This window comes from Ornithinibacillus proteolyticus (assembly GCF_039581225.1).
Taxonomy (GTDB): Bacteria; Bacillota; Bacilli; order Bacillales; family Amphibacillaceae; genus Ornithinibacillus; species Ornithinibacillus massiliensis.
Genome location: NZ_JBCPXV010000006.1, coordinates 57,672 through 113,828 on the forward strand (window position 1 = coordinate 57,672; position 56,157 = coordinate 113,828).

General features: G+C 39.1%; 52 protein-coding genes (1 of these 52 cut by a window edge). 14 read left to right on the top strand and 38 right to left on the bottom strand.

Features of this window, described 5'->3' with window-relative positions; genetic code table 11:
• The 10 genes from icmF to AAIB49_RS04835 form a co-directional block, all read right to left on the bottom strand.
• Positions 1-78 carry the start of a fused isobutyryl-CoA mutase/GTPase IcmF gene (gene icmF / locus AAIB49_RS04790; protein ID WP_343457356.1) on the bottom strand. It extends 3,165 nt beyond the left edge of the window, so the window shows 78 of its 3,243 coding nt (coding positions 1-78); it begins with the start codon at positions 76-78; its stop codon lies off the left edge, out of view.
• Positions 56-718: a TetR/AcrR family transcriptional regulator gene (locus AAIB49_RS04795; RefSeq protein WP_339213103.1), complete on the bottom strand. Its 663-nt coding sequence runs from the start codon at positions 716-718 to the stop codon at positions 56-58. Before AAIB49_RS04795 ends, icmF begins: the two co-directional genes overlap by 23 nt.
• Before the next feature lie 3 nt (positions 719-721).
• Positions 722-1,654: a methylmalonyl Co-A mutase-associated GTPase MeaB gene (gene meaB, locus AAIB49_RS04800; protein ID WP_343457357.1), complete on the bottom strand. Its 933-nt coding sequence runs from the start codon at positions 1,652-1,654 to the stop codon at positions 722-724.
• A gap of 16 nt (positions 1,655-1,670) precedes the next feature.
• Positions 1,671-2,810, bottom strand: a complete 1,140-nt coding sequence (locus tag AAIB49_RS04805) for an acyl-CoA dehydrogenase (protein WP_343457358.1) — start codon at positions 2,808-2,810, stop codon at positions 1,671-1,673.
• A 12-nt stretch (positions 2,811-2,822) separates the two neighbouring features.
• Positions 2,823-3,956 (bottom strand): acyl-CoA dehydrogenase, encoded by a 1,134-nt coding sequence (locus tag AAIB49_RS04810; RefSeq protein ID WP_339213099.1) that lies wholly within the window; start codon positions 3,954-3,956, stop codon positions 2,823-2,825.
• A 40-nt stretch (positions 3,957-3,996) separates the two neighbouring features.
• Complete coding sequence (locus AAIB49_RS04815; protein WP_343457359.1) at positions 3,997-4,842, bottom strand: 3-hydroxybutyryl-CoA dehydrogenase; 846 nt, start codon at positions 4,840-4,842, stop codon at positions 3,997-3,999.
• A gap of 735 nt (positions 4,843-5,577) precedes the next feature.
• The gene (locus AAIB49_RS04820) at positions 5,578-6,765 is read right to left on the bottom strand and encodes an acetyl-CoA C-acetyltransferase (protein ID WP_339213096.1); all 1,188 of its coding nucleotides are present in this window, start codon (positions 6,763-6,765) and stop codon (positions 5,578-5,580) included.
• A 115-nt stretch (positions 6,766-6,880) separates the two neighbouring features.
• Positions 6,881-8,986, bottom strand: coding sequence for a (Fe-S)-binding protein (locus AAIB49_RS04825; protein WP_339213094.1), 2,106 nt, complete (start codon positions 8,984-8,986; stop codon positions 6,881-6,883).
• Between the two features lie 754 nt (positions 8,987-9,740).
• Positions 9,741-11,411 carry an arginine--tRNA ligase gene (gene argS / locus AAIB49_RS04830; RefSeq protein WP_343457360.1) on the bottom strand — a complete coding sequence of 557 codons (1,671 nt, stop codon included), beginning with the start codon at positions 11,409-11,411 and terminating at the stop codon, positions 9,741-9,743.
• The gene (locus AAIB49_RS04835; RefSeq protein WP_211741120.1) at positions 11,408-11,839 is read right to left on the bottom strand and encodes a YwiB family protein; all 432 of its coding nucleotides are present in this window, start codon (positions 11,837-11,839) and stop codon (positions 11,408-11,410) included. The genes argS and AAIB49_RS04835 overlap by 4 nt, the downstream gene beginning before the upstream one ends.
• Before the next feature lie 151 nt (positions 11,840-11,990).
• On the opposite strand from AAIB49_RS04835, the gene AAIB49_RS04840 reads away from it, so the two are divergent.
• Complete coding sequence (locus AAIB49_RS04840; protein ID WP_343457361.1) at positions 11,991-14,033, top strand: transglycosylase domain-containing protein; 2,043 nt, start codon at positions 11,991-11,993, stop codon at positions 14,031-14,033.
• Positions 14,034-14,476: 443 nt separating this feature from the next.
• Here the strand turns inward: AAIB49_RS04840 and AAIB49_RS04845 are convergent, their stop codons facing one another.
• From AAIB49_RS04845 to AAIB49_RS04855, 3 genes are all read right to left on the bottom strand, one after another.
• Complete coding sequence (locus AAIB49_RS04845; protein ID WP_186868294.1) at positions 14,477-14,977, bottom strand: YwhD family protein; 501 nt, start codon at positions 14,975-14,977, stop codon at positions 14,477-14,479.
• A 71-nt stretch (positions 14,978-15,048) separates the two neighbouring features.
• The gene (locus AAIB49_RS04850; RefSeq protein WP_339213091.1) at positions 15,049-15,552 is read right to left on the bottom strand and encodes a YwgA family protein; all 504 of its coding nucleotides are present in this window, start codon (positions 15,550-15,552) and stop codon (positions 15,049-15,051) included.
• Positions 15,553-16,857 carry an HD domain-containing protein gene (locus AAIB49_RS04855; RefSeq protein ID WP_186868292.1) on the bottom strand — a complete coding sequence of 435 codons (1,305 nt, stop codon included), beginning with the start codon at positions 16,855-16,857 and terminating at the stop codon, positions 15,553-15,555. It lies immediately after the preceding gene.
• Positions 16,858-16,956: 99 nt separating this feature from the next.
• On the opposite strand from AAIB49_RS04855, the gene AAIB49_RS04860 reads away from it, so the two are divergent.
• Positions 16,957-17,814: a lipoate--protein ligase family protein gene (locus AAIB49_RS04860; protein ID WP_339213088.1), complete on the top strand. Its 858-nt coding sequence runs from the start codon at positions 16,957-16,959 to the stop codon at positions 17,812-17,814.
• Here the strand turns inward: AAIB49_RS04860 and AAIB49_RS04865 are convergent.
• The gene (locus AAIB49_RS04865) at positions 17,811-18,458 is read right to left on the bottom strand and encodes a Type 1 glutamine amidotransferase-like domain-containing protein (protein WP_339213086.1); all 648 of its coding nucleotides are present in this window, start codon (positions 18,456-18,458) and stop codon (positions 17,811-17,813) included. The genes AAIB49_RS04860 and AAIB49_RS04865 overlap by 4 nt on opposite strands.
• A 90-nt stretch (positions 18,459-18,548) precedes the next feature.
• Entirely contained in the window at positions 18,549-19,520 is a 972-nt protein-coding gene (gene pta, locus AAIB49_RS04870) for a phosphate acetyltransferase (RefSeq protein ID WP_343457362.1), read from the bottom strand.
• Positions 19,521-19,812: 292 nt separating this feature from the next.
• Between pta and hemQ the strand changes: the two genes are divergently transcribed.
• From hemQ to AAIB49_RS04890, 4 genes are all read left to right on the top strand, one after another.
• Positions 19,813-20,562, top strand: coding sequence for a hydrogen peroxide-dependent heme synthase (hemQ, locus tag AAIB49_RS04875; protein WP_339213083.1), 750 nt, complete (start codon positions 19,813-19,815; stop codon positions 20,560-20,562).
• 387 nt (positions 20,563-20,949) lie between these two features.
• Positions 20,950-21,372, top strand: a complete 423-nt coding sequence (locus tag AAIB49_RS04880) for a cell wall hydrolase (RefSeq protein ID WP_186868287.1) — start codon at positions 20,950-20,952, stop codon at positions 21,370-21,372.
• 24 nt (positions 21,373-21,396) lie between these two features.
• Complete coding sequence (gene gerQ / locus AAIB49_RS04885) at positions 21,397-21,873, top strand: spore coat protein GerQ (RefSeq protein ID WP_343457363.1); 477 nt, start codon at positions 21,397-21,399, stop codon at positions 21,871-21,873.
• A 377-nt stretch (positions 21,874-22,250) separates the two neighbouring features.
• Positions 22,251-22,502, top strand: coding sequence for a hypothetical protein (locus AAIB49_RS04890; protein ID WP_186868285.1), 252 nt, complete (start codon positions 22,251-22,253; stop codon positions 22,500-22,502).
• On the opposite strand, the gene AAIB49_RS04895 is transcribed toward AAIB49_RS04890, so the two are convergent.
• The 3 genes from AAIB49_RS04895 to AAIB49_RS04905 all read right to left on the bottom strand — a co-directional run bounded on the left by AAIB49_RS04895 (position 22,497) and on the right by AAIB49_RS04905 (position 23,467).
• The gene (locus AAIB49_RS04895; protein WP_343457364.1) at positions 22,497-22,865 is read right to left on the bottom strand and encodes a DUF423 domain-containing protein; all 369 of its coding nucleotides are present in this window, start codon (positions 22,863-22,865) and stop codon (positions 22,497-22,499) included. The two genes, AAIB49_RS04890 and AAIB49_RS04895, sit on opposite strands and share 6 nt — an antisense overlap.
• A gap of 18 nt (positions 22,866-22,883) precedes the next feature.
• Positions 22,884-23,186, bottom strand: coding sequence for a YwdI family protein (locus AAIB49_RS04900; protein ID WP_343457365.1), 303 nt, complete (start codon positions 23,184-23,186; stop codon positions 22,884-22,886).
• A gap of 149 nt (positions 23,187-23,335) precedes the next feature.
• On the bottom strand, positions 23,336-23,467 hold the full coding sequence (locus AAIB49_RS04905; protein WP_255488048.1) for a hypothetical protein: 132 nt from the start codon (positions 23,465-23,467) through the stop codon (positions 23,336-23,338).
• Positions 23,468-23,779: 312 nt separating this feature from the next.
• On the opposite strand from AAIB49_RS04905, the gene AAIB49_RS04910 reads away from it, so the two are divergent.
• Positions 23,780-25,126, top strand: a complete 1,347-nt coding sequence (locus AAIB49_RS04910; RefSeq protein ID WP_343457366.1) for a YjiH family protein — start codon at positions 23,780-23,782, stop codon at positions 25,124-25,126.
• A 147-nt stretch (positions 25,127-25,273) separates the two neighbouring features.
• Here the strand turns inward: AAIB49_RS04910 and AAIB49_RS04915 are convergent, their stop codons facing one another.
• The 3 genes from AAIB49_RS04915 to ku all read right to left on the bottom strand — a co-directional run bounded on the left by AAIB49_RS04915 (position 25,274) and on the right by ku (position 27,877).
• Positions 25,274-26,263 (bottom strand): acyltransferase family protein, encoded by a 990-nt coding sequence (locus tag AAIB49_RS04915; protein WP_343457384.1) that lies wholly within the window; start codon positions 26,261-26,263, stop codon positions 25,274-25,276.
• 586 nt (positions 26,264-26,849) lie between these two features.
• A complete protein-coding gene (locus AAIB49_RS04920) occupies positions 26,850-26,984 on the bottom strand; it encodes a hypothetical protein (protein WP_343457367.1) in 135 nt (44 codons plus the stop codon).
• Positions 26,985-27,037: 53 nt separating this feature from the next.
• Complete coding sequence (gene ku, locus AAIB49_RS04925; protein WP_343457368.1) at positions 27,038-27,877, bottom strand: non-homologous end joining protein Ku; 840 nt, start codon at positions 27,875-27,877, stop codon at positions 27,038-27,040.
• A gap of 107 nt (positions 27,878-27,984) precedes the next feature.
• Between ku and AAIB49_RS04930 the strand changes: the two genes are divergently transcribed.
• Positions 27,985-29,796 carry a DNA ligase D gene (locus tag AAIB49_RS04930; RefSeq protein ID WP_343457369.1) on the top strand — a complete coding sequence of 604 codons (1,812 nt, stop codon included), beginning with the start codon at positions 27,985-27,987 and terminating at the stop codon, positions 29,794-29,796.
• Positions 29,797-29,810: 14 nt separating this feature from the next.
• On the opposite strand, the gene AAIB49_RS04935 is transcribed toward AAIB49_RS04930, so the two are convergent.
• The 4 genes from AAIB49_RS04935 to chrA all read right to left on the bottom strand — a co-directional run bounded on the left by AAIB49_RS04935 (position 29,811) and on the right by chrA (position 33,491).
• Positions 29,811-30,062, bottom strand: a complete 252-nt coding sequence (locus AAIB49_RS04935) for a hypothetical protein (protein ID WP_343457370.1) — start codon at positions 30,060-30,062, stop codon at positions 29,811-29,813.
• A 149-nt stretch (positions 30,063-30,211) separates the two neighbouring features.
• On the bottom strand, positions 30,212-31,606 hold the full coding sequence (locus tag AAIB49_RS04940) for an L-cystine transporter (protein WP_186868279.1): 1,395 nt from the start codon (positions 31,604-31,606) through the stop codon (positions 30,212-30,214).
• 226 nt (positions 31,607-31,832) lie between these two features.
• The gene (locus AAIB49_RS04945) at positions 31,833-32,273 is read right to left on the bottom strand and encodes an OsmC family protein (RefSeq protein ID WP_343457371.1); all 441 of its coding nucleotides are present in this window, start codon (positions 32,271-32,273) and stop codon (positions 31,833-31,835) included.
• Positions 32,274-32,312: 39 nt separating this feature from the next.
• Complete coding sequence (chrA, locus tag AAIB49_RS04950) at positions 32,313-33,491, bottom strand: chromate efflux transporter (RefSeq protein ID WP_343457372.1); 1,179 nt, start codon at positions 33,489-33,491, stop codon at positions 32,313-32,315.
• A gap of 166 nt (positions 33,492-33,657) precedes the next feature.
• Between chrA and AAIB49_RS04955 the strand changes: the two genes are divergently transcribed.
• Positions 33,658-34,575: a DUF4003 family protein gene (locus tag AAIB49_RS04955; protein ID WP_343457385.1), complete on the top strand. Its 918-nt coding sequence runs from the start codon at positions 33,658-33,660 to the stop codon at positions 34,573-34,575.
• A gap of 73 nt (positions 34,576-34,648) precedes the next feature.
• Here AAIB49_RS04955 and AAIB49_RS04960 read toward each other — a convergent pair whose 3' ends face one another.
• On the bottom strand, positions 34,649-36,382 hold the full coding sequence (locus AAIB49_RS04960; RefSeq protein WP_343457373.1) for a phospho-sugar mutase: 1,734 nt from the start codon (positions 36,380-36,382) through the stop codon (positions 34,649-34,651).
• Between the two features lie 185 nt (positions 36,383-36,567).
• Between AAIB49_RS04960 and AAIB49_RS04965 the strand changes: the two genes are divergently transcribed.
• The gene (locus AAIB49_RS04965; RefSeq protein WP_343457375.1) at positions 36,568-37,656 is read left to right on the top strand and encodes an AI-2E family transporter; all 1,089 of its coding nucleotides are present in this window, start codon (positions 36,568-36,570) and stop codon (positions 37,654-37,656) included.
• 80 nt (positions 37,657-37,736) lie between these two features.
• On the opposite strand, the gene AAIB49_RS04970 is transcribed toward AAIB49_RS04965, so the two are convergent.
• A complete protein-coding gene (locus AAIB49_RS04970) occupies positions 37,737-38,585 on the bottom strand; it encodes a GNAT family N-acetyltransferase (RefSeq protein WP_343457376.1) in 849 nt (282 codons plus the stop codon).
• Positions 38,586-38,683: 98 nt separating this feature from the next.
• Between AAIB49_RS04970 and AAIB49_RS04975 the strand changes: the two genes are divergently transcribed.
• Positions 38,684-38,863 carry an SE1832 family protein gene (locus AAIB49_RS04975; protein WP_186868473.1) on the top strand — a complete coding sequence of 60 codons (180 nt, stop codon included), beginning with the start codon at positions 38,684-38,686 and terminating at the stop codon, positions 38,861-38,863.
• Positions 38,864-38,951: 88 nt separating this feature from the next.
• Here the strand turns inward: AAIB49_RS04975 and AAIB49_RS04980 are convergent, their stop codons facing one another.
• Positions 38,952-40,784 (bottom strand): cation:proton antiporter, encoded by a 1,833-nt coding sequence (locus AAIB49_RS04980; RefSeq protein WP_343457377.1) that lies wholly within the window; start codon positions 40,782-40,784, stop codon positions 38,952-38,954.
• 279 nt (positions 40,785-41,063) lie between these two features.
• Here AAIB49_RS04980 and recQ point away from each other — a divergent pair, with 279 nt between their 5' ends.
• Positions 41,064-43,208, top strand: a complete 2,145-nt coding sequence (recQ, locus tag AAIB49_RS04985) for a DNA helicase RecQ (protein WP_343457378.1) — start codon at positions 41,064-41,066, stop codon at positions 43,206-43,208.
• A 520-nt stretch (positions 43,209-43,728) separates the two neighbouring features.
• On the opposite strand, the gene AAIB49_RS04990 is transcribed toward recQ, so the two are convergent.
• The 3 genes from AAIB49_RS04990 to AAIB49_RS05000 form a co-directional block, all read right to left on the bottom strand.
• The gene (locus AAIB49_RS04990) at positions 43,729-44,490 is read right to left on the bottom strand and encodes a hypothetical protein (protein ID WP_343457379.1); all 762 of its coding nucleotides are present in this window, start codon (positions 44,488-44,490) and stop codon (positions 43,729-43,731) included.
• Positions 44,491-44,515: 25 nt separating this feature from the next.
• Positions 44,516-45,217: a Type 1 glutamine amidotransferase-like domain-containing protein gene (locus tag AAIB49_RS04995; protein ID WP_339213054.1), complete on the bottom strand. Its 702-nt coding sequence runs from the start codon at positions 45,215-45,217 to the stop codon at positions 44,516-44,518.
• 117 nt (positions 45,218-45,334) lie between these two features.
• Positions 45,335-46,339 (bottom strand): phosphotransferase enzyme family protein, encoded by a 1,005-nt coding sequence (locus AAIB49_RS05000; RefSeq protein WP_343457380.1) that lies wholly within the window; start codon positions 46,337-46,339, stop codon positions 45,335-45,337.
• Between the two features lie 386 nt (positions 46,340-46,725).
• On the opposite strand from AAIB49_RS05000, the gene AAIB49_RS05005 reads away from it, so the two are divergent.
• A complete protein-coding gene (locus AAIB49_RS05005; RefSeq protein WP_339213051.1) occupies positions 46,726-47,049 on the top strand; it encodes a hypothetical protein in 324 nt (107 codons plus the stop codon).
• A gap of 263 nt (positions 47,050-47,312) precedes the next feature.
• Here the strand turns inward: AAIB49_RS05005 and AAIB49_RS05010 are convergent, their stop codons facing one another.
• The 3 genes from AAIB49_RS05010 to AAIB49_RS05020 all read right to left on the bottom strand — a co-directional run bounded on the left by AAIB49_RS05010 (position 47,313) and on the right by AAIB49_RS05020 (position 49,742).
• A complete protein-coding gene (locus AAIB49_RS05010; RefSeq protein WP_343457381.1) occupies positions 47,313-48,095 on the bottom strand; it encodes a class I SAM-dependent methyltransferase in 783 nt (260 codons plus the stop codon).
• A gap of 79 nt (positions 48,096-48,174) precedes the next feature.
• A complete protein-coding gene (locus AAIB49_RS05015; RefSeq protein ID WP_339213049.1) occupies positions 48,175-48,348 on the bottom strand; it encodes a hypothetical protein in 174 nt (57 codons plus the stop codon).
• 149 nt (positions 48,349-48,497) lie between these two features.
• Positions 48,498-49,742, bottom strand: a complete 1,245-nt coding sequence (locus AAIB49_RS05020; RefSeq protein WP_339213048.1) for an aminopeptidase — start codon at positions 49,740-49,742, stop codon at positions 48,498-48,500.
• Between the two features lie 239 nt (positions 49,743-49,981).
• On the opposite strand from AAIB49_RS05020, the gene AAIB49_RS05025 reads away from it, so the two are divergent.
• Positions 49,982-50,299, top strand: coding sequence for a winged helix-turn-helix transcriptional regulator (locus tag AAIB49_RS05025; RefSeq protein WP_186868264.1), 318 nt, complete (start codon positions 49,982-49,984; stop codon positions 50,297-50,299).
• A gap of 106 nt (positions 50,300-50,405) precedes the next feature.
• Here the strand turns inward: AAIB49_RS05025 and hutG are convergent, their stop codons facing one another.
• From hutG to hutH, 4 genes are read right to left on the bottom strand one after another with little or no spacing between them, the layout of a single operon-like run.
• Positions 50,406-51,377: a formimidoylglutamase gene (hutG, locus tag AAIB49_RS05030; RefSeq protein WP_339213046.1), complete on the bottom strand. Its 972-nt coding sequence runs from the start codon at positions 51,375-51,377 to the stop codon at positions 50,406-50,408.
• A complete protein-coding gene (gene hutI, locus AAIB49_RS05035) occupies positions 51,374-52,582 on the bottom strand; it encodes an imidazolonepropionase (protein WP_339217902.1) in 1,209 nt (402 codons plus the stop codon). Before hutI ends, hutG begins: the two co-directional genes overlap by 4 nt.
• Before the next feature lie 50 nt (positions 52,583-52,632).
• Entirely contained in the window at positions 52,633-54,285 is a 1,653-nt protein-coding gene (gene hutU, locus AAIB49_RS05040; RefSeq protein WP_343457382.1) for a urocanate hydratase, read from the bottom strand.
• On the bottom strand, positions 54,282-55,805 hold the full coding sequence (gene hutH, locus AAIB49_RS05045) for a histidine ammonia-lyase (protein ID WP_343457383.1): 1,524 nt from the start codon (positions 55,803-55,805) through the stop codon (positions 54,282-54,284). Before hutH ends, hutU begins: the two co-directional genes overlap by 4 nt.
• Positions 55,806-56,157 lie beyond the last annotated feature (352 nt).

The window sequence follows — 56,157 nt, forward strand, 5'->3', positions numbered from 1 at the left end:
ATCATGCCCATCGAATAGGCTTGATGCCGTAACAAAGCGAACAGGATGCTTTGTTTTATATACGGTTACCTGTTCCATTCTCACCCCTCCAATTCAATTCGTCTCGATTTATTCCCATTGCAGAAAGTGTATACGAAAGCTGCTTATCGATATATTCCTCTAATGTAAAATCCTTTTGTATCATCCACCTGCGAAAACTCCACATATGACCGTGAATTAATATATTATTCGCCAACAATGCTGTATCTTGTTTAGGCAATGGATGAGGGATACACGTGATAATAGCTTTCTCCAACATAGCCGCCATTTCGCGTTCCTTGTCTAAAATAGCACTTCTCGTTTCTTTACTAAGTGATTTAACCTCTTGATATAAAACCAGAATTTCTTCCTGCATCTCATCCATCAATCGGAAAAAGGATGTAATCAGATTACAAAGTGTTTCCGTTGACGGTTTCTTCAAATCCACTACGGCTTCAAGCCGTTTTTCCACTTCCCCATGAATAGATTCACAGACAAGGTATAGTACATCTTCTTTCGTACGGATATATTCATAAAGGGTTCCAATACTAAATCCGGATTCTTTCGCAATTTCTCTTGTTGTCGTGCGATGAAATCCCTTTTCTTTAAATAACGTTAAGGCACCTTTAATCATTTGATTTCGCCTTTTCTTAATTAATCCTTCATCTTTTACAGAAGATAGAACCTTATTCTCCAACATGAGCTATCTCCCTTCTTTTTTCCACTTGTAGTACCAATCCATTGCTTGCTTATAAGGATCACTATTTACTAGCTTACGATTAAATTCAGGTTGAACTTGGACAAATTGGTATACATCGCGCCAAATTTCATCTCGAATCAGTTCCAGGACTTCTAGCTGGTGTCTTTCTTCTCTTCGCTTTTCCCCTTCTGTCGTGCGATATAAATAGTCATGATGTTCTTTCAGCTTTTCCCATAACGTATCAATCCCTTGATTTTCCGTGGTGATGGTCTTGACAATTGGTGTTTGATGTTCAGCGGATTTGGTAATATGGACTAACTCTCTTAATAACGCTCTCAGCTTACCAACTCCTGGTAAATCTGCCTTATTAATAATAAACAAATCGGCTATCTCCATAATACCGGCTTTAAATATTTGCAGGACATCACCACTATTGGGTGTTAGAACGAGAGCGGTCGTATCGACGATTTTCATAATATCAAGCTCGGATTGCCCAACTCCAACGGTTTCGACCATAATGACATCAAAGCCAAACGCATCACAAAGTCTTAAAGCATCCTTTGTTGCACGAGCAAGCCCACCAAGGCTTCCACGTGTTGCCATACTCCTGATAAAAACCCCATCATCAATAAAATGCTCATTCATCCGGACCCTGTCTCCTAGTAGTGCCCCTCCACTAAAGGGGCTAGTAGGATCCACAGCGATAACAGCGACGGTTTTTCCTTCTTGTCGGATATGAGAGATTAAACGATTTACTAGTGAGCTTTTTCCGGCACCAGGTGAACCAGTTAGTCCGATATACATCCCATTTTTCTTGATCTGATAAGCATCTTGCATAATTTGCAGCTTATCTTCATGATCATTTTCTACCAATGTAATGGCTCTTGCTAGAGCACGAATGTCCTGCTCCTGAATTCGTTCAACTAACTGGTGCATCCTCCTACCATCCTCTCTATTTCGTTACCATTCTACCAATAACAAGGCGTTGTATTTCCTGTGTTCCTTCATAGATTTGGGTAATTTTGGCATCACGCATAAAACGCTCTACTGGGTAGTCTTTTGTATAACCATATCCACCATATATTTGAACAGCTTCCACTGTTGTTCTCATTGCCACATCCCCGGCAAACAGCTTCGACATGGCTGATGCTTTACCATATGGTTTTCCTTCTGATTCCAACCAAGCAGCTTGATAGGTTAATAGTCGAGCCGCTTCAATTTCCGTTGCCATGTCCGCTAGCTTGAATGAAATCCCTTGATTGTGAGCAATCGGCTTACCAAACTGTTCCCGTTCCTTGGCATATCTCGTCGCAGCGTCTAGTGCCCCTTGAGCAATACCAACCGCTTGTGCAGCTATTCCATTACGCCCACCATCTAGCGTTGACATGGCAATTTTAAAGCCTTCTCCCTCTTCACCAAGAAGATTCTCCTTTGGCACACGGCAATTTTCAAATATTAATTCTGTAGTAGGTGAGGAACGAATTCCTAGCTTCTTTTCTTTTTTTCCAAAGGAGAAGCCTTCTGTACCTTTTTCTACAATAAAGGCACTGATTCCCTTATGGCGTGCATCAACATCTGTCTTAGCAAATACAACATAAATATCAGCTACACCACCATTGGTAATCCAGACTTTGCTTCCATTTAAAACATAATGATCGCCCTCTAACTTCGCAGTCGTTCTCATAGAGGCAACATCACTACCTGCACCAGGTTCTGATAATGCATAGGCCCCTAATGCTTCCCCTGTAGCTAGACGATAAAGGAAGTTAAGCTTCTGTTCTTCATTTCCATATTTATAAATCGGCCAGCTTGCCAGGGAAAGATGCGCGGATAATGTAACCCCAGTAGAAGCACATACACGAGATAATTCTTCTACCGCAATGACATAACTGACATAGTCTGCACCAATACCACCATACGCTTCCGGCCAAGGAATTCCGGTTAAACCAAGTTCCGCCATCTTATCAAAAATCTCCCGGTCAAACCGTTCTTCTTCATCACGCTCTGCTGCGGTTGGTTCGACTTCTTTCCTTGCAAAATCCTGTACCATTTTACGTAGCATTTCTTGTTCTTCAGTTAGTTGAAAATTCATCTTCCTTGCCCCCTATTTCAGTAGATTATTAGCGATTACCATATGCTGAATCTCGTTTGTTCCTTCGTATATTTGGGTGATTTTTGCATCTCGAAATAGCCGTTCAACTGGATATTCCTCGGTATAACCATATCCTCCAAAAATCTGTACCGCTTCTATTGCCACTTGCATCGCGGTATCTGAAGCAAACATTTTAGCCATCGAGGCCTCTTTGGCACATGGAATATCCTGCTCGATTAACGATGCAGCGCGATAGACTAATAGTTTACAAGCCTCCAATTTGGTTGCCATGTCTGCTAGCTTATATGAAATGCCTTGATTGTTGGCAATCGGTTTCCCAAACTGCTCTCGCTCCTTCGCATAATTTGCAGCATATTCAAATGCCGCCTCGCCAATTCCTAAGGCTTGTGCCGCGATGCCAACTCTCCCTTTGTTTAAGTTAGCCATGGCAATCTTGAAGCCGTCCCCTTCTCTTCCGAGTAACTGTGTCTTAGGAATACGACAGCCTTCAAACATTAATTGGACCGTATTCGATCCATGTAATCCCATTTTCTTTTCCTGTTTCCCAATAATAAAGCCTTCCGTGTCTTTTTCTACGATAAAGGCACTAATACCATTTGCACCTGGTGCCGTTCGAGCAAAAGTAATATAGATATCTGCTGCTCCGCCATTGGTAATAAATACTTTAGAGCCATTTAGAACATAATAATCCCCATCCAGTTTCGCAGTCGTTTTTAAATTTTTCGCATCTGACCCGGCATGTGGCTCTGTTAATGCAAATGCACCAAGATATTCACCCGTAGCAAGCTTTGGAACATATTTCTTCTTCTGTTCCTCTGTCCCGAAAAACAGTATCGGATTCGTTCCAACAGAAGTATGGACGGATAAAATAACACCTAATGCTGCACTTACTTTCGATAGCTCATGGATTGCAATAACATAGGAGGTATAGTCCATCCCAGAACCTTGATATTCCTCTGGGATAGGAATTCCCATAATACCTAATTCACCCATTTTTCTAATAAGCTCCATTGGAAACCGTTTTTCCTTTTCCATTCTTTCTATTTCTGGAAGCACTTCTTTCTGAGCAAAATCCTGAACCATTTTACGCATCATTTGCTGTTCTTCAGTAAAATGAAAACGCATGTGGCCCCCTCCTATCCTGTGAGGTGAAGTTAATGTCGTGCTACTCATAATGATAAAATCCTCTTCCCGATTTTTTACCGAGCCATCCTGCCTTAACATATTTCCTTAATAATGGGCATGGACGGTATTTACTGTCACCAAAGCCTTCGTGCAACACTTCCATAATATACAGACATGTATCTAATCCAATAAAGTCTGCCAATTGCAACGGACCCATCGGATGATTCATACCTAGCTTCATCACGGTATCGATATCCTCAACCGATGCCACGCCTTCATAAAGCGTGTAAATCGCCTCATTAATCATCGGCATCAGAATACGATTGGACACAAAGCCTGGAAAATCATTTACCTCTACTGGTGTCTTGTTTAAGCTATGCGTTATTTCCTCTATTGCTTGATATGTCTCATTACTCGTTTGTAATCCACGTATGATTTCTACAAGTTTCATAACAGGTACCGGATTCATAAAATGCATACCAATTACCTTCTCTGGTTTTTTGGTAACGCTTGCAATTTCTGTAATAGGAAGGGATGATGTATTCGAAGCAAGAATAGTATGTGCAGGCGTTAGGTCATCTAGCTGTTTGAACACACTTGTTTTCACGTCCATATTTTCAACAACTGCTTCAATAACTACATCACAATTTGAAGCATCTTCAAGGCTCGTTGAGGCTTTAAGTCTACGTAAGGTCTCCGCCATTTGATCATCTATCATACGACCCTTCTCAACCGCACGAGTTAATAGCTTTTCTATATTGTTCATTCCTTTATTTAACGCAGCTTCATTCATATCATTTAAATATACATCGAAACCAGATTGAGCAAAGACTTGAGCGATTCCCGACCCCATCTGTCCTGCTCCTATAACCATAATCGTTTTCATTACTGGCACCTCCTGAATTTTCTATTGAAGTCAGAAAAGTAGATTAATAGCATTTGAGAGCTTTTCTGGCTTGTTGGTTTTATTACTTTTATAAGGTTTTGACTAGTGTTGGACTACTTGCCGTGGGCTCTGGTTGGATATGTGTTAATTTCGCGCGGGATTTGGGCTGAATCGCGCGAGGGAGGGCTTTTTTCGCGCGAAATCTGGTCTAAATCGCGCGAGGAGTTGCCTTTTTCGCGCGGGATCTTCGTTGTGGCGCGAAATACTTACTCTCTCGCGCGATATCTAGACTGGGTCGCGCGATTTTCTTCTCCTCCCGCGCGATTTCCATACCTAGTCGCGCGAGTTTCTCACTTTCTCGCGCGAAATCTGGATTGAGCGCGATATTCTTCTTCTCTTGCGTGATAATTAAACCAGGGGCGTGCTCGTTTTCTTTTTTCGCGCGGGACCTGGCCTGAATCGCGCGAGGTTTAGACTTTTTCGCGCGAGATTTCAGTTGTCGCGCGAAATTCTTACTCTCTCGCGCGATATTTAGTCTGGGTCGCGCGAATTTTTCCCCCTCTCGCGCGATATCCATACCAGGTCGCGCGAGTTTCTCCTCCTCCCGCGCGATTTCCCCACTCTCTCGCGCGAAATCTGGATTGGGTGCGAAATGCTTTCTTTCTCGCGTGATTCCCTAGCCATGACGTGCTCGCAACCAAGCTAATAAGCGATAAAACTTACATCTAGCCCCTATTATTCTGCCGCAACCTCTATTAATATGGCGTCTCCTTGGCCACCTCCACTACAGATAGCTGCAATACCTAATCCTCCTCCACGGCGTTTTAGTTCATGGATTAAGGTTAGAATGATGCGGGAGCCGCTTGCACCGATTGGATGGCCTAGTGCAACTGCCCCACCATTGACATTTACTTTTTCAGGGTCTAGATCGGCGATTACACTACTTGCTAAGGATACTGCTGAAAATGCTTCATTAATTTCATAAAGGGCAATATCATCCTTGGTGTAACCTGTTTTTTCTAGTAAATGATTAATGACAATTCCTGGAGTTTTTGGGAAATCCTTTGCTTCTACGGCTACTTCGGCATGACCTAAAATGGTAGCTAATGGCTTCTTACCAAGCTCCGAAGCCTTTTCATCAGACATAATGACGAATGCTGCTGCTCCATCATTAATTCCAGGTGCATTCCCTGCTGTAATTGTCCCGTCTTTATCAAATGCTGGTCTTAATTTTGCTAAAGCTTCTACACTAGTATCTTTTCTAGGTGCTTCATCTTTTTCTACTAGTACTGGATCGCCTTTTCGTTGTGGGATTTCAACTGCGACGATCTCCTCGTCAAATTTGCCGTCTTCGATTGCTTTTACTGCACGCATATGGCTACGGTATGCCCATTCATCTTGTGCTTCACGTGTAAGGTTAAATTCATCGGCGGTTGAGTTTCCGTAAGTTCCCATGTGTACTCCAGTGAAGGAACAGGTTAGGCCGTCGTGAACCATCATGTCGACTACACGTTTATCTCCCATACGGTTGCCCCAGCGTGCATCTGGTAGTATATACGGGGCATTACTCATGCTTTCCATACCACCTGCTACGACAATGTCTTCTTCCCCAAGGCGGATGAGCATATCGGCCAGTGTGACACTGCGCAAGCCTGATGCACATACTTTGTTAATCGTTTCCGTCTTTACCTCCCACGGTAATCCAGCCGCACGTGCTGCTTGACGTGAAGGAAGCTGTCCTTGCCCACCTTGTAGCACATTCCCCATAATCACTTCGCCTACTGCTGAGCTATCTACTCCTGCTCGTTCCAATGCTGCTTCAATTGCTTTTCCACCTAACTCGGATGCTGTTAATGATTTTAATGCCCCTCCGAACTTACCAAATGGTGTTCTAGCTCCAGAAACTATTACAGATTTCTTCATTATCTTCATTTCCTCCTCTTAAACTTATATCTAGTAATACTTTAAATCTCTACGATTGAACGCTCGCTCAAGTTTGATTCTGATAAAGAGGGGCAAAACGCCCCCCTCTTTTACCTTACGCTGTCTTTATTTCTTCTTCAACTAAAACAGATAATGCGAGAATTTCCGCTACATCCATTGTGCTAATATCTTCTTCCACTTCTTTTGCCTTTGTTCCGTCACTTAGCATCGTTAAGCAATACGGACAAGCACTAGAGATAACTGTTGGTTCAACAGCCAAAGCCTGCTCGGTTCTTGCAACATTAATTCGGTTACCAGTTGTTTCCTCTGTCCACATTAGGCCACCACCAGCACCACAGCACATACCGTTTTCACGACTACGATCCATTTCTACAAGCTCCAAACCTGGAATAGCAAGTAAAATTTCTCTTGGTGGATCATAGACACCGTTATACCTTCCTAGATAACAAGAATCATGGTAGGTTAATCGTTCGTTTATCGGTTTAGTAGGCTTTAACTTCCCTTCCATGACTAAATCATATAGTAATTGGGTATGGTGATATACCTCCCCTTCAAAGCCAAAGTCTGGATATTCATTTTTAAAAATATTATAGGCGTGTGGATCAATCGTTACGATTTTTTTCACTTCATTTTTCTCAAATTCTTTAATATTCTTCTCTGCGATTTCTTGGAATAAGAATTCGTTACCAATCCGTCTTGCCGTATCCCCAGAATTCGCCTCTTTATTACCTAGAATCGCAAAGCTAATCCCTGCTTGGTTCATTAATTTGGCAAATGCAATAGCAATTTTCTGGCTACGTGCATCGAATGAGCCCATAGAGCTTACCCAGAATAAGTATTCAAACTCTTTTCCTTCTTTTTTCAATTCTTTTATAGTTGGAATGTATGCGGACTCATCCATTTCACGCCATTTAATACGGTCCTTTTTCGATAGTCCCCATGGGTTTCCTTGACGCTCGATATTCATTACCGCACGTTGCACTTCTGCATCCATTTTTCCTTCTGTCATCACAAGATAACGTCGTAAATCAATTATTTTGTCGACATGTTCATTCATTACTGGACATGCCTCTTCACAGTTACGACAAGTTGTACATGCATTGAGTTCTTCTTCTGTAATGACATCTCCGATTAAGCTCATACTTTCAAATGTTGCAGCTGCTTCATTGTTAGCACGTTTCGCTAATTGGTTACCTTGTGTACTAGAAAAGGCATATGCTGGTACCCAAGGTGATTTGCCTGTTACTGCTGCTCCTTTTTCCGTTAAGTGATCACGGATTTTAACCATTAAGTCCATTGGAGAAAGCATTTTCCCAGTACCAGAAGCAGGACAAACATCTGTACAGCGGCCACATTCGACACAAGCATAGAAATCAATCATCTGTACTTGCTCAAAATCTTCAACCTTCCCTACTCCAAAGGATACTTCTTCTTCACTTTCTTCATCAATCTCAAAGTCTAGCTTTTTCAATTTTCCAGGTACATGTTTACTAAAAAACACATTAATCGGTGCCGCTATTAAATGTGCATGCTTAGACTGCGGTACATATACTAGGAACGTTAATAAAGTCAAATTATGAATCCACCATGCTATAAAGAACATAACCATGGCTGCTTGAGGAGATAAGAAGCCAAAGATGGTGGCAAATAAACTTGCAACAGGCTCGGTCCATGTAGCTGATTCCCCGTGCCAAATTAATGCCATTCCATTTCCAAATAATACCGATAGCATTAATGTCCCGATAAAAATTAATACTAATCCAGCCTTCAGCCCACGCTTTAGTCGAACTAGCTTCTCAATATAACGACGATAAAATGCCCAAATTACAGCCACTAAAATCGTTAATGTTACGATTTCCTGGAAGAAGGTAAATCCGGGATATAAAAATCCAAATGGGAGATGATTACCTGGTGATATCCCTTTTACAATAAAGTCGATAGCTCCAAATTGCACTAGAATAAAACCGTAAAACATCATGACGTGAATAGCACCGGACTTTTTATCTTTTAATAGCTTCGATTGACCAAATACTATCGTGATAATCCGACTTATTCGCTCCTTCATGTCCCCATCGAATTCTGACTTTTTACCTAATCTAATGTAGGCTACTCGAGTTGCTATTACTCTACCAAATAAGTAAAATGCATACAGTGTGATAGCTGAAAATAATAGCGTATTAATGAACAAAAATGTCTCCATCAGCTGCTCCTCCTGACTGTTTCTAGGTCTTCTTTTAAAATAGAAATTAAACATCAAAGATTGCTTCATCCGGACGCATCATACCATAACAGACTTCCGCCAACTCACGATTAGATTAGCTAACACCGGCTCCCCTCACCCATCGTGTTTTCTTTATCTTCTGCTAGTCGGCTCAGCCCTTAGTTTTCATAACAAACGTCCTATTGCTTAAATTTACTAATACATGGTACGATGAAACAGAATGATAGCGATTCCATTTTTCCGAAAATAAAAAAGAGTGCTTCTTCTACCACTATAAATTATGAATGACTATTCAGTCAACCTATTTTTATCGAAATGAACTTTGTTTACCACTAGACTAGAAATTCTTGGAAAACGTTATTGAAGAAGAACATATTTAAGCCTATTAAGAATTAAAAAGAATCCATTCTCGTGAAGAAACTGGAACTCACTTCCATTTATCGGAAAATTAAGATAATAATAGAACAAATTTCAGGAGGTTATCCATGGAAATTGTGTATAGCATTTTAGTTATCGTATCTTCTGTAGGTGTATTGTGTTTTATGGGGAAATCCGGTTTTGGCTGGGGAAAGTAGCTTTGCATGAGGATGATTGGATTAACGGGGTTAAATCTGAATCGCAAGCCTTTTTCAAAAAACATTCGTTATTTCTAGAAACAAAGAAATATCCTCGCCCTAACATAGAAAAAACCTGGAAATTCCCCAGGTTTTAACCTCTTCTATTTAAAAGTCATTTACATCTTCTCAGGTGCGGTTACTCCAATTAAGTTTAGCCCATTTGCAATGGTAGTACGGACTGCTTTCATTAACGCAAGTCTTGCATTGGTTAACTCGATATTTTCGGTATCTAATACTTTCTCTGCATTATAAAAGCTGTGCAGCAAGGATGCTAATTCAAATACATATTGCGTAATTTTCTGTGGTGTATGCTTTTCAGCAGCATCCACAATAACTTGAGGGAATTCTCCCATCTTCTTCAACAAATCAAGCTCTTTCTCAGAGGTTAATAAAGAAGAATCGAATGATTGCTTAACCTCTATCCCTTTTGCTTCTGCTTGCTTTAGCATCGTGCAAATACGAGCATGTGCGTACTGTACATAGTATACCGGGTTATCATTGGATTGGGAACGAGCAAGCTCCACATCGAAATCAAGCTGAGAATCGTTTGAACGTGCCACAAAGAAATAACGTACCGCGTCCACTCCAACCTCATCCATTAATTCTCTAAGTGAAACAGCATTTCCTGTACGCTTACTCATACGTAGCTTTTCTCCACCATCAAAAAGATTTACCATTTGAATGATTTTTACATCTAAGCGTTCTGGATCATAGCCTAATGCTTCAATTGCCGCCTTCATTCTAGGGATATAGCCATGGTGATCAGCACCCCAAACATTGATTAGCTTGTCAAAGCCACGGTTTAACTTATTTTGATGATATGCAATGTCTGGTGTTAAGTACGTAAATGCTCCGTCATTTTTCACTAATACACGGTCTTTGTCATCACCGAAATCAGTCGAACGGAACCAAGTAGCACCGTCTTGTTCATAGATATAGCCACTATCCTTCAATTTCGCTAATACATCGGTAATCTCGTCATTTTTGTATAGACTTCTTTCTGAGAACCAATTATCAAACTCAACTCCGAAGTCCGCTAAATCTGTTTTTATTTTCCCAAGTGTATGCTCTAAACCAAACTCTTTAAAGAATGCTAAGCGCTCTTCCTCCGATTTATTCGCCCATTCTTCTCCGTGCTCCTCAGCCAATTGCTTCCCTATTGCTACAATGTCCTGACCATGGTACCCGTCCTCAGGCATTGCGACATCCTTACCTAATGCTTGTAAATAACGTGCATTGACAGATAGAGCTAGATTATCAATTTGGTTACCTGCATCATTAATATAATATTCTCGTTCTACTTCATATCCTGCTGCACTAAGGACATTACATAATACATCTCCAAAGGCTGCCCCACGAGCATGGCCTAGGTGAAGATTTCCTGTCGGATTTACCGAAACAAATTCCACTTGAACTTTTGTCCCTTTTCCATGCTCTGTTTTTCCATAGGCTTCTCCAGCCTCTAAAATGGTTGGAATTAAATCGGTTAAGAAATCATTTTTCATGAAGAAGTTAATAAATCCAGGTCCTGCAATATCGACCTTTTCTACTGATGCTTTTGAAGCGTCTAAATTAGCTACGATAGCTTCAGCAATTTGCCTAGGTGCTTTTTTGGCAACACGTGCCAGTTGCATGGCAATATTCGTAGCGAAGTCACCATGGGATTTATCTTTTGGTTTTTCTAATACGACATCTGGGATTTCCGTTTCTTGTGCTAATTCTGCTTTTAATACGGCAGCACGTATTTGTTCTTTTAAATTTGTTTCCGTTTGTGCTAAGACGTTCATTCTTCTTCCTCCTTGTTAAACGTGAGTGTAAGCGTATGATTACGTTCATCTTGTCCGTTCAGTTTTACGGTATATTCCACTTTTAAATGACCTGCTTGCTCGCCACTTAGTGCTTGGTAATCAATTGATTTTGTAAAAGTTTCCATGTGAATGTGACCATGTGGGTGGTTATACACATTCTCCGTCACTTTCTCCGAGCGAAACTGCTGATTCATTGAAACGAGTCCAGACCGTTTAATATTCACTTTTCCTGGTTGAATGGTAATCATACTCTTTATCGCGTGATCCCCTTCCACCTTTTCCTCAAAAGCTAATACGTCCATATTATTCTTCTGATAAAAGTTACCAATCTGCTTCACGGTGCTTGTTTCTTTCAGACCATTATCCTCAATTACCGTATGTAAATGAATGGTTACTTGGTTTTTCATTTTGTCGCTCCTATTATTTGCTCATATTTTACTATTATAGCGACAATCTAAGTCGTATTTCAATATATATAATCAGAAGTTTATTTCCTAGTCTGTTTTCCCATAATGATAATAATTGACAATATACGACAAAACAAATGGAGATTAGGATATGAAGAAAACCATTCTAGCCAAAAAACTCAGACGTATTGTATTGAAAATGACTATCGGAATCACGTTATTCTTTGTCTCAGGAATTCTACTTCTATATCTTATCGCCTTTTTACTAGGTCCGCCTAGTCTGTTAAATGATCAAAGGACAATTTACTATAGTGCTAATGGTGAAATGATTGGTGAAGAGCATGGTGTAGAGAACCGTTCTTGGGTCGATTTGGAAAATATATCCCCCAATTTGATTGATGCGACATTAATGATTGAGGACCAGCGCTTCTATAAACATAACGGCTTTGATATAAAGCGTATCCTAGGAGCAATATTAAAGGATATCAAAACCATGTCTTTAAAAGAGGGGGCGAGTACACTAACCCAGCAATATGCACGCAATCTTTATCTTTCACATGAAAAAACATGGACAAGAAAGCTGAAAGAGGCATTTTATACATTAAGACTAGAAATGTTTTACTCGAAGGAAGAAATTTTGGAAGGATATTTGAATACGGTTTACTATGGTCATGGTGCCTATGGAATTGAAGCAGCAAGTCATTACTTTTTCAATAAAGAAGCTAGTGATTTGACGATCGCGGAGGCTGCTATGCTTGCCGGAATTCCTAAAGGACCGACATACTATTCGCCTCAAAATGATTTAGAAAGAGCAACAAACAGGCAGCAGCAAATACTAGCCATTATGCAGCAAAAAGATATAATCTCAGAAGAAGAATATTTTTCAGCCAAAAGTGAGCAGCTCGTATTTACGGACCCATCCGAAAGAAAACAGCTTAGCATTGGTCCCTATTTTCAAGACACCGTGCTAACAGAGGCTACGGAACTTCTAGATATTGACCAAGAATCCGTTCGGTCTGGCGGGTATCAAATTTACACAACATTAGATATTAATCTACAGAAGCAATTGGAAGAAAGTATTGTCCAAACGATTCAGGATTCAAGCAAAATAGAGGTCGGTGGGGTAGTAGTGGATCCCCATAACGGGGCGATTCGTGCATTGGTTGGTGGCCGTAGCTATGAAAAAAGCCCATTTAACCGTGCGATACAAGCCAAGCGGATGCCAGGTTCTACATTTAAGCCGTTCTTATATTATGCAGCCTTAGAACATGGTTATACGGCAACGACAATGCTAATGAGTAAACCGACTACTTTTGAAATTGATGATGGACAAGTTTATCAACCAAGCAATTTTAACGGATATTATGCGAATGAACCAATTACGTTAGCCCAAGCTCTTGCCTTGTCCGATAATATTTACGCTGTAAAGACAAATATGTATTTAGGAGTAGAAACGCTTATTGACACAGCTAGGAAATTTAGAATTACTAGTAAGTTACCATCTGTGCCTTCCTTAGCACTCGGTACCGCAACTGTTTCAGTCGAGGAAATGGTTTCTGGTTATGCCATGCTTGCTAACGGTGGCTACTCGATTGACGGCCATACTATTGAAAAGATTGTTGACCGGGAAGGAAGAACTGTCTATAAACGCGATGAAAGCAGGAAAAAGCCAGTGTTAGATCCACAAAAAGCCTTTATCTTAACACAGCTAATGACTGGCACTTTCGATGAGTCGCTTAATGGCTATATGTCCGTTACTGGTTCTTCTATAGTGGATAATCTAACCCGTACCTACGCTGGCAAAACTGGTTCTACCGATTCAGACAGTTGGATGATTGGGTTCAGCCCATCCCTTGTAGCTGGCATTTGGACTGGCTATGATGATAACCGAAGCATAACCTCCGTACCAGAACGCTCCTATTCCAAGGAAATATGGAGCACCTTTATGGAGCAAGCTCATCAAGATATCCCAGAGGAGCACTTCGAAGCCCCAGATGGACTAGTTGCCGTACCAGTTGACCCAACTACTGGATTGCGTGCAACACCACATTGCCCAACAAGTACCGTCATGTTCTTTGAAAAAGGTACCGAACCAGAGTTTTATTGTAAGGAACATTTTTATGGGGATGAAATAGAGCAAGATGATAAAGAGAAAGGACTATTCCGACGTTGGTTTGAAGTGTTTTTTGATTGAGGTTAGGGGTTGGGTCTCTTTGGGGCATGTGCTGGTGTGGTTGGCGCATCTCCCTCCCATCCAACACAAAAAAGAAGCCGACATCCCGCAAGTGTCCAGTTTGCAGGTGTCGGCTTCTTTTTTGTCCTAGTAATACATGAGTAAGCCCATGTATTAATTAGTTTACAAATTTCTGAAGCAAAGTACAAGATTTTATTAAAAGATTCATTTTTCAGACACAAATTGTTCACTTTTTTAATATTTTTTTCCAGTAAAGATAAGAAAAGCCTAGACGGCATGGTTTGAGTCGTAGGAAATAAAAGACATAAGGCGACTAGAGGAAGCTGGTGGTTCCTTAACTTACGGAGGGCTAGTCCCTAGATACCCGGAGCTAGTACACTTTACGTTTATACTTCCATTAAAAAAAGGACTAATAACAATTCCGTTACTAGTCCCTCTTCTTACTATTCTAATGCTTGCTTTAATTCATCGGTAGAGTTTTCCCAGAATTCTGGTTTAAACTCTTTTAAGAAGTCACGTAATAAATGTCTAGACTGTTCATCCATATGGTCGACGATGACATGGCCTTTAAGTGATTTTTCCATATGCTTCACATGCTCTGGCATGGATTTGTATGCTATTTTGTTTGGGCGATCAACTAGAATTTCGCATCCTGCCACTCCTGCATAGTAAGGGCCGTTTTCATTACGGTCGACGTTTACCCATACTATCCAATATAATTTTCCATCGGGTACTTTGGTGCGATCTGGTTGGAATTTCACCCGGCGTTCTACATCACTTCGAGCGTGCATGGCACCCATATCAACATAGGCTTTGTTTTCATTCGGGTCAACAATCACGGATGACATGTTTTCTAAACTAATTGCTCCTACCCCATAGCCCCCATGCCCGTCATTGGAATCATCTTTAATAATCGTAAATCGGTTTTTATTATCTCCGCTCATTCGTAAACCTCCTATACAAACTGTTTATCCACTATTGTAGCACAGCTTGCTTATTTATTTCACGACTATCGTTACTGTAGCTTCCGATTTAACTCGTCAATTAACTTCCAGGCATCCGCCATTTCTTCGTCACTATATTTTTGTTTTGGTTTTACCGCATGTACTTTAAGTTCCACTTCATCCTTTGGTAAATCTTTAAAATATAGCATTGTAGACACTAGTTCTAGAAAACGAGAGGTTTTGCCTTTTAGTAGCTCAATGCTTTCAGAACAATTTGGCATGTCCACACTGTATTGGCTTAAAAACGCAACACCATCATCCGTTAACGTATAGTGATATTGAAAATAATTGCTTTTCACTTCTTTTTCTTCATTGATAAAACCTAAATTACATAACTCCTCCATTCGTAATGAGAGCTCTTCCGAATAAGGACCGTAAAAGTGAAATTGGAATTTTTCCTCAAAAGGAATACCAAATGATTGTAGAATATAGACCATTTTTTGCAGTTTTTTTCTACCGGTCACTTGCTTTGCCTCAGAAAAAAACTGCATTAGCTTTGCATGATTATCTAGCATTTATTCCATCTCCTTGCTATATAGAATTCCTGTGATTTCTTGTACGATTTTTTCATCTTTGATTGCATATAAAAAGTCTTTAGGGAAATATAATTTATGATCCGTTCTTTTTTTACCTGAGATGGATTCTACGATATCTGACTGTCTTGAAAGCTCCTTAAATGATCCATTTGGCATCAACAGGTGAATCGGAAGTCTCTCTTCTTCTTCACCTGGACGATAAAAGTCATATGGTAAATCCGATGAAGAATCCATGACAAGATAGTAATCTGGATTAATCCCTGCTTCTTTAAAAAGCTCGATTAAACGTAATAAATCAGCAACCTGTTTATTAGGATTAAATTCTACGTACTTAAATAAGCGTCTATTCATGAATCGCTCGCATAGATCGCTTAGTATTTCATCTTCTTCCTGTTGCCATAGCTGGAAGTAATAATGAACAATAGACTCATCTAGCTTTAAATATTCATCCAATGAAACATCCCCTGCGAAAAAGGACAGGAAATGGGTCGGTTGTAGGGTAAAATTATAATCTGATTCATATAAATGCTTTGCACGATGTAATATCTTAGTTAAAATGACCTCTGCACTTCTTGTTACAGGGTGGAAGTACACTTGCCAGTACATTTGATAACGACTCATAATATAATCTTCCACAGCATGCATCCCAGAAGATTTAATCACGACTTGGTCTTCCATCGGGCGCATGACACGCAAAATACGCTCCATGTCAAAATGGCCGTAGCTTACCCCAGTAAAATAGGCATCACGCTGCAGGTAATCCATTCTATCGGCATCAATTTGGCTAGATATTAAGCTAACAACTAATTTATTCGTATGTGTTTTACCTATTACATCCGCTACCTCCTGAGCAAAACCAGGACTAACACGTTCTAGCACTCTATTCACACCTGTATCTCCGAGAATGATAGCCTGTGTAAAGTATTCATGGTCCAGCTTAAACACCTTTTCAAAGGAGTGAGAAAATGGACCATGTCCTAAATCATGTAATAATGCCGCAGCCATACATAATAGACGCTGATCATTATTCCAATGTGGTCGGTCCTGAAAATTTTCTATAATACGCCGGACAATTTCATAAACACCTAATGAATGATTAAAGCGGCTATGTTCTGCCCCATGAAACGTAATATTGGTTGTTCCTAATTGTTTTATTCTACGAAGGCGTTGGAATTCAGGTGTTGCAATTAAATCCCAGATCACTCGATCACGAACATGGACATATCGATGTACTGGATCTTTAAACACCTTTTCTTCATGCAGTTTTTCATCTTTGTAGGCCACAGTGTTTCAACTCGTTTCTATTCGACGATTTTGTTATCATTATATAATAGATACTCAGGCGAAAAAAGACATTTTTCTGAAATGGTAAAGGAGAACAACATGAAAAATTGGCAAGAAATCATACATCATACGACATTCCGCTACATTGATCATACGAAAGAAAAATATTTTCATAACGTGTCGAATACCGCATTAACGTCCTTTGCAATTGATGATGCCCTTGCGACCTCTGTAAGCTTGGCAAAGTCACCTCCCAGCATGAGACTATGGGTCCACCCCAAAACGATTGTACTTGGAATTCCAGATGCACGTTTACCTTATGTAGATGAAGGGGTAAAGCTATTAAGAAGTCATGGCTATCAAGTTATCGTACGAAATTCTGGGGGGCTAGCTGTTGCACTCGATGAAGGCGTTCTAAATTTATCCCTTGTACTGCCAGGGGTAAAACATCTGTCGATTCATGAATGTTACGAAGCCATGGTTAGCTTTATTCAATACATGCTCCGTGATATCACAAATGAAATTGAGGCCTATGAAATTGTCGAATCCTATTGTCCTGGTGACTATGATTTAAGTATTAATGGGAAAAAATTTGCCGGAATTTCGCAACGCAGAGTCCGTGATGGTGCCGCTATCCAGATTTATTTAGATATTGAGGGAAATAGCCATGAGCGTGCAACTCTGATTCGACAATTTTATGATATTAGCTTAAAAGGGGAAGAAACGAAATTTACCTATCCAACTGTTAATCCAAACGTTATGGAATCTTTGTCGAACCTTACCGGACAACACTTGACAGTTCCCGACATGATTGGACGCGTTTTAGCCACTTTGCAAGAATTAGGAGAAGTCGTCGAAATACCATTTTCCGAAGATGAGCTGGATGAATTTTCCAACCGATATAAACAGATGGTAAAGCGGAATGAGAAAATAGTAAAAATGCAAGAGGAAGCTTAATGGAGTTGAATTAAGCTTCCTTTTTCCATTGTATAGACATGACCACCATCAAATGCCTGCAGATTTCCATTTTTAAAATATATTCCCGTTTGCTCATCAATACCATAGTTGTGGGCTGAATGTATATCCCTTGTCAACTGTGTGAGATGCTCCTGCTCATTCCACTGTGTGAAGTGCACCGCAATTAATGTGTCTTTAATTAATCCTAGTCCCGTTCGTTTCTGATAGTGATCCCAGCCACCATCCCGTGCGGAAATCACACATAATTCCGGACTAATTAATGCACCTGCAGAAAATCCCGCAACAGGAATCCCCTTCTCATAAGCATTTCGTACGGCATCTGCTATTTCCGTATCTACAATACAATCCGCGTATTTAGCCGTATCTCCGCCACAAATAATGATTCCATTACTACCTTTGATGATGCTAATCGCCTCTTCCACTGGTGTAGATGGTAAAGGTACATTGGAATATTCCGCTTGACTGAAATTGGATAATCGATCCGTATAGCGGTGAATGATAGGTTCCCCACCATCTATAAAAAGGATTGCTATTGGCCCAGGTGAAGTCAATTCCATAAATTCCTTGGCAAAAATAGCAGTAAAAGGTGAACCACCACCGAAAAGAAATAAATGCTTATCCATTCCCCCTCAGCCCCTGTCTTAATATTTTGAACCATTATAACATAAGAAAAAGCCTGCAATAGATTTTTTCTATAACAGGCTTTTCTCTTATTACAATGCTTGAGCAGCGGTGATTAATGCAAGATTATAAACATCCTCCGCACTACATCCACGTGACAAGTCATTTACAGGCTTATTTAACCCTTGTAGGATTGGACCAACTGCTTCAAATCCACCTAAGCGTTGCGCAATTTTATAGCCAATATTTCCAGCTTCTAAACTTGGGAAAACAAATACGTTCGCATCCCCTTGAATAACTGCATCTGGTGCCTTTTTCGCTGCAACACTTGGAACAAATGCTGCATCAAATTGGAATTCGCCATCAATTACAAGAGAAGGATCTTTTTCCTTAGCAATCTGTAATGCTTCCACCACTTTTTCCGTTTCTGGTGACTTCGCAGAGCCTTTTGTAGAAAAGCTTAGCATTGCTACTTTAGGATCCACCCCGAATAATTTAGCTGTTACTGCAGACTCCACAGCGATTTCTGCTAGATCATTACTATCTGGTGTGATATTGATAGCACAATCAGCAAACACATATTTTTCATCACCACGAACCATGATAAATACACCTGACGTTTTCTTCACGCCTTCTTTTGTTTTAATGATTTGTAGTGCTGGTCGTACCGTGTCTGCTGTTGAATGGGCCGCACCACTTACAAGACCATCTGCTTCATTCATGTACACTAACATCGTACCAAAGTAATTTTCATCCACTAACATTTTTCGAGCATCTTCTTCTGTTGCCTTCCCTTTTCGACGTTCGACAAAAGCCTGTACCATATCGTCAAATTTTTCATAGCTGCTTGGGTCAAGGACAGTTGTTGCACTTAAATCGACATTTAATTCAGAAGCCTTTTGTTGTACTGCATCCTTGTCACCAATAACGATAGGGTTCAGTACTCCCTCTGTTCCTAGCTTACTAGCAGCGGTAAGAACACGCTCATCTAATCCTTCTGGAAAAACGATTGATTTATTTTTGCCGTTAATCTGTGATTTTACCTCATCAAATAAGTTACTCATTATCTTACCTCCAATTGTTGTATGTACTTAATATGTATCAACATGATGTAAAAGTTGCACATATCGTGTTGTTTAAACCAATTATCATCATAGTATAAAATGCCCTAGAATGAAATGAAATGACTCAGCAAGAAATCGACAATCTGGTGACAACCCTACTAAAAAACCGGTTAACCATTGATATATCAATGTTCCTCCATCATTTAATAGGAAGCCCTCTTTCATGATTATGCCATTCATTTGTGATATAGTAAACATATGAAATAGATATTACTACGAAGGAGAGATATATATGGTAGAAGCTGTCGAAACAATGGATGGATGGTATAGCCTACATGATTTCCGCACAATAGATTGGACTTACTGGAAAACTGCAACTCCAGAAGAAAAGAAAGAAGCTATTGCTAGCTTTGAAGCACTCATTACGAAATGGGATGCTGTCGAGGAAGCAAAAAACGGGTCTCATGCCATGTATAAAATTGTCGGTCAAAAAGCAGACCTTATGTTTATGTTCCTCCGCCCAACCATGGAAGAATTAAATGAGCTAGAAACAGAATTAAACAAAACTAAATTTGCTGAGTTCCTAACTCCTGCTCATTCGTACGTTTCTGTAGTTGAGCTTTCTAAATATCGCCCTGCTAAGGATGGAATCGATCCTGAAACATTACCTGAAACACAAGCTCGCTTAAAACCTATCTTACCAAAATGGGAGCATGTTTGTTTTTACCCAATGGATAGACGTCGTGTAGGAGATGAAAACTGGTACACCTTAGAAAAAGATGTTCGTGGTAAATTACTTTATGAGCACAGTAAAACAGGTCGTAAATATGCTGGTAAAGTAAAACAGATCATTACTGGTTCTATCGGTCTAGATGATTGGGAATGGGGCGTAACTTTATTCGCTCACGAGCCACTACAATTCAAAAAAATTGTATACGAAATGCGTTTTGATGAAGTTAGCTCACGCTATGGTGAATTCGGTGAATTCTTTGTCGGAAACTTATTGAAAAAAGAAGAAATCGCTAAATTCTTGGAAGTATAAAACGAATAAACAAGACTTTCTGTTTCGACAGGAAGTCTTTTTCTATGCGGTTTTTGCAAGTTTTGATGAAAATACAAAGATTTTGTCAAAATCAGGACTGTGTCTAATATGTAGGATAATGTAGTAGAGGGATTCCCTACCCTGGCTTCAAAGATTTACCTCTTATGCGAATTGCTAATCGTAGTAGCTACCTAACAGGAAAATTATACTAGCTGAAAATTATATCAACCACAAGAGAAACATACCCATTTATCTCATCGCCAAACTTTTACTCTCTCCCCTACCTCGATCCCACTATAAATTTTCTAAAAAATATCTAGGCATATCACTTCCCACCCATACATACATATAATCATAGTAGACCTTGGATAGAAATGAGGTGTACTAATGGCGGTAATATCACATAACGAGAGCGATATTGATCTATTGGCACGTCTAATACGTGCTGAAGCAGAAGGTGATGGCAAACAAGGAATGTTAATGGTTGGAAATGTAGGGGTAAACCGTGTTCGAGCTGACTGTCTTGATTTTGTAGATATAAGAAGTATTCATGATATGGTATATCAACAGCCTGGTGGCTTTGAAGCCACTATTAAGGGATATTTTTATCAGCGGGCGCGAGAGTCTGAAAAGCGATTAGCTCGCCGGACGATTCAAGGGGAAAGGTTCCATCCTGCGAGTAATGCTTTATGGTTTTTTAGACCTGATGGAGCTTGTCCAGCTCAATGGTATAACCAATGGAACAGTGGAAGGTTTAAAGCACATTGCTTCTTCGCCCCATCCGCCGAAGATTGTCCAACTGTATTTTAAATAATTTTTAGGAGGTTTTATAGAATGTCTGAACATAACAACCAAGGAAAGTCTCAACAAAATGCTAACTATAGCCAACAACCTTATTACTATTTCCCACCAACTTCTCCAGCATTTTATCCAGCATTTCCATATCGCCAATTTGGATTCCCACAGCAACAGCCCGGTCAACAGCAACAGCAACAACAATCACCATTTATTGATGTTCCAGGAATGCTACCAGCGGAGCAATCTTACATCGAGAACATCTTACGTCTAAATCGCGGCAAAGTTGCGACCGTTTATATGACGTTTGAAAACAATCCAGAGTGGAACGCCAAAATCTTTAGAGGGGTGATTGAGGCCGCTGGTCGAGATCATATCATACTTAGTGATCCACAAACCGGGAAGCGCTACTTATTACTGATGGTGTATTTGGATTATATTACATTCGATGAAGAACTAAATTATGAATACCCTTATGGAACTAACCCAAATCTAGCTACCTTCCCACCAAGATAAACAACGATTTGCATACAACTAGTTAGCTCCGGAAATGTACTTTTCTTTCATTTATTTCCGGAGCTAATAAAGTATCATGTTATTCGTTTATCTCAGATAGAAAACTAATTAAAAGTACTATAAAAGTGGCTGGGACATAAGAATTTATCTTAAAGGAAAAACCGAATGATGAGCAAAGACCCCGCTCCGGAAATATACTTCGCTTTCCAAGGGCGGCTGGTGAGGCTTCGCACTGCGGGGTCTCACCTATGCCTATCCTCCCGTAGGAGTCTAGGTATATTTCCGGAGCTAGTATCGTGTATCATTCGGTTTTACATTTAATTCTTGTAGTTATGTCCCAGCCTTTTTACATCACGTTATTTGCGAGGCGACTTTATATGCGACATCCATATAATAAATTTATACAAGGTGAACTGGTTGCAATTGGACTCGCCATAGTTTGCGGACTTATCGCATTAATACAAGGCGTTTTTTTACTTATCGTTATTTGCCTTTACCTACTAGCAGCAAGCCTTGTGTTTGACGGACTCATCGCCATGAATATGCGCAATCCAAACCACGGTGTCAAACAAATGCTAAGAGCGGCAATCCTGTTTCTATTAACCACTTTCCTATTCATTTTCTTATAGGAACTTGATAATCGTATATCCCAGTAAAATCCAGCCAATTAAAAATGCTACCCCGCCAAGAGGGGTTATCATAGCGAAGGTTTTAATGCCTGTAGTGGAATAGATATATAGGCTACCTGAAAATAGGACAACCCCAATAAAGAATAACCACCCAGCCCAAGACAAGCTTCCGGACTGTAGTTTCCATCCAATTAATCCTGTTACAAACAATGCTACGGTATGGAACATCTGATATGTAACAGCCTTTTCCCATGTACGTAAAGCTTTTTCTGTTAGCTTACCTTCCAGTCCATGTGCTCCAAATGCACCAATGGCTACAGCTAGAAAACCATTAATGACACCTAATATTAAAAAGATCTTCATCTCTTTGTACACTCCCTATTAAAAATCAAAAATCGAATCACCATTGCCTTCATCATCGAGCTCAATGGATCGTTTAAAGGTCTGTTGTGAAGTTGAGTTTGCTTTTGGTGTTTCTCCTATCATGGCTTTTAATTCTTTCTCACTGATTGTATCTGTTTTTTCCACTGTTGGTTGTGGTTCGCTTTCTGGTAAAAATAAATCACATAATAAACGTATATTTTCTATGTTCTTAAGCATTTCTGCTTGGTTATGCTGATTCTGCATTGCCTGCTTTAGTTCTAGCATCATTTTCTGTAGAATCCGCTCATTTGCAACGGCCACTTGTGACACTCCTCTTCTTCCTTAATCATTCCTCTTTATCATACCGAAAAGTATTACCATCATAAAGTAAAATAGACTTCTTCCAGGAAAATTAAAAAAGCCTTGAGCATCTCAAGACTTATACTTACATCATTAGGGAAAAGCCAAAGTTACGCACTTTGATCCTTATTCTCTTCTAAATAGCGACTAAAAACCCATTGCAAAAATTTAATCTCATCACTACTAAGCTTGCGATCTAGTTTACCTTCTATGTCTTTATGCATTTGCAAATAGTGTTTCATACGCTACTATTCCCCTTTCGTATAAACCATAAATATATATTACAATTTTTTGAATATATACTCAACATGTTTTTTATTAAATAGTGATTAATAACTAAAAAAATAATAGATAGTAGAAAAATACAATATATAAAAGTACCATTCTCTACTGCGATAGCTGTTCGTTTTTACCCAGATTTTCCTCTAGTAAACTAGATTTTTAATAAAAATTCATTTTGACATATATATATGCGAAACTTATACTATTAACAGTGATTTAATTACTATTATTTTAATATACTAATACTAAACATATGAACAAGGTGGTTTGACATGAAACATTCATACACACTTAAGGAGCAGTTAAAATTTATAATCCCCTCGCTTCTAGGTATTTTCTTTTTTATGATTCCAGTAAAAACAGCTGATGGATTTTCCATCCCGATTGCAATCTTAGCAAATTGGGTACAAGATGTGCTTGCTGGACAATTATCACTAATCATGATGATCATCATTTCTTTAACAGCCGTATTAACCATTCTTGCAAGAGTGATTGGTATTGATGCTTTAGCCAAAACTCCATTTTTTAAAAAACTACTTTATGTTAATTGGTTTTGGACCATTGCTAGAGTCCTTGCAGCTGTCTTTGCTATTATGGTTTATTTTAAAATTGGACCCGAGGCAATCCATGGTGAAGATACAGGGCAACTATTATTAGATGATCTATTACACGTATTATTTGCCGTCTTTTTATTTGCTGGTATTTTTCTACCGTTGTTAATGAACTTTGGACTAATGGAATTATTCGGTACACTCGCAACAAAGATCATGCGCCCATTATTTAAGCTACCAGGTAGATCCTCAATTGATGCATTAGCATCTTGGATTGGTGATGGTACTATCGGGGTTCTACTTACTAGTAAACAATATGAGGATGGATACTATACGAAGCGTGAGGCTGCCGTTATTGGTACTACCTTTTCAGTTGTTTCGATTACATTTTCTTTAGTAGTCATTGCTCAAGTCAATCTTAGTCATATGTTTGTTCCATTCTATATTACGATTCTGATTGCCGGACTAGTTGCAGCATTAGTAATGCCAAGAATCCCTCCACTTTCACGAAAAGCGGATACGTATATTAATGAACAAGCTTCTGGGATTGAAGAAGAAATACCAGAAGGCCATAACTCATTGTCCTTTGGTTATAAAAAGGCAGTTGATCGTGCGAAAAAAGAATCTAGTATTTATCAGTTTGTAAAAGAAGGTAGCCAGAACGTTTTAGATATGTGGATGGGCGTTGCTCCTGTCGTAATGGCTTTCGGTTTAGTTGCTCTTATCATTGCGGAATATACACCTGTATTCCAATGGTTAGGTATGCCGTTTATTCCGATCTTAGAGCTAATGCAAGTACCATTTGCACAAGAAGCATCTGAAACGATTCTAATTGGATTTGCTGATATGTTCCTGCCATCCCTTATCGGTTCATCGATAGAGGCGGAAATCACAAGATTTATTATTGCGGCATTATCGGTTACACAATTAATCTACATGTCAGAGGTGGGGGGACTTTTACTAGGCTCCAAAGTACCAGTTTCGTTCAAAGACCTAATCGTTATCTTCCTGCTTCGAACGCTTATTACATTACCAATTATCGTACTTATGGCACATATTATTTTCTAACCTAATTGCCATTTTGTTTAGGAACATTCCCTAAACTAAAGCAAATAATCCCGTATCACATTAACCGTGATACGGGATTATTACTATTTCTAGAAAAAGGGGGGCTACTTATATATACGTAATCCATTGGAAGAAAGTTTCAACAGGCTAATAACTTATTACCATTTTTTTCATATTCGTCATTTTACACTCGATTAATGGCTGACTCATCATGATCACTGGTTTACTAGAAAGTGCTAACACGATGAGCATGGAAACTCCGGCAAGCCCTATCACATCAAGGGGACTGCTTACTTGGAAGATATCAAAAGCACGGAAATATTGAATAATAAAGCCATGTAACAGATAGACATAAAGCGTTCTTTCTCCTAGTTTAGTCATGCTATTCCGTTTAGTCGGAATCCACGCAAGAACACTCGCTGCCATTAAGGTTGAGGTTGCATACACTAACAGTCTTGCTACCCCACCAAATTCCGTCATTCCAAGATCAAAGTAAGATTTAGAAGCAAGCAGCCAACCAGTATTAACGTCAGGCGCAAAATATATCCCAACAGCGATGAACACCATCACCATAACCGATACTATTTTCACGCTCTTACGCTTCAACAGCATCACATGCTCTTCCTTCAACCAATAACCTAATAAGAAGTATGGGAAGAACACAAATGTCCTCGATAAACTAAATGAATGGCCAATTGCCGCTAAATAGCCAACAGTTATACCAAGTAATATTGCAACTAGTAAACTAGCATACGCTGGTAGCCTCTTAAATAAGATTAATAACATATGCCAACTAAATAAACTAATTAAAAACCACAATGACCAATGTGGGTAAAATATATCTGTTAACCAATTGGATTTCCCAATTAAATAATAGTAGGAAGAATAGATTAATTGAAAGATTACATATGGAAGTAAGAGCTTTTTAGCTAAATTGATAATATACCCTTTATTCCCAAAACCTTTAGCAAAGAATCCAGATAAGAATATGAATGCTGGCATATGAAACGTATAAATCCACGTATACAGCGTATGCATCCCCGCTGAACCGTCAATATAGGGCTGGATAACATGCCCAAACACCACTAAGAAGATTAAAAGTACTTTCGCGTTGTCAAAAAAGGCGTTACGTTCCAAGGCTCTCATTCCTTTACAAATTATTTCAAACAAAATCTTAATCACTCTTTACCCGCTTCAAAACAAAAATACGCATATTCCAACACGATTTAGAGGGGTTGTTAACAACATGTAAAGGCAATGAAAGATTGAAAATGGACTGTAATCTGTGTAATTGGATTAAATTGGTGGATTTGGGAGGGGGCTTTCTTTTGGGTGGGGGAGCTTTCAAACGGGGTTGAGGAGCTTCTTTTACTTTGGGGGTATCTTGCTTCGGGGCGGGCTTATCTTCCTCCCAATCGTGCTCATCTCCTCTCGCTTTGGGCCCATCTTCCTTCCACTAGGGCGCATCCTCCTCCGCTTTGGGCCCATCTTCCTTCACATCGGGCGCGTCTCTCCACACTTTGGGCTCATCTTCCTTTCACTCGGGCTCATCTCCTTCCAACTTGGGCTTATCTCCCTTCCACTAGGGCGCATCTCTCCCCGCTTTGGGCTTATCTTCCTTCCGCATGGGCGCATCTTCCACCGCCTTGGGCTCATCCTCCTTTCCCTCGGGTGCTTCTCCTCTCGCTTTGGGCTTATCTTCCTCCCCATCGGGCTCATCTCCTCACGCTTTGGGCTCATCTTCCTCCCCATCGGGCGCATCTCCTACCGCTTTGGGCTTATCTTCCTCCCCCTCGGGCTCATCCTCCACCACTTTGGGCTCATCTCCTCCCTCCTTGGGCGCATCCCCCTTCTCCAAAACCCTCCCCCACCACAAACAAGAAACCCCCACCATACAAGTGAGGGTCTAACCTACTGTGCTGCTTTCTTTTTAGTGGTTCCTTTTTTCTTCTTAGGTTGTGATGGCTTTGGTTTATCCTTTTTAGCTCGATCTAATGATGCTTGTAGAGCTCCCATCAGGTCTGTAACATTGTCTGGCTTTGGCTTGTCCTTTGCGGTAGTGGTTTGGTCGGTATTTTTCTTTTCTTCAATTAATTCTACTAATGCTGTTCGGTATTCTTCCTTATATTTGTCGGGTTCAAATTCGGTTGTAAGTTGGTCGATTAACATTTTAGCTGTATCTAATTCTTTTTTAGCAAGTTCTACATTTTCAGGAATATTTGGGACCTCTTTCACATCTCTAACTTCATCGGGATAATGAATAGTCTCCACTACTAATGCATTTTTATAAATACGAATGACGGCTAACTGCTCTTTAGAACGGATCATCATTTTGGCTACACCGATTTTCCCGCTTTCTTCCAGGGCTGCTCGTAATAACCCATATGCCTTACTGCCACCCTCATTAGGCGACAAATAATAGCTCTTTTCATAGTAAATTGGATCAATATCCTCCAACTTTACAAAATCAATTATTTCTACTGCCTTATCCTCTTGCTCTTTTTTTAACTCTGCCAGATCTTCTTCGTCTAGAATAACAAATTTATTTTTTGCATATTCATACCCTTTGACGATATCCTCTGTTCCAACTTCCTTTTCACAGATAGGGCATACTTTCTCATACTTAATAGGCGACTTACATTCCTTATGAAGCTGTCTTAAGGAAACATCCTTATTCTCCGTTGCTGCGTGCATTTTTACAGGTATATTCACTAGCCCAAAGCTAATGGTTCCCTTCCACATCGTATGCATTCGAAATCCTCCCTTTTTCATAGTTTGTCGAAGTTCATGATTTTTAATCGTTGGATGATTATTTTATCGTTATTTCAACCATCCTATTATGGAAGGGAGTTATTCCTATGGATGTTATGAAACCAATCGCGACAAAGGATATTCCAAAGGGTGAAGACTGGCTATATGAAGTGAAATATGACGGATTTCGTTGTGTCCTACATTGGGGGGAGAATGGCGATATAAAGCTTATCAGTAAAAATAAAAAAGATCTTACGCCACAATTTCCAGAAATTGTTGCTTATTGCAGAGAGAAAGCAGCAATAGTTAAAAAGCATCTTCCCGTAAGCATAGATGGGGAACTGGTTATCTTAAATAATCCATACCAGTCCAACTTCTCCCTTATTCAAAAGCGTGGTCGCTTAAAGAATAAGGAGTCTATCGAAAAAGCTGCCCAATCAAGACCGGCAACCCTACTGGCATTTGATTTGTTTGTATTAGCAGGATCCGACATATCTAAGGAACCTTATGAGGCTAGAAAAAGGGCATTATCATCATTCTTCGACAAAGGAAGAATATGTCGTCATGTGGGGAATCGGCTTGGTTTAGTAAAAGCTTTTGAAAATCCTGACGAACTATGGAAAATCGTCTTTGACCATAAAGGGGAAGGGATCATTGCCAAACGGAAAAAGAGTCCCTATCGTCCAGGAAAGTCTCATCAGGATTGGTATAAGATTAAAAATTGGCGATTGATACACGCTTTTCTAACGGCATATGATAGCAAAAACGATTATTTCACTGTACAGGTCTTTGATGAGGAAGCATTATATTCTGTTGGTAAATGTAAGCATGGACTACCAGATACCGATTTTGATACCTTGAAGAAATTGTTTATCGAAAACGGCGAAAAGAATGGCGTAAACTATACTCTTCCACCTGCAGTCTGTGCCGCAATACACACCTTAGATATTTACCAAGGGGAGCTCCGCGAACCTGAATTTAACCGGATTGCAACAGAGATAAAGCCAACTGAATGCACGGTAGAGAGATTAGAACTGGATTTAGCTATGCTGCCTAGCGTAATTGAGTTTGCCAATACGGACAAATTGTATTGGCCCGCGGTTGGTCTGACTAAAGGAAATTTCTTACGCTATATTCGCGAAATATCTCCGTACATGTTACCTTTCTTAAAGAATCGAGCACTTACCACTATACGTTGTCCAGATGGTGTTGATGGTGAGTCTTTTTTCCAAAAGCATCTCCCCTCCTATGCACCGGATTTTATTACAGGGATTGGGGAAGGCGATGAGAAAATCATGGTATGTGATTCACTTGAATCGTTATTATGGTTTGCTAATCATGGTACATTGGAATATCATGTTCCATTCCAAGTCGTAACGAGCAAGATGCCAAACGAGATTGTGTTTGATTTGGACCCACCAAGTCGAGATGAATTTATTTGGGCGATTAAAGCAGCTCGCATTATTAAACAGTTGCTTGATGACTTACAACTAAAATCCTTTATTAAGACCTCTGGAAATAAAGGCCTCCAAGTCCATATTCCAATCCCAGAGGAAAGTATGACCTATGAAGATACCGGAGTATTTACCCAAGCAATAGCCTACACGGTAGAAAGCCAGCATCCCGATCTGTTTACTACAGAAAGAATGAAAAACAAACGAAACGGTAGGCTCTATATCGATTACGTTCAGCACGGAAAGGATAAGACATTAATTGCTCCTTATTCAACAAGAAAAACGGCAGAAGGAACCGTAGCAACACCCCTGTACTGGGAGGAAGTAACAGACGAACTACGACCAGAAATGTTCACGGTAGAAAATGTGGTAAAGAGAGTTCAACAAAACGGTTGTCCGTTTCGGGATTATTTCTTAGTCGGGGAAGAGCAAGACATGGCGCTAGTGATAAAATTAATCCAATAGGTGGCAACTATTAACTAGTTTCCACCTTGATTGTTTCTTCTTTTCTTGTAAATCACATTCCACACCCTTATAATTGCTCCTATCAATAGCACCAGAATTGTAATAAGAATGATAGGACTAGAACTCTCTAGTTCTACCCCTTGATTCACTTTTTCCTCTTCTATCCTATTCCATTCATCTGCGTTCCTTTCCGCCATTCCGTAACTGGCTGGTAATGAAAACAAAAAAATAAGTGAAACAAGTATCGCAAAAACATTTCGTTTCAACTACACATCCATCCCTTCTTATCATAAAAATATTGAAGGTCGTATGTTGTATGGGTGGCATCATTTTTTACTATGTAAATATACTTTACTTTTCATCGAACAAAAATATAACCGTTCCTACATATAATCTAGGAACGGTTATCGTTATATTATAGAGATTTTGCTTCTTCAATTGCGGTTTTATCATTAAATACTTTACTATTAAAGTTTCCAAGTATTCTTGATGTTAATGTACCAGTAACCATTGCACCATTAACATTTAATGCCGTACGTCCCATGTCAATGAATGCTTCAATTGAAATCAATAGACCCGCTAATCCAACTGGTAATCCCATAGAGGAAAGAACGATAAGTGCAGCAAATGTTGCTCCACCACCAACACCAGCGATTCCGAATGAGCTAAAGCCAATAATTAATACAAGTGGAACTAAGAATTCCCAAGTTAATGGATCAATTCCAACAGATGGCGCGATCATGACCGCTAGCATCGCAGGGTAAATACCGGCACATCCATTTTGCCCCATAGTCGCACCGAACGATGCAGACATATTGGCGATACCTTCTTCTACACCTAGTGCATTTTTCTGAGCAGAAACATTTAATGGAATTGTTCCTGCACTTGAACGTGAAGTAAAGGCAAAGCTTAATACAGGCAATACTTTTCTTACATAATTTATCGGATTTAAACCAAACACACCTACTAATACTAGGTGAATAATAAACATAATGGCTAATGCTAAGTAAGATGCTAATACAAACTTACCAAGCTGTAAAATTCCTGCAAAATCTGTTGTAGCTACCGTATTCGCCATTAAGGCTAAAATACCGTATGGTGTTAAACGTAATACTAGAGTCACGATACGCATGACAACACCATATACCGCGTTAACCATTTTCGTAAAGGTCTCCGCTTGTTCTGGATTTTTGCGACGTAATCCCAGAACGGCAACCCCAACAAAGATGGAGAAGATTACGACCGCAATAACAGATGTTGAACGAGCTCCTGTCATATCTAAGAAGATATTAGACGGAATAAAGTTTAAAATACGCTGTGGTGTTGTAACTCCTTCTACATCAGACGAATAACGTTCTTCCAGTGAAGCAGCACGATCTTGTTCTGCTTGCCCTGCTGTAATTTCTTCTGCATTTAAATCAAATATCGTTGCCGCAGCAACCCCGACTAGAGCCGCTACCATTGTCGTAACAATGAGAAGTCCAATAATCCAACTTGCCATTTTACCAAGCTGCGCTGTTTTCTCAAGGTTTGTAATTGCTTGGATAATCGATATCATAACCAACGGCACAACAATCATCATTAGGAAGTTAATATATCCTCGCCCAACGATACTGTACCAATCTGTCGTTAAAGCAAGCGTGTCAGATCCACTTCCATAAATCCATTGTAATAACGCTCCTAGTACAATCCCTAATCCTAGACCTGTAAATACTCGTTTCGTAAAGGAAACATGTTTGCGTTGCATATAAACTAATAAACCAATAATAACGAGTAATACGGCAATATTTAAAATGACCATCCAGTCCATGTATAAATCCCCCTCTAATTTTTTATAAGTTATGTCTTCTACATGACTATCGCTACTAAAATTGATAAATCCGATAAAATTAGTATGACTTGAATAAGATACATCGTTTTTCACCAAGTGTCAAGAGAATGAATTCAACTATACTGACAAAAAGTAATGAAATTGACTATTACCCTCTACTGACAAAAAGAAGGACACTACGTGTGTATGTAGTGTCCCCTATTCTTTATAAAATATGATATTGTAGTTCAAGCTCCACATTACCTTGAATTGCTCGAGATATCATACAGCTTTTTTCTGCTTTTTGAATTAACTTTTCCAATACTTCATAATCCTTCTCACTTGCCTGGCTTGTTAATGAAACGGTAGGTCGGTGTATAATTTTTTTATATGTAAATACACCATTTGTTACATCGACAATCCCTTCTGACTCTAAAGCCATCTCTTTTAATGGTAAATTGGCTCGTTCCATCATCGCTGCTAAGGTAATAATATAGCAAGTAGCTGCGGCACCAAGCAGCATTTCATCTGGGTTTGTCCCAACACCTGGGCCATCCATTTCAGTAGGAATGGAAATCTTCGTCTTTAAATTTCCTGCGTCAATATATCCCTCACTATTTCGTCCGCCTGGCCAATCCGCTTTTAAATGAAAATGATGTTCTGCCATCTTAACTCACCTCATTATTCATTCTAACGGAATACTTCTTTAAATGAAAAGGTAATGCATAATCTCTCCTAATACAACTCCAATAATTACAATCATCCACGCAGGAGTTTTCCAGAAATACATTAGGGCGAATAAAATCGCTGCTAACGAGAAGCTCGCTGCATTTGTAATGGAGCTAGTAAAAACAGGATCATAGAATGCGGCTAGTAAAATACCGACTACACTTGCATTGACGCCTGTTAAAATCCCCTGGAAGCGCTTGTGCTTGCGCAGTTCACTTAAGAAAGGAAGTGCACCAATGATAAGCAGAAATGATGGTAAAAACATAGCTACCGTCGCAATGATTCCCCCTACAAGACCACTAATCATCGTTCCAAGGTAACTGGCAAATGTAAATAACGGACCAGGTACAGCTTGAGCCATACCATAACCAGCAAGAAATTCACTGCTTGTTACTAATCCATTCGGGACAACCTCTTGTTCTAATAACGGTAATACCACATGTCCTCCACCAAATACAATGGAACCAACTCGGAAGAATGTATCAGCTATACTTACATATTGATTGTTCATCACCTGTGCCAAAATAGGCAGTCCAATTAATAGAATGACTAATATGGCTAATGAAATAATACCTTGTTTTTTTGATATCGACATGGAGAAAGATGCTACTTTTGACACGGCATGCTTAGAAAAAAGAAAATAACCAATAATAGCAGCACCTATAATAATCGCAATTTGTATAATAGCAGAAGGAAATAATAACATGACTAACATTGCCATAACGCTAATGGCAATACGGGGCTTGTCAGGAGCCAGATTCTTCCCCATCCCTAACACAGCATGTAGTACTACTGCTACAGCTACAATTTTTAAACTTGCGATCCACGTCGCATCTCCTAAGGAAAAGGATTGGAATGCTAATGCAAACAGGATTAAGACGAGAACAGATGGCATCGTAAATCCGAACCAAGAAACAACCCCCCCCAACAATCCACCACGCAACATTCCAATAGCAATACCGACCTGGCTACTTGCCGGTCCAGGAAGAAACTGACATAGCGCGATAATATCGGCATAGGTCTTATCATCAAGCCACTTTCGCTTGTCAATATATTCATTTTTAAAAAAGCCTAGATGTGCCACTGGTCCACCAAAAGAAGTGAGTCCAAGCTTTAGGGAAGTTCCAAATATCTCTAATAATGAATTTCTCTTCATTGTTACCTCCAAACGTTTTATTTTTTCTAAGGTAACATATTCTACCCGATTCCCGCTTCAAATTTACATAAAGTTTACAAAGTACTTGTACTGTGAAACTATTCGGTTACCGATTTCGTAGTATAATTAACTTCGCAATGAAAGGAGTATTCCTTGGAATAACGTACTGGATTCTTATAAACAAACGTTTGATTTACTCAAACGCCATATGAAATGGAAAGTATCGGACAAGCGAATTCTCATGACCATTTCTTCTATATATGTTCTAAATCAAGAGACACTAGATGTGGACCGTTTTCTCCAGTTAGCAGATGCGATCAAAAAGAATGCAGGTCTCTTCTCTAGCATTCGCTCACATCCAAGATTTACGACAGCTGCTATGCTAGATGTAAAACTAGAAAGGCCAGAGGATAAGGTCGATCAGCTTCATGTGCTTTACGATTTATTTAGAAAAGCAAGATTTGGGAGTAGCGTATTTACGTATATTGCAGCAACCATTCTACATGCGAAAGAAATTTATGATGATATGAAACGTGAGCATGCCTTCTTAACAACAAGTAGTGACTACCCTATGGCAACACTCCTTGCGCTAGAAAATAGAACAGGTATTATTCAGCATATTGAAGATTTCTATAACAAGCTTCCTAAACATGGTTTCCGTAAAGGGAATGACTTACAATTCCTAAGTCATATATTGGCTCTGGATACAGAGGCTCCTAAGCATGTGCTAATTAATCGGGTCATCCATGTTATGAATTCTTTTGTTCAAGCACGTATAAAAGCTACACAGATGTATTATCCAATTATCGGAATGCTCGCAATACTCCCTCCAGAGGAATATGATATAAGACCAATACTTTCCCTGTATGAGGAGTTGAATTCGGAAAAGGAATTTAAATGGTATAAAGATATAAATCTGATACTAGCTGCGAGCTTCTTTATGAATGAAAAAATAGACAGAAACGGGTTAGCTGAAACAAGTTTAAGTACAATTCTTGAGGCAATCCTGCAAGCACAGCAAGCCGTGATGATAGCAACCGTTACCGCTACTACAGCTACAAGCTCGAATAATAGTGGCAATTAGCATCAAAAAGTCCTCCGCTCATCTAAGAACGGAGGACTTTTTATCCTATTTCTTTCCTTATCACAACATCTATCTAAGAGATAATCTCATTAATCACTTGATTCATTCTCTCTTTCAATACTTCTAATGTTTCTTCACTTTCTGATAGACTTGCACCACATGTTCCAAAATAGCATTTAATTTTGGGTTCTGTTCCAGAAGGTCTCAGGCATACCCAGTTATTGTTTTGCAAACTAAATTTCAATACATTCTCTTGTGGAAGCTCGATAGTTTCTGTTTCTCCTGTAGATGTGATATAACGTTCACTTACAAGATAGTCCTCCACTTGTTCCACTCTATATCCTGCAATTTCCTTAAACGGATTTTCGCGAATAGTATTCATAATAAGCGCTATTTTTTCCGTACCTGCCATTCCTTCTAGGGTTAGGGAAGACATTCCCTCACGATAATAGCCATGCTTTTCGTATAAGCCATCTAGTGCATCAAGCAATGACTTCCCTTGCTGCTTCCAATAGTAAGCCATTTCACTAGCCATCACCGCTGCTTGAACCGCATCCTTATCGCGGGTGAAGCTACTTATTAAATAGCCGTAGCTTTCTTCATAGCCAAAGGCAAATGCCTCACCTGTCGAATCAAATTGATGAATCTTCTCACTAATATATTTAAATCCAGTTAGTGTGTTGATTGTTTTCACACCATACGATTTCGCTACTGCCTGTCCTAGCTCAGAGGTCACGATTGTTTTTAGTAAACGATAATTAGATAATAGTACTTTATTAGTATGAGATAAAATATAATCGACTAAGAGAGCTCCTAGTTGATTCCCTGTAAGTACGGTATAATCTCCCATTTCATTTTTAACCGCAACACCTAAACGATCTGCATCAGGATCAGTCCCTAATAGAATATCTGCATCCACCTTTTTCCCAAGTTCAATTGCCATAGAGAATGCTTGGTGTTCCTCAGGGTTAGGAGAGGCTACTGTTGAGAATTCTGGATCTGGCTTTGCCTGCTCCTCTACTACGGATACATTGGTAAACTTTAGCTGTTCTAATCCATTCGTAACCAAGCTGTATGCTGTTCCATGTAGAGGTGTAAATACAATATTTAAGTCTTTTTCTTGCTTCACTTCCTCAATTGGAAGCTTGGTAATTTGTTTAAGCTGTTGTAAATAGGCATTATCTACTTCTTCATCAATCCATATTAATAATTCTTGCTGCTCTAACACTTCCTGTTCAACAACAGGAATTTCTAGTTCGTTTTCTATTTGTTGAATGGCCTCGATTATTTTATTTGCTTCATTCGGGACCATTTGTCCACCATCTTCGTTATACACCTTAAAGCCATTATATTCAGGTGGGTTGTGACTTGCCGTAATCATCACGCCTGCTGCTGTCCCTAAGAAGCGAACAGCGAACGATAGAAGTGGAGTAGGTCTAATTGATTTAAATACATAGGTTCTGATTCCAAACACACCAAGTGTTTTAGCTGTTTCAATAGCGAATTCCCGTGACATATACCGTGAATCATAGGCTACCACGACACCACGGTCTTTGACATTTACTACATTATTTAATAGATATTCCGCTAATCCGTGTACTGCCTTACGAATGGTATATATATTCATGCGGTTAGTCCCAACACCTAATACACCACGGATTCCACCGGTTCCAAATGTTAGTTCCTTATAAAATGCATCTTCTAATTTTTCTTGATTCGTTTGTAAGTCATCTAGCTCTTTTTTTAATTGAGAATCTAGGGATTGGAAAGCATTCCATTTCTCATAGACTGACTTCCAGTTCGTCATTGTCATAAGCCTCCAGCACTATAATATGTTCAAATTTTATCATAAAATCTAGTAATAATCTAATTGCTCTTTTTTTCGTTTATTTCTGTTATTATTAGGAAAGAATGATAGATAAGAAGATGTAATTTCCTAATGCGAAAAAGTTCGAATTATTATATGATTACCCTATACAGGTAGAAAGTGTGATGAATATGTTTAATAAACGTTGGTTTCAGACTCTTGTTGGTATGATTCTAGTATTTCTATTAATCTATCTTGTGTATTTAACCCGGTTCATCTTTGATCCTGTCCTAAAGTATATTGGGGCAGTAGGATTTCCACTAATTGCAGCTGGATTACTCTACTATTTAACTAGACCAATTATGAAACTCCTCATTCGATACAAGGTACCAAGAATTCTTTCTATTCTATTAGTATTTATCATACTGATTGCAGTCGTTTATTTTTTCACGATTTTCATTATCCCGATTGCACAGGATCAATACGCTAGATTCGTTGACAATATCCCGATCATGATGAAGGGTGCAGAAGATGTTATTCGCTACGTTCAAGCAAACCAAAGTATCATTCCAATAGAAGTATATGAAACCATGGATAATTTCATTGATAATATGCAAACCTATATTGAAGGCTTTATGACTTTCTTATTCAGTTTTATTAGCCAGTTAATTGGGTTTGTCTTCGTCCTAGTCTTAGTCCCATTCTTCCTATTTTTCATGTTAAAGGATGGGGAAAAATTCGTACCATTTGTGACGAAAATTTTTGCCGACAAAAAGGCAAACAACCTACGTAATTTGTTACGAAAGATTGACCACACCTTATCAGCTTACATCCAAGGACAATTGCTAATCAGTCTAAGTATTGGGGTAATGCTATTTATTGGTTATTTAATTATTGACTTAAATTACGCTTTATCGCTTGCACTATTCGGAATGGTTATGTGTGTTGTTCCGTTTGTAGGACCTTTTATAGCAGTGTTACCGGCATTGATTGTCGGTGCGTTCGAAGATCCAATGAATATCGTGTGGATTTCGTTGATTATGATCATCGCACAACAAATAGAAGGTAACTTTATCTCACCGAATATTATGGGGCATGTCTTACGAATTCATCCCTTAACGATTATTACAATTATACTGGCTGCAGGTAGTATTGCTGGCTTTATCGGGATTCTAGTAGCTGTTCCATTCTATGCGGTCGTTAAGGTTATCATCATGCACTTCTATGAAACATACCAGGATACTAGGAAAAATAAAGAGGATGCATTGTTATAGAAAAAACAGCGACGGGCTATGTCGCTGTTTTTTTATCGTATGATTGCATATTTGATTACCTAAACCAGCTCACTAAACCACTATTCAAAATAGTACTCCACGGATTCCCCGATGTCGTAATAGCCGATTTTTCGATAAATACTGTTTGATGTTGGATTAGCTAAATCGGTGTATAAGCTACAAAATGCATACCCATCATCTAGCAGTTTTTGAGATAGCGCTGCTACTACACTCGTTGCATGGCCTTTTCGCTTATGTTGTTCCGGCGTGAAGACAGCATTAATCGTTGCACCGTTTTTCGTTTTCCGCGAGTTATTTGCCATCGATACAACCTCCCCGTTTACTCTCCAAAGGTAAAGGGACTGATTTTGGATATAGGTTCTTGCCATGCTATCTGCTCGAGATTTAGAAATAGGCACATTGGCTTGTTCACCAAATTGATATAGCCATTCTCTTACGATAGACAAGTGATCATCAGTAGCTAGAATAAGTTTCCCTTCAGGATTTGGTGTAACCTTCACTTCGTCCAATTGATAGATTAGTTGTTTCATATGTAGTGTCGCTTTTTTCCCAGATAATTCCTTCCAGAGGCTTACAAATTGATTCGCTTGCTCACTTTGACCAAGAACACCTGGAACAGGATATTTATGTCGATATAGATAGTGAACGATAGCTGGAATTACTTGTTCAGTTGGACCATCAACACTGGGAAGAATCCATTTATTTGGAGGAGTTTGCATAAAAGCATAAATAGGCTCTCCATCTTCTTCCACTAATCCTAATCGAATACCGTCCGAGAATACGCCGATTGTTTCTTTTCCTCTTTCTAATAAGCCTAACATTAAGTTATTGAGTACTTCTTGATGTAGCAACAAGTCCTCAACACGTTCTAGATAACGCTTGATGGAAGACTCTAATCGTACTTTCATGCATTACACCCCTTTATATGATAATTTAATTTATTTTACATCAATTTATTGTTTTGTAAAGGGCTACACGATAAACTTAACATAAGGGGTGAATGACGATGACAAAAAAAGAGCTTTACGATAAATTAGATGAGCTTAAATCGGATTATGTTCGAATTCAAAGTGATTTAGATAAATTAGTGTATGTACGTGGTAGGGCTTCTTCTGCTCAGGAGCAACTTGTACGTATTGAAGAGGAAATTGCCGAGGTTTATAAGAAACTAGAAGCATTTGAATAAATCTTATATAAAAGCACTGTAGATTGCGATATCTACAGTGCTTTATTTGATCAATCCTACCACTTAAGCTAGAAAGTAAACTATTGTCTTAACTTTCATTAGTCAATCTAGCTTGGATCTTTGCTTTTTCCTTAGTTGGTGGCATTAGACTAACAATGATGTCTCCAGCGCTTGGTACGGTGCGCATCTCCTCAGAGTAATAATTAATTTTTCCTGATGGTTTGATGATATAGAGGAATACTGTCTCCTCATCCTTTTCATCTAGGTATTGCTTATAAGAGTATTGCTCCGTAATCATCGTTTGACGGAATACAAAGCCACTTTCTACTTTTTCTATTAAATCCTCTAAATTGACTTCGTGTTTGAATAAAATCCTACCACCAACTTTAGAGACAATTTCCGTTGATTTAGAGACTTTATCATATGGGCTTACCTTAAAGACATTTGTACGGCCATATTCTGGCATAAACGTTGTACAAACTAACGCATTATATGAATTACTATCTGTAGCAGCAATTAAATACTCATATGGAATGGTATCTAAATGGTGTTCTGTCTGCTCGGATAGGAATTCCTCATGGTAAAAAGGCACTCCCGCTTCACGAGCAAGCTTCAATTTCTGCCAAGAACGATCTACAATAATAATAGGTACATTCACTTTTGCCAGTGACTTGGCAAGTTCTACAGTAAACTTATTGCTTCCTACAATTAATGTTCCTGGTCTACCTTCCATCGATAGATTTAATCGCTTCGCAAGCCAGCCAATCGAAAAGCCATGGGCGATAACCGTAAAGAATACTAGACCAAATGTTAAGGTCGTTAGAATTTCCGCATCCTCATAACCAGCATCTAACAATATCGTAGCGAAATAACTAGATACGGTTAAGGCAACAATCCCCCTTGGGGCAATCCATCCGACTAGTAATTTTTCATTAAATGTCAGTCCTGTTCGGAATGTGGAAAGAAAAATAGATAACGGTCGAACTAAGAACATCATTAATAAAACATACCCAATGATATTCGGACTAAATATTTCCAAAATCGTATCGATTTGCAAGGATGCTGTTAGCATGATAAAGATTGCTGAGATTAATAAAATCGAAATATTTTCCTTAAAGTGACGCATATCAGCAACCGAGGAAATCCCCATATTAGCAAGCGTGATTCCCATTGCCGTTACAGATAATAATCCTGTTTCATGCATAATTTCATCAGCTACGGTGAAACAAAGAATGACAACGGTGAACACGGCTGGCGATTTTAGAAACTCTGGTATATGCCCTCTTTCAAATATAAAGCCAATTGCCCGTCCGCAAAGCCAACCGAAAACCGCAGCAAACATAGAAGCCGCAAAGAACATAATTAACGCTGTTCCATCCGGGTCATTCGCAGTTAGATAAACAATTATCTCGAAAGCAAAAACAGCAAGTAATGCCCCAATTGGGTCAACAATAATTCCTTCCCACTTCAAAATCTTCGCTGGTCTCGGTTTTAATTTTGCTTGACGAAGCAAAGGCATTATAACGGTTGGTCCCGTAACAATAAATAAACCACCAATTACAAAGGCAACAGCCCAGGATAAACCAGCTATATAATGTGCTGTTAACGATCCAAGAATCCATGCAATAAAGGCCCCTACAGTGGATATTCTAAAAACTGGTTTCCCTAATCCCCGTAACTCTTTAAAGCTTAAATTTAAACTACCTTCAAATAGAATGATAGCAACAGCAACAGATATGATCGGACTATAAAGACTACCAAAATCTTCTTCCGGATTTATAAAACCAAGTACCGGGCCAATAAGAAGTCCCGTAACGGCCATGACTACAATTGCTGGCATCCGAAAACGCCATGCCACCCATTGCGAGCCAATACCTAGAAAGAAAATTAACATAACTTCTAATAATAATGATGGTTCCATTCGATGCCCCCTATTTTAAAATATAAGGTCATTCTATATTCCCGATTAATAAAAGTAAACTATTATATATTATTTTGAATTATAAAAATAGAATGCAGAACTTCTTCGAAAAATAATTTTATTCATAATATCATGTTCCAAGCTAAGTATGCGTAACTTTTCCCCTTTCTGTTATGAAAACATCACTTATTCGTAATAACATCCTAGTATAATTAGTATTTACCAATTCGATTACCTTATCAATTTATGATAGGATAAATGATGATGAGGAGGAAAAATATGATACTAGAGCAAGAAAAGATTCTCAAAACATATTTTGGTTATGAATCCTTTAGACCTGGTCAAGGGGAAGTAATCGAGCGAGTAACCAATACGATAAATACGCTTGCTGTTATGCCAACTGGTGGGGGTAAGTCAATTTGTTATCAAGTCCCTGGCCTAGCGCTTGATGGTACAGCTATTATCATCTCCCCGTTAATTTCACTAATGAAAGATCAAGTAGATTCTCTCCTAGCGCTAGGTATTCCCGCAACCTTCATTAACAGTTCATTATCAACGGAAGAACAGGAAATCCGTATGAATGAAATTGCCGATGGACGGTATAAATTTGTATATGTTGCACCGGAACGATTCGAATCCAATGGCTTTATCCATGTCATTAGAAGGATAAAAATTTCACTTGTCGCGTTTGATGAAGCCCATTGTATCTCCCAGTGGGGACATGATTTCCGTCCAAGCTATCGCTCCATCGTTCCAACATTAAAACAAATTAGGAATATCCCTGTTTACATGGCACTCACCGCAACAGCAACGGAGGAAGTAATTTCTGATATTCAGGAACTATTACATATAGCCAATCAAAACGTAATTAATACTGGATTTGCCCGTGATAATTTAGCCTTTCATATCGTCAAAGGAAAGGACCGTACAAGCTATATTCGTGCCTTCTTAGAAGAACATCAAGATGAGTCTGGCATCATCTACACTGCGACACGGAAGCAAGCAGATACACTGTATGATCAGCTTTCAAGCCGTGGCATAGAGGTAGCAAAATATCATGCAGGTATGTCCGAACAAGCTAGGAAGCAAGCACAAGCTGCCTTTATCCATGACAAAAAACCAATTATGATTGCCACTAATGCTTTTGGAATGGGGATTGATAAATCCAATGTTCGCTACGTTATCCATTATTCGATGCCAATGAATATTGAATCCTATTATCAAGAGGCTGGAAGAGCTGGTAGAGATGGAGAAGCAAGTGACTGTATTTTGCTCTTTTCACCGCAGGATATCCAACTGCAAAAATTCTTAATTGAGCGTTCCTTAATGGATGATACCGCGAAGCAAAATGAATATACAAAACTACAAGCAATGGTCAACTACTGCCACACCCAAGGTTGTCTAAGCAGTTATATATTGGATTATTTCAAAGACAAATCCCCACATAAAAACTGCGGAAGATGTAGTAATTGTGTAGAAAAACTAGAAAAGACTGATATAACAGAAGAGGCACAAATGATTCTCTCCTGTGTAAAACGAATGGGGGAACGTTTCGGTGTTAGTATGACTGCAAAGGTGTTAAAAGGATCTAATGACAAAAAGCTTCGCGAATTTAGATTACAGTCATTATCCACGTATGGATTACTATCCGCTTATACCGAGAAGGAAATTACGGAACGAATTCACTTCCTCGTAGCAGAACAGTTACTATCAACTGAAAAAGGGAAATTTCCAACGTTAAAACTTAATCAGCATTCAGTGGAAGTATTAAAAGGTCAAAGAACCGTGGAAATGTATACTGCGCCAATCCCTACTGGTGAAGAAGATGATTATTACAAAGATCTATTCGAGGAGCTACGTGCTCTCAGAAAAGAGATGGCCGACGAGCTAAACGTCCCACCTTATGTGCTATTTTCTGATGCTACCTTAAAAGAGCTGAGCAGATATTTCCCAGATACAAAGGAAGATATGCTTGAAATTAAAGGTATTGGTGAGAAAAAGTATGAACAATATGGTGACGCCTTCTTATCCGTCATCCAAAAGTGGCGTAATCATCATCCCGAAGCGAAAACTAGAGTGAAAATTTCTGGTGCTTCTCCTTCTCCTAAACCAAAGAAAAGCGAAGAAGAAGGCCCAAGTCATTTAGTTAGCTACAAGCTATTCCAATCTGGAAAATCGATTAAAGATATTGCTGCTATTCGTGAAATGACAACGATGACCGTTGAAAACCATTTATTTAAAGCCTTTCAAGAAGGCTATCCGATTGCGTGGAATATATTTTTCAATGCAGAAGAAGAAGCAACCATTCTAGCAAAAAGAGAAGAAATCGAAGAACCAAAACTCAAACCTTTAAAAGAAGCATTGCCTGATGGCTATGACTATACAAAAATAAAGGCTGCTTTGGTAAAGAATGGACTCATGTAAACAACACTTAAGAATGAGACTAGAAGCGTTTCAATCAAGAGGAAAACCGGATGGCTAGACACCATTGCTCCAGGCATAGATGTATCATAGGGCGTCCTGTTCCATATGGAGATTGTCCGCCACTCGGTTTTCCATTACATCCTTTTCATTAACACCTTAGATTATCATTCAGCCAAGAGTACTTTATATTTATATTGAAAAGGTTACCATTATAAAGCTAAACAAGATTCTTCTAGTTCGTTTAAACAGACCCTTAACCTATGGTTAATCATGTCCTTATCCCCCATTTGTTGGCGTATTTTATACGCTTAAATCGTTCCCATTCAAGATATCGTAGTGCTCATATATCTCTAATAAAATCCATAAGATATATTCATACGTTATCGACCGAATCAACCGAGCATCACCACTTGTGTATCCCTTTATAAAGCCGTCGGCAATATAACTCATTGTAGTTGCGTTTTGCAAATATCCACTACTCCGATATCTTGGGGCAGTTGAATAAGCTGGAAGAAGAAATTTATAACAAAAGACCACATAACCGGCATATTTCAAGTCGATCTAGCCTTGGAAATGGGTCAATTATCGAAACATTGCCCGAATGTACTATCATATTTTCTGGTGTTATATCTTGATTTACTAATGCTATCTTCTGCTGATGATTACGACGGTCGTTAATGATGTCTATCACCTTATTCACAACATTGATCTGATCAAATTGTAAATCTGTTCTAGTCAGCTTCTCCAATACGCTTATATACTGGTCGTTATCATCTTGCCAAATTTGATTGACATCCTGTTGTACTTCCCCTTCCAAATTTCCCCCATTCCACTCCAACGCACCAAATCCCTCTAAACCCGTAGTTTTACTGTGCATCGACCGAAAGAAACATCCTAACTTTTCCCCTACTGAAAAAGCATCATGATGACGTAAACTTTGAAGTGGCATTCCTTTTCCCATATAAGATTCCACTGTAAATACGATAGATTCGTCTAAAAAGTAATCAAAAAACGATGGACAAATCCCATCGCAACAGGCATTAGCATTCTGATAGTAAATTTTCGTAGATTCGTATTCAGAAATCAATTCATTCTCTTCATATTCTTGTACGATCCCATATGCTTCCTTCTTTTTGATTCTTAATACAATATCTGCTGCTATTTCTCTTTCTACTTTATATACATCATGCCAAGCACCTTCACCAATTTTCGAAATGTGATTTTTCGGTATATTTTCTAACGCTAATTTTTGAATCGCTTGTATAATACCATCGCATCTCATTGCAATACTTTCTCCTTTATAATTCTTAATCAGCTTGTCCTAAATATCTTACCTCTAATTCCATCTCCTTTACTGTCTTATCCAGATAAACGTTATAAGCCCTTGCATTAGATCTTGAACTTACAATTTCGCTTAATTCTTGATTAATATAATGAAGCGCTACACCATCATCCGTAGCAATACCAGCTTTCATTTCTCCTTTATCTACAAGCTGTTGGTAAGAAGGTCTGCGATTTGTTTCTCCATCATAATGTGGGCAATTACTTCCACTAAGGAAACCTAAGCCATTTATTGGTTCCAGTTTATCACCATAGGAATCGGTTACCCCTTCTTCAAACCAGCAAATGGAACCTGCGCTAACACCAGCTAAAACTATGCCTTGCTCCCAAGCCGTTTTTAATATAGTATCTATACCCCATTCTTTCCATAATACAAGCATATTCTTGGTGTTACCTCCCCCAACATAAATGATATCTTTTTCTAGTAGATAGCTTTGCAAATCTCTAGTTTGTGGTTTAAATAGGGAAAGGTGCGAGGCTTTACAGCTTTGTTTTTCAAAGAAGCTATAAAACCTTGCTATATAATTATCTGAATCCCCACTCGCTGTAGGAATGAAACAAATCTTTGGAGTTGTTTTACCTGACTGATGAAGAATATATAAATCTAGCAAGGGATTTTCTGGCTCCATCGAAAATCCACCACCTCCAAGAGCTATTACTTGCCTCATCTTTCCACTTCCTTTTTATAGAAATTAATCTACACATCTATTTAACGGGATTTCGAAAAAACATTTTTATTTTCAAAAGGAGTTAATACTATCGATAACTATTAACTCCTCCTATTACTAATCCTTATCGATATTCATTTCAATCGCTTCAAAAGATTGTCGATATTCCTCGATATAGCCTACTAATTTATTCCTTAAATTCAAGAGCCACTCTGGATCATCCTCTGATTCTATAATGTCCACTGTTCTAATCAACATCGCAAAACTGTTTAATTTGTGCATTCTTTCAAATTTATCCGCTTCCTTTAGAATGTTCTCATCTAATTCTGTCTTGCTTTTATACCCACGAATAAACTCTCTTACAATAGGAGAATTACTATCAAATTCCCCTACATCCCTAAGGGCATAAATAATATCCGCGATAAACCAATGACTCGTACTATCATCGAAATCGAGCATATGCATCTTTTCCTTTTCAAAAAGGACATTATCTAATTCAAAATCATAATGAATGAGGCCAACATTTTCTTTCACCAATGGTAACCTCTCTGCCCAGCTTTGTAATCGTTCCAGTTCTTGATGAGCAAATAGTTCACTTGCAGGAATAACCTCTTTCGCGATTTTAAATCGCTCTTTCCAACTTGGACGATTTTCCAGTAGGTGATCAGGCATATTTTTCAAAGTAGCATGAAGCTCCCCTAATGCTTGGCCCCATTGATAAATCTGGACCTCCGTCAATTCATCTAGCTCGTAATGCTGTCCTTGAAGTCCTTCAAACACAACGCAATGATAGGTTCCCCACTTTGTTTCGACAATTTCAATATACTTTTCGTTCCTGGATAACACTGGCTGAACAACGTTTAATGTGTGTTCCTTCAAATATGCGACAATTCTCAGCTCTGCCTCTATTACTTTAATATCTCTTTCTGAGGAATCATTGAACCTTAAAAAATATGGCTTACCTTCTCTTTGAAAAGTGAAAAGGAAATTTGCACTCGCCCGGAAAAAGTATACCGTCCCTTCATCATAATGCCATCTTGATAAGATCTCCTCTGCCAATGGACTTCTCCATTCATTGTCCACGGTTTCGACAACTTTCATCATACTGCTAAGTTTCATCATAACAATACTTCCCTTCCATAGAATATTGACAACAATATTCAACAAGCTTATAGGGAATTACGAAAAAGAAAAGGAGAACCAATTTAAAATATGGCTCTCCTTATTTCTTTTCCATTTTCTTGTGAAAAGCCCCTCAAATCTTTTCCGTCCTAAGGGCAAACTATTACATATTATTAAAAGGTAAGGACGAAGAAAGACCAAACTTATTGAATTTAGCAAACATCGACCTCACCCCTTTCGCTTTTCGTTACTTGTATTATATACTATAACCCTCCGCAAAACAATGAATTTTCAAATTCTTTTTTTAATTCCATCTAACGAACAACCCACTTCTAATTTTCAACGATTGGATGTATAATATAGAAATTACTTAAAGGGGTGGTTCTGTGAAAAGGTATATTGCCCTGTTCGTCCTGTTAACCGTAATGGGTCAATTTTATTATGCTCATGCAGTTTTTAAACACGAGAACCCGATTCTAGCCCAAGAATACGATACCCCAACAGCTTCTACTTTAGATGATTTTTCCCCAGTAGGTGGGGATGGGAAACTAAAGATTACGTTCCTGTTCCTGGGGACTATTCTAGTAGTAACCTTTATCTTTGTATTCTCGTTTAATCGATTTGTTCAATTCGTTAAAAGACGAACAGTATTATGTCCTATTTTTTATCAATCTAATTATCTAATCTCTACTTCTTTGAAAATCAGCTAAGTTATTTTCAAAGGAGGGTGAAAGCGATGATGGTCGCACGTTTCATTATGATGGGAATCTTTTCATTTACTGCGGTAATGTTATTGTCTTACCAAGGTACTGAAATTTTCCAAGCCTTTATGGATACTTTTCGTAAAAGTTAACATAATGGCTATGTAGAATATAGCCTAAAATCAATTATCCCGTATCACGTAAAATAGTGGTACGGGATTACTTGTATTCGCATATCCAGTTTAAAATAGACAACTTTTTGTCCTAATTCGCTAAAATTCTTTCATCTTAACGGCCCTCGTTGCAATAAAGGTCTTAATATAATTATCTAGCATTCTTCGACCACCAAAGTCATCTTCATAAAAGCCTGTAATGACAAATCCTGCATCAATCTGTCCTTGAATTTGGTCTTCTAATGTATGGCCAAATTCTAGTGCACGTTTGGATGCGCGAAATTCTGCTAGTTTTTCTTCAGATAATACTTTTAAATCTGAGTATGGGATTTTGTGCCGGACTACTAGATTCCCCTTGTCTTCCTCCTCTTCATCGAAAATATAAAGCAAAGGATTAGTAATTCCAGCGATTAGAACGCCATTATCCTTCAACACCCGATAAGCTTCCTGCCAAACTGGTAAAATATTATCGACAAACACATTCGAAACAGGATGCACAATCATATCAAACGTCTCGTCTACCAAAAAGTGGAGATCTAGCATGCTCCCTTGTATGGTAGTTAGCTTAAGCCCGTCACGCTTTGCCACTTTTCTATCCTGTTCTAGCTGTTTCTCTGATAGGTCGACTACGGTTACATCGGCCCCAGCTGCCGCTAAAACCGGTCCCTGTTGTCCACCACCAGAAGCCAAGCATAAAATCTTTAATCCATGAAGTGACTTTGGAAACCAATCACGTGGTACTTTTTTAGTAGCTGTTATGCTGATTTCAACATCTCCGTTCTTACTTTTCTCTATAATCTCTTCACTCACTGGTTTTGTATAAGTAACTCCATCCTCCACTTTCTTATCCCAGGCCATACTATTCTGGTTTAAAATATCCATTTGTTCGTCTCCTTTTTAATGAACTCTAATGCTTTAGAAAGGTATTCTTCCTCCATTTATGGTTCTTTTCACGAATATGTCAGGTTGAATACCAACTATATGTGTGATCCGTATGTAAGATTTCCATTCCGGTAAATACACTCAATACATTAACCGCCTTCTTACTACCATTAACAGGGAAGAAAAATATGATCGTTACCACTACGATTACAATGATTAACAACATCATCATATATCGTTTATATTGCCTCATCTTATTGACCCCTTTTATACGAAGAATTTATGACCTCCTTTTCATACGAATATCACACATAAAGGTTTCAATTTTACAAAAATTCACTCTATCATTATAAAACAACAGAAAAAAACTGCTACACCTCGTGTAACAGTTTTTTAAGCTATTTAGTTACCTTTCATATCTAATGCCCAAGTACCACCACGGAACACTGGCTCCGTAGTACCATCAGATTTAACGCCATCAATGTCTAACTCTTTAGAGCCGAACATAAAGTCAACATGTGTCAAGCTATCGTTAACACCATGCTTATCCAGCTCTTCTTCAGACATCGCTGATCCACCTTCAATATTCGTCGGATAAGCTTTACCTAACGCGACATGACAAGATGCATTTTCATCAAATAATGTGTTATAGAAAAGTAATCCAGACTGTGATACAGGTGATTCATGCGGTACTAATGCAATTTCCCCTAAGCGGCTTGCACCTTCGTCTGTCTCTAATAAATGTTTTAGAGTATCTTCCCCTTGCTCCGCTTTAAAATCAACGACTTTACCATCTTTGAAAGTCAATGTAAAGTTATCAATTAAGCTTCCACCATAGTTTAAAGGCATTGTACTAGAAATAGTTCCATTAACACCATATTTATGCGGCATGGAGAATACTTCTTCTGTAGGCATGTTTGGATTAAACGTAATTCCTTTTTCAGAAACTGCGGATCCACCTTTCCAAATATGGCCTTCAGGAAGTTCCATTTCTAGGTTAGTACCTGGTGCTTTGAAAATAAGCTTCTTGTAATTCTTCTCATTTAAAATTTCACGAGCTGTTTTTAATGTTTCATTATGTGCATCCCATGCTGCGATTGGGTCTTCTTGATCCACACGCACGATTTTCACAATAGCTTCCCATAAACTTTCTATTGCATCTTCTTTTGATTTATCAGGGAAGATTTTTTGTGCCCAATCCCCTGTAGGTATCGAGATAATTGTCCATGTAATCTTATCATTCATGGTATATTTACGGAAATTAGACATTGCTTGTGCAGCAGCTTTATTTGCCTTTGCTACACGGGTTGGATCAACATCTTTTAGCAAATCTGGATTAGTGGAACGGATGTTTAACACCGCCGCACCGTCTTCTGCAAATGAATCATGGAGCTTCACTTTCCACTCTGGATAATCCGCAATTACTTCATCTGGTGCATTTTCAAATTTCAATAAGGTTAGTTCATCGTCTACCCAGTTAATATGTACATCTTTTGCGCCTAGTTCATATGCTTTACGGACAACCAATTTAGTGAAGTCTACCCCTTCAAGTGGCGCATTAATCATTAAGGCTTGTCCTTTTTGTAAATTAACGCCAGTACGTAATGCTAACTCTGCGTATTTTTCTTGTATTTGTTGTGATACCATGTAATAACCTCCAATTAGTAATTATTGAGATAATGCTATTATTTCACAAATTAAGAAAATAGCCAACTACATGAGTTTATATTCGGATAGGATTTTTCTGGAAGATAGTAGAGACAAAGATAGTATCTGCATGTATAAGAAAACGAATTTTACACGTTGAAAAGGTTGTGATACAATTCATTTAGTTACTTTTTGTAAGCTAATGAATTGTTTCGATTCCATAAGAGTGAGGTGATCCTATGAGTGAATTATGTCCACGCTTCGAAAAAGCTATGCAGATTATAAGCAAACGTTGGGTTGGATTAATTCTTTTTGAATTATTAGATGGGCCGAAACGTTTTTCCGAAATGGAATCGAATTTACCGATAAGTGGAAGATTGCTTTCTGATAGACTTAAAATGCTTGAAAAAGAGGGCATTGTCATACGTCATATATATTCTGAGTTTCCTGTTCGTATTGAATACTCACTATCCAAAAAGGGTGAGTCATTACGCCCTGTTATTCAAGATATTCAAAATTGGGCTAATGATTGGATTGCGGAAGAAGAAGTTAACTAGAGAGAAATATACTATATGAAAACCCGAATGAACTCTATTGTAAGAGCTTATTCGGGTTTTCATTAATCTGTATTTGTTACAGGTAGGCTTACTGTTGAATAATATGCTAAGTAATGTTGATACTTTTATTCCTGATATGTTTCCCCTTCATAAACTCCAATAATACATAGGCAGCTACTCTACTTGTCATATTTCGAAAATCAAGGGTAGGGTCGATTTCTACTATATCTAGTGCTTTTACTAAATCATGTTGAGCAGCGTCATAAATACCATGTAACAGTGTAACACTGTCCATTCCTCCGGGGCCAATTGCTGGACAGCCTGGTGCAAAGGCTTGATCTAACACATCCATATCCACTGATAAATAAATAGCATCTACTCGTTTTGTTAATGTTGTTAATTCATTCGCCAGTATATTAGAGAGGCTTTGGTCTCGTACTTGTTTCATAGTATAGACAGTTACCCCATGATCCATTGCATACGTATGATAGGCTTTTGCATTGGTGAAGTCTCGGATTCCAATTTGCACTAGATTTCCCCCTGAAATAACTTTATCCTCTAGTAATCTTCTAAACGGGGTCCCATTTGTCGGTCCACCATCCTCTGTATTACGTAAATCATGGTGGGCATCGAACTGAATGACACCAACTTCTCCATATTGTTCTCTAAAAGCCTTAATAGCCGAATAACTTACCGAATGATCTCCACCAAGTAGAAACCAGTTCCTTACATCCTCCTGTTGAAATATATCGGAAAGCCCTATACGAATCCTCGCCTGGCTATCGTTAATATCAGTTGGATGCATCTCAATATCACCGAAGTCAACTATTTCCTCATGTAAATCAAACGTTTGTTCACCGGAATATACGGTATAACTCTGCAGCGCTTCCCGTATCGCAGTAGGAGCAAATGCTGCACCTGAATGACTAATAGATGGCTTGGATAATGGAAGCCCGACCATCCCATATGAAATTGCTTTCCCCCTAGTCCAGGTTGTTAATAACTCCTTTGCTTTCTTCGTATATCGGTCTTTAAATATCGCCTGGCCAGCTGGCTTTAAATAACGAAACTCCTTCATCGTAGCCCCTGCCTTTCATAGATTACCTTGCCGTTTTTAATCACTGTATTCGTATGATTAACACCATAATGATATGGGATATAGAGATAATTCGGTGCATCCCAAACAACAATATCCGCCCTTCTACCAATTGCAATAGAGCCTGCGACATCTCCTCTGCCAATTGCACAGGCAGCATTAACCGTTACAGCATGCCATATCTCTTCGGGGGATAATTTTAACTTAAGAGCCGCAATGGACATGATTAATTGTAGATTTTCTGTAACCGAGCTCCCTGGGTTAAAGTCTGTTGAGATGGCAATGGCCGCTCCGGCATCAATCATCTCACGTGCTCTAGCATAATCATCCTTCCCTAGATAAAAGCTAGTACCCGGTAAAATAACACCAATCGTATTCGAATTGGCCAATTTTTCTATTCCTTCATCAGACGTTACAGCAAGATGATCACCACTAATAGCGCCAAGTTCCACCGCCAGCTCTGTACCACCTAATGGGTCAATTTCATCGGCATGGATTTTTAAGCCAAACCCTTTTTCCTTCGCCTTCTTTAAATAACGCCTTGACTGGGGAACAGAGAAGACACCTGTTTCAGTAAAAATATCTACAAATTCTGCAAGGTTTTCTTGTTTGATTTCATCAAACATCTCACTCATTTCAAGAAGAAATGCCTCCGGGTCATCCTTGTAATGAACTGGAATGGCATGGGCACCTAGAAACGTAGAAACAATATCTAACGGATGCTGGTCATTTAATGCTTTAACAACACGTAGCTGTTTCAGTTCCGTCTCACGATCCAGACCATAGCCACTTTTTGCTTCGACAGTAGTAATCCCATATGCAGCCATTCGATCCAAATGGAATAACGCCTTCTCTAGAAGACTTTCATATGAGGCTTCTTGTGTCGCCCGTACGGTAGATAATATTCCACCACCTTGTTTTAAAATCTCTAGATATGGCACGCCTTGTTGCTTCAGAGCTAGTTCCTTTTCACGAGAACCACCAAACACTAAATGGGTGTGTGGCTCCACAAGCCCAGGTGTTACTAAACTACCATTTGCATTAATTGTTTGCGTGGCTTCTAGTATAGTAGCTTCTTCCGAGGAACCTATCCAAACCACTACCCCATCCCTAATTCCGATTGCTGCATCATGCCATATCGTTAATGCGTTCATATCGGTACCTTTTACTGGGCCTTTTTTATCCATCGGTAAAAGCTCGCCAATATTTGTAATGAGTAAATCAACTTGCACCTACATTACCCCCTCATCGGTATTGTGATATGATGTTCATCTGCAAATTCCTGCGCTTTTTCGTATCCAGCATCAGCATGGCGAATAATTCCCATCCCTGGGTCTGTTGTTAAAACCCTTGCTAATCTTTCCTTTGCTAAGTCTGTACCGTCTGCTACAGCGACCATTCCAGCATGTAGTGAGTAGCCCATTCCAACTCCTCCCCCATGGTGGAAAGAAATCCAAGAACCACCAGCAGCTGTATTAATCAATGCATTTAATACTGCCCAGTCCCCAATTGCATCACTGCCATCCTTCATTCCTTCTGTTTCACGATTTGGTGAAGCAACAGATCCACAGTCTAAATGATCACGACCAATGACGATTGGCGCCTTCAACTCTCCGTTACGAACTAGCTCATTGATTGCCAAGCCCATTTTTACCCGTTCCCCATAGCCTAACCAACAGATTCGAGATGGTAGACCTTGAAAAGCAACTTTTGCCTTTGCCATATCAATCCAGCGAATAAGGGGTTTATTTTCTGGAAATAGCTCTTTAATTAACGCATCCGTACGATAAATATCCTTTGGATCACCAGATAACGCAGCCCAGCGGAATGGACCCTTCCCTTCACAGAACAATGGGCGAATATAAGCTGGCACAAAGCCAGGAAAGCTAAACGCTTTTTCAATCCCCTCATCCTTGGCAACTTGTCGAATATTGTTCCCGTAGTCAAATACTATCGAACCTTGTTCCAGGTAGGTCAACATCGTATCAACATGTTTCGCCATACTTTGCTTTGCTAATGTCATATACTTGTCAGGGTCTGCTTTACGGAGTGCTGCCGCTTCTTCCACCGAGTAACCTATCGGAATATACCCATTTAACGGGTCATGTGCGGAGGTTTGATCTGTCACGATATCAATCTTAATATCCTTCTGCAAGAGAGCTTGATGAACCTCTGCTGCATTGCCAAGTAATGCAATGGATAATGCCCTTCCTTCTGCTTTGGCTTCCTTAGCCCATTGGATGGCTTCATCGATACTATCTGTCATCACATCACAATATTTCGTCTTTAAGCGTTTTTCAATACGGTCTCTATCTACCTCCACTGCTATGACAATTCCTTCGTTCATGGTTACTGCTAAAGGTTGCGCTCCACCCATTCCCCCAAGACCAGCAGTTAATGTAATGGCTCCTTTTAAAGTCCCACCAAAGTGCTTTTTCGCAACTGCAGAAAATGTCTCATACGTTCCTTGTAATATCCCTTGTGTTCCGATATAGATCCAGCTTCCTGCTGTCATTTGCCCATACATCATTAATCCTTTCTGATCGAGCTCATGAAAATGCTCCCAGTTAGCCCATTTCGGTACTAATACCGAATTAGAAAGCAGCACTCTTGGAGCGTGTTTATGAGTCTTAAAGACTCCAACAGGCTTACCAGATTGAATCAGCATTGTTTCATCGTTTTCCAAAGTTTGTAAGGTGCGTACAATCGCATCAAATGCATCCCAATTTCGTGCTGCTTTCCCAATACCTCCATACACAACAAGCTCTTCTGGATTCTCTGCCACCTCTGGATCTAAGTTGTTATACAGCATTCTCAGAGCTGCTTCCTGCTCCCAACCTTTACACGCTAATTCCAGCCCCTTTTTAGCACGTACCTCTTTTCTTTTCATACATCTTCCACCTCTCCAATTTGATTCATAACCTCACTTGCACCTGATTCCTTCAGCCAAGCAGTTAACCTTTCTATATCTGTTGAAAACACGCGATCCTTTCGAATACTTGCAACTACCTTTCGAGCTTTGTTGTAGAACGCTCTCGTACTTGTGGCCATCTTTTCAACGCCTCGATATTCCACCGCCTGCATCGCACAAATGAGTTCAATCGCAATTACCCTTCTTGTATTTTGCAACATGGTTAGTGCATGCCTTGCAGCAATCGTTCCCATACTGACATGATCCTCCTGATTAGCTGAAGAAGGAATCGAATCGACACTAGCAGGATGGGCCAAGGTTTTATTTTCGGAAACGAGCGCTGCTGCACTATATTGCATAATCATCGCTCCCGATTCTAACCCAGGATTCGGACTTAGGAACGCTGGTAAATCATTTAATTGAGGATTAACAAGGCGCTCAATTCTTCGCTCGGCAATATTAGCTAGTTCTGCAATGCCAAGCTTTAAAAAATCCATCGTAAAGGCAATAGGCTGACCGTGAAAATTACCACCAGATATAACCTTCCAATCCTCTGAGAAAATTAATGGATTATCTGTTACGGCATTCATCTCTGTCGTTAATTTTTCTTTAGCATAGTGAAGTGTTTGCCATGAAGCTCCGAGAACCTGTGGGATACACCGTAATGAATAGGCATCCTGCACTCGAAGTTCTCCTTGTGAACTTAATAGCGTGCTATCGTGTAGACTATGTCGCATTCGTTTTGCTACATCTATTTGCTCTTGATGTCCTCTAACCCGGTGTAAATCTGCATCCAATGCATCTCTAATGCCACGTAACCCCTCCATCGTCATGCAAGCAGTTAACTCACTTTGATGTAATAACTTTTCCATCTCTAAATACGCCACAACCCCGGTTGCAGTCATCGCCTGTGTTCCATTAATTAATGCTAAACCTTCTTTTGCTTTTAAGATTAAAGGTGTTAGCCCATTACCTTGTAATGCGTCCATGCTTGGCATCCGCTTTCCTTGATAAAACACTTCTCCCTCACCCATCACTACTAGAGCAAGATGGGATAATGGAGCCAAGTCACCACTTGCACCAAGAGAGCCCTGCTGGGGAATGACCGGACAAATGTTAGCATTGACTAGATTTATTAATGATTGAACTAGTTCAACCCGAACACCAGAATATCCTTGGGCAAGTGCATTTGCTCGAAGTAGTACCATTGTTTTACTAATTTTTTCATCGAAGGGTTCGCCTACACCACAAGCATGGGAGTGAATTAAATTTAGTTGCAGTGCTTCTAAGTCTTCATCACTAATTCGATGGTCACTTAACTTGCCAAAGCCCGTATTGATTCCATACATCACTTTTTTATCCTGGAGCATTTCCTCTACGATTTCGCGATTCTGTTTTAGTTTCTCTCGTTGACGATCACATAAAACGACTTGTTCATTTTGGAAAACAATCCTGCCAACATCATCTAACGTTAAGGATTTTCCTGTTAATACAATCATTACGACACCCCTTTATAGCATCACGTTACTAAGTTAAAGTGAACAAAGTAAAAGGAGGCTAGGTATATTACCTAACCTCCTTGATTATGGACAATTACTATATATAATGGATGGACTGATTTCATTACCATACCCCATTTACAATTTTCTTACTTTTCTTTATTTTAAACGCTTTCATTAGCTATTGCAATATATTGTTTAGGAGTAATTTCCCAATTATTAAGCAATCAAAACCACCAGTGTGAACTGGTGGTTTGCTCTGCGGCTGGAAGCCTCTATTACCGGCCTCGGCCTTAAAGGCCCACCGAACAGTTTCCCTTCTGCACCACATTCACTCACTGATTCTAAAGAA

Bases quoted from the DNA above. Each gene is read 5' to 3' on its own strand.
- AAIB49_RS04805 (WP_343457358.1), bottom strand. From the start codon at position 2,810: ATGAATTTTCAACTAACTGAAGAACAAGAAATGCTACGTAAAATGGTA.
- gerQ (WP_343457363.1), top strand. From the start codon at position 21,397: ATGTCTGAACATAACAACCAAGGAAAGTCTCAACAAAATGCTAACTAT.
- chrA (WP_343457372.1), bottom strand. From the start codon at position 33,491: ATGAAGAGAAATTCATTATTAGAGATATTTGGAACTTCCCTAAAGCTT.
- AAIB49_RS04810 (WP_339213099.1), bottom strand. From the start codon at position 3,956: ATGCGTTTTCATTTTACTGAAGAACAGCAAATGATGCGTAAAATGGTT.
- ku (WP_343457368.1), bottom strand. From the start codon at position 27,877: ATGCATACGATGTGGAAGGGAACCATTAGCTTTGGGCTAGTGAATATA.
- AAIB49_RS05015 (WP_339213049.1), bottom strand. From the start codon at position 48,348: ATGAGGCAATATAAACGATATATGATGATGTTGTTAATCATTGTAATC.
- AAIB49_RS04835 (WP_211741120.1), bottom strand. From the start codon at position 11,839: ATGAAAAACCAAGTAACCATTCATTTACATACGGTAATTGAGGATAAT.
- meaB (WP_343457357.1), bottom strand. From the start codon at position 1,654: ATGCACCAGTTAGTTGAACGAATTCAGGAGCAGGACATTCGTGCTCTA.
- hutG (WP_339213046.1), bottom strand. From the start codon at position 51,377: ATGAAGGAGTTTCGTTATTTAAAGCCAGCTGGCCAGGCGATATTTAAA.
- AAIB49_RS04965 (WP_343457375.1), top strand. From the start codon at position 36,568: ATGAATATGTTTAATAAACGTTGGTTTCAGACTCTTGTTGGTATGATT.
- AAIB49_RS04825 (WP_339213094.1), bottom strand. From the start codon at position 8,986: ATGGAGACATTTTTGTTCATTAATACGCTATTATTTTCAGCTATCACA.
- AAIB49_RS04905 (WP_255488048.1), bottom strand. From the start codon at position 23,467: ATGAAACACTATTTGCAAATGCATAAAGACATAGAAGGTAAACTAGAT.
- AAIB49_RS04995 (WP_339213054.1), bottom strand. From the start codon at position 45,217: ATGAGGCAAGTAATAGCTCTTGGAGGTGGTGGATTTTCGATGGAGCCA.
- AAIB49_RS04820 (WP_339213096.1), bottom strand. From the start codon at position 6,765: ATGAAGAAATCTGTAATAGTTTCTGGAGCTAGAACACCATTTGGTAAG.
- AAIB49_RS05020 (WP_339213048.1), bottom strand. From the start codon at position 49,742: ATGGTATCACAACAAATACAAGAAAAATACGCAGAGTTAGCATTACGT.
- AAIB49_RS04795 (WP_339213103.1), bottom strand. From the start codon at position 718: ATGTTGGAGAATAAGGTTCTATCTTCTGTAAAAGATGAAGGATTAATT.
- recQ (WP_343457378.1), top strand. From the start codon at position 41,064: ATGATACTAGAGCAAGAAAAGATTCTCAAAACATATTTTGGTTATGAA.
- AAIB49_RS04930 (WP_343457369.1), top strand. From the start codon at position 27,985: ATGGATGTTATGAAACCAATCGCGACAAAGGATATTCCAAAGGGTGAA.
- AAIB49_RS04945 (WP_343457371.1), bottom strand. From the start codon at position 32,273: ATGGCAGAACATCATTTTCATTTAAAAGCGGATTGGCCAGGCGGACGA.
- hemQ (WP_339213083.1), top strand. From the start codon at position 19,813: ATGGTAGAAGCTGTCGAAACAATGGATGGATGGTATAGCCTACATGAT.
- AAIB49_RS04850 (WP_339213091.1), bottom strand. From the start codon at position 15,552: ATGCTAGATAATCATGCAAAGCTAATGCAGTTTTTTTCTGAGGCAAAG.
- AAIB49_RS04865 (WP_339213086.1), bottom strand. From the start codon at position 18,458: ATGGATAAGCATTTATTTCTTTTCGGTGGTGGTTCACCTTTTACTGCT.
- AAIB49_RS04960 (WP_343457373.1), bottom strand. From the start codon at position 36,382: ATGACGAACTGGAAGTCAGTCTATGAGAAATGGAATGCTTTCCAATCC.
- pta (WP_343457362.1), bottom strand. From the start codon at position 19,520: ATGAGTAACTTATTTGATGAGGTAAAATCACAGATTAACGGCAAAAAT.
- AAIB49_RS04910 (WP_343457366.1), top strand. From the start codon at position 23,780: ATGAAACATTCATACACACTTAAGGAGCAGTTAAAATTTATAATCCCC.
- AAIB49_RS04895 (WP_343457364.1), bottom strand. From the start codon at position 22,865: ATGAAGATCTTTTTAATATTAGGTGTCATTAATGGTTTTCTAGCTGTA.
- AAIB49_RS04815 (WP_343457359.1), bottom strand. From the start codon at position 4,842: ATGAAAACGATTATGGTTATAGGAGCAGGACAGATGGGGTCGGGAATC.
- AAIB49_RS04860 (WP_339213088.1), top strand. From the start codon at position 16,957: ATGAAAAATTGGCAAGAAATCATACATCATACGACATTCCGCTACATT.
- AAIB49_RS04940 (WP_186868279.1), bottom strand. From the start codon at position 31,606: ATGGACTGGATGGTCATTTTAAATATTGCCGTATTACTCGTTATTATT.
- hutI (WP_339217902.1), bottom strand. From the start codon at position 52,582: ATGGATAAAAAAGGCCCAGTAAAAGGTACCGATATGAACGCATTAACG.
- AAIB49_RS04980 (WP_343457377.1), bottom strand. From the start codon at position 40,784: ATGGAACCATCATTATTATTAGAAGTTATGTTAATTTTCTTTCTAGGT.
- AAIB49_RS05025 (WP_186868264.1), top strand. From the start codon at position 49,982: ATGAGTGAATTATGTCCACGCTTCGAAAAAGCTATGCAGATTATAAGC.
- AAIB49_RS04890 (WP_186868285.1), top strand. From the start codon at position 22,251: ATGCGACATCCATATAATAAATTTATACAAGGTGAACTGGTTGCAATT.
- AAIB49_RS04845 (WP_186868294.1), bottom strand. From the start codon at position 14,977: ATGAGCGGAGATAATAAAAACCGATTTACGATTATTAAAGATGATTCC.
- AAIB49_RS05010 (WP_343457381.1), bottom strand. From the start codon at position 48,095: ATGGATATTTTAAACCAGAATAGTATGGCCTGGGATAAGAAAGTGGAG.
- AAIB49_RS04970 (WP_343457376.1), bottom strand. From the start codon at position 38,585: ATGAAAGTACGATTAGAGTCTTCCATCAAGCGTTATCTAGAACGTGTT.
- AAIB49_RS04975 (WP_186868473.1), top strand. From the start codon at position 38,684: ATGACAAAAAAAGAGCTTTACGATAAATTAGATGAGCTTAAATCGGAT.
- AAIB49_RS04990 (WP_343457379.1), bottom strand. From the start codon at position 44,490: ATGAGATGCGATGGTATTATACAAGCGATTCAAAAATTAGCGTTAGAA.
- AAIB49_RS05000 (WP_343457380.1), bottom strand. From the start codon at position 46,339: ATGATGAAACTTAGCAGTATGATGAAAGTTGTCGAAACCGTGGACAAT.
- AAIB49_RS04880 (WP_186868287.1), top strand. From the start codon at position 20,950: ATGGCGGTAATATCACATAACGAGAGCGATATTGATCTATTGGCACGT.
- argS (WP_343457360.1), bottom strand. From the start codon at position 11,411: ATGAACGTCTTAGCACAAACGGAAACAAATTTAAAAGAACAAATACGT.
- hutH (WP_343457383.1), bottom strand. From the start codon at position 55,805: ATGATTGTATTAACAGGAAAATCCTTAACGTTAGATGATGTTGGCAGG.
- hutU (WP_343457382.1), bottom strand. From the start codon at position 54,285: ATGAAAAGAAAAGAGGTACGTGCTAAAAAGGGGCTGGAATTAGCGTGT.
- AAIB49_RS04840 (WP_343457361.1), top strand. From the start codon at position 11,991: ATGAAGAAAACCATTCTAGCCAAAAAACTCAGACGTATTGTATTGAAA.